Source organism: Brevundimonas sp. TWP2-3-4b2 (genome assembly GCF_049897345.1).
Classification (GTDB): domain Bacteria; phylum Pseudomonadota; class Alphaproteobacteria; order Caulobacterales; family Caulobacteraceae; genus Brevundimonas.
The window spans coordinates 56,070-111,400 of the sequence record NZ_JAFCWB010000005.1 but is presented as its reverse complement, the minus strand read 5'-3'; the positions used below and the strand labels follow the sequence as shown (position 1 = coordinate 111,400).

Annotated in this window: 59 protein-coding genes and 1 tRNA gene (2 of these 60 cut by a window edge); 34 read left to right on the top strand and 26 right to left on the bottom strand. The window is 66.3% G+C overall.

Annotated features, from left to right (window positions below):
- Both ACP7AS_RS11570 and ACP7AS_RS11565 read left to right on the top strand, forming a co-directional pair.
- A protein-coding gene (locus tag ACP7AS_RS11570) for an alpha/beta hydrolase (RefSeq protein ID WP_426029019.1) crosses the window boundary here: on the top strand, positions 1–563 show its 3' portion. It extends 523 nt beyond the left edge of the window; the window shows 563 of its 1,086 coding nt (coding positions 524–1,086); the start codon falls outside the window, past its left edge; it ends in the stop codon at positions 561–563.
- A gap of 268 nt (positions 564–831) precedes the next feature.
- Positions 832–2,505, top strand: a complete 1,674-nt coding sequence (locus ACP7AS_RS11565; protein WP_426029018.1) for a sensor histidine kinase — start codon at positions 832–834, stop codon at positions 2,503–2,505.
- A gap of 143 nt (positions 2,506–2,648) precedes the next feature.
- On the opposite strand, the gene ACP7AS_RS11560 is transcribed toward ACP7AS_RS11565, so the two are convergent.
- Entirely contained in the window at positions 2,649–3,116 is a 468-nt protein-coding gene (locus tag ACP7AS_RS11560) for a GNAT family N-acetyltransferase (protein ID WP_426029017.1), read from the bottom strand.
- A gap of 220 nt (positions 3,117–3,336) precedes the next feature.
- The gene (locus tag ACP7AS_RS11555) at positions 3,337–4,029 is read right to left on the bottom strand and encodes an IS6 family transposase (RefSeq protein WP_426029016.1); all 693 of its coding nucleotides are present in this window, start codon (positions 4,027–4,029) and stop codon (positions 3,337–3,339) included.
- Between the two features lie 95 nt (positions 4,030–4,124).
- On the opposite strand from ACP7AS_RS11555, the gene ACP7AS_RS11550 reads away from it, so the two are divergent.
- Positions 4,125–5,314 (top strand): IS3 family transposase gene (locus ACP7AS_RS11550; RefSeq protein WP_426029015.1). Its coding sequence is split into 2 segments (ribosomal slippage): positions 4,125–4,383 and positions 4,383–5,314, totalling 1,191 coding nucleotides; the frame shifts between segments, so codons are not numbered across the junction.
- 961 nt (positions 5,315–6,275) lie between these two features.
- Complete coding sequence (locus ACP7AS_RS11545; protein WP_426029014.1) at positions 6,276–6,401, top strand: hypothetical protein; 126 nt, start codon at positions 6,276–6,278, stop codon at positions 6,399–6,401.
- Between the two features lie 257 nt (positions 6,402–6,658).
- Here the strand turns inward: ACP7AS_RS11545 and ACP7AS_RS11540 are convergent, their stop codons facing one another.
- From ACP7AS_RS11540 to ACP7AS_RS11515, 6 genes are all read right to left on the bottom strand, one after another.
- Positions 6,659–7,660 (bottom strand): hypothetical protein, encoded by a 1,002-nt coding sequence (locus tag ACP7AS_RS11540; protein ID WP_426029013.1) that lies wholly within the window; start codon positions 7,658–7,660, stop codon positions 6,659–6,661.
- 847 nt (positions 7,661–8,507) lie between these two features.
- Positions 8,508–8,957, bottom strand: coding sequence for a DUF4402 domain-containing protein (locus ACP7AS_RS11535; RefSeq protein ID WP_426029012.1), 450 nt, complete (start codon positions 8,955–8,957; stop codon positions 8,508–8,510).
- 8 nt (positions 8,958–8,965) lie between these two features.
- Positions 8,966–9,469, bottom strand: a complete 504-nt coding sequence (locus ACP7AS_RS11530; RefSeq protein WP_426029011.1) for a hypothetical protein — start codon at positions 9,467–9,469, stop codon at positions 8,966–8,968.
- Between the two features lie 14 nt (positions 9,470–9,483).
- Positions 9,484–12,174 carry a carboxypeptidase-like regulatory domain-containing protein gene (locus ACP7AS_RS11525; RefSeq protein ID WP_426029010.1) on the bottom strand — a complete coding sequence of 897 codons (2,691 nt, stop codon included), beginning with the start codon at positions 12,172–12,174 and terminating at the stop codon, positions 9,484–9,486.
- 14 nt (positions 12,175–12,188) lie between these two features.
- A complete protein-coding gene (locus ACP7AS_RS11520) occupies positions 12,189–13,040 on the bottom strand; it encodes a hypothetical protein (RefSeq protein WP_426029009.1) in 852 nt (283 codons plus the stop codon).
- A 95-nt stretch (positions 13,041–13,135) separates the two neighbouring features.
- Positions 13,136–13,669: a DUF4402 domain-containing protein gene (locus ACP7AS_RS11515; RefSeq protein ID WP_426029008.1), complete on the bottom strand. Its 534-nt coding sequence runs from the start codon at positions 13,667–13,669 to the stop codon at positions 13,136–13,138.
- 189 nt (positions 13,670–13,858) lie between these two features.
- Between ACP7AS_RS11515 and ACP7AS_RS11510 the strand changes: the two genes are divergently transcribed.
- Positions 13,859–14,497, top strand: a complete 639-nt coding sequence (locus tag ACP7AS_RS11510) for a response regulator (RefSeq protein ID WP_426029007.1) — start codon at positions 13,859–13,861, stop codon at positions 14,495–14,497.
- On the opposite strand, the gene ACP7AS_RS11505 is transcribed toward ACP7AS_RS11510, so the two are convergent.
- From ACP7AS_RS11505 to hemC, 6 genes are all read right to left on the bottom strand, one after another.
- On the bottom strand, positions 14,494–14,766 hold the full coding sequence (locus ACP7AS_RS11505; protein ID WP_426029006.1) for an Hpt domain-containing protein: 273 nt from the start codon (positions 14,764–14,766) through the stop codon (positions 14,494–14,496). The two genes, ACP7AS_RS11510 and ACP7AS_RS11505, sit on opposite strands and share 4 nt — an antisense overlap.
- The gene (locus ACP7AS_RS11500; protein WP_426029005.1) at positions 14,763–15,149 is read right to left on the bottom strand and encodes a response regulator; all 387 of its coding nucleotides are present in this window, start codon (positions 15,147–15,149) and stop codon (positions 14,763–14,765) included. The genes ACP7AS_RS11505 and ACP7AS_RS11500 overlap by 4 nt, the downstream gene beginning before the upstream one ends.
- A complete protein-coding gene (locus tag ACP7AS_RS11495) occupies positions 15,137–17,212 on the bottom strand; it encodes an ATP-binding protein (RefSeq protein ID WP_426029004.1) in 2,076 nt (691 codons plus the stop codon). The genes ACP7AS_RS11500 and ACP7AS_RS11495 overlap by 13 nt, the downstream gene beginning before the upstream one ends.
- A gap of 249 nt (positions 17,213–17,461) precedes the next feature.
- A tRNA-Thr gene (locus ACP7AS_RS11490) sits at positions 17,462–17,537 on the bottom strand.
- 42 nt (positions 17,538–17,579) lie between these two features.
- Positions 17,580–18,236 (bottom strand): uroporphyrinogen-III synthase, encoded by a 657-nt coding sequence (locus ACP7AS_RS11485; RefSeq protein ID WP_426029040.1) that lies wholly within the window; start codon positions 18,234–18,236, stop codon positions 17,580–17,582.
- 20 nt (positions 18,237–18,256) lie between these two features.
- On the bottom strand, positions 18,257–19,207 hold the full coding sequence (gene hemC, locus ACP7AS_RS11480) for a hydroxymethylbilane synthase (protein WP_426029003.1): 951 nt from the start codon (positions 19,205–19,207) through the stop codon (positions 18,257–18,259).
- A 43-nt stretch (positions 19,208–19,250) separates the two neighbouring features.
- On the opposite strand from hemC, the gene tsaD reads away from it, so the two are divergent.
- The 7 genes from tsaD (at position 19,251) to ACP7AS_RS11445 (ending at position 25,503) form a co-directional block, all read left to right on the top strand.
- The gene (gene tsaD, locus ACP7AS_RS11475) at positions 19,251–20,438 is read left to right on the top strand and encodes a tRNA (adenosine(37)-N6)-threonylcarbamoyltransferase complex transferase subunit TsaD (protein ID WP_426029039.1); all 1,188 of its coding nucleotides are present in this window, start codon (positions 19,251–19,253) and stop codon (positions 20,436–20,438) included.
- An 8-nt stretch (positions 20,439–20,446) separates the two neighbouring features.
- On the top strand, positions 20,447–21,445 hold the full coding sequence (locus ACP7AS_RS11470) for an NAD(P)H-dependent glycerol-3-phosphate dehydrogenase (protein WP_426029002.1): 999 nt from the start codon (positions 20,447–20,449) through the stop codon (positions 21,443–21,445).
- Positions 21,442–21,846: a Rieske (2Fe-2S) protein gene (locus ACP7AS_RS11465; protein WP_426029001.1), complete on the top strand. Its 405-nt coding sequence runs from the start codon at positions 21,442–21,444 to the stop codon at positions 21,844–21,846. Before ACP7AS_RS11470 ends, ACP7AS_RS11465 begins: the two co-directional genes overlap by 4 nt.
- A 607-nt stretch (positions 21,847–22,453) precedes the next feature.
- Positions 22,454–23,077 (top strand): hypothetical protein, encoded by a 624-nt coding sequence (locus ACP7AS_RS11460; RefSeq protein ID WP_426029000.1) that lies wholly within the window; start codon positions 22,454–22,456, stop codon positions 23,075–23,077.
- A gap of 2 nt (positions 23,078–23,079) precedes the next feature.
- On the top strand, positions 23,080–23,382 hold the full coding sequence (locus ACP7AS_RS11455; RefSeq protein WP_426028999.1) for a winged helix-turn-helix domain-containing protein: 303 nt from the start codon (positions 23,080–23,082) through the stop codon (positions 23,380–23,382).
- A gap of 46 nt (positions 23,383–23,428) precedes the next feature.
- Positions 23,429–24,208: a tyrosine-protein phosphatase gene (locus ACP7AS_RS11450; protein WP_426028998.1), complete on the top strand. Its 780-nt coding sequence runs from the start codon at positions 23,429–23,431 to the stop codon at positions 24,206–24,208.
- Complete coding sequence (locus ACP7AS_RS11445; protein WP_426028997.1) at positions 24,205–25,503, top strand: anthranilate synthase component I family protein; 1,299 nt, start codon at positions 24,205–24,207, stop codon at positions 25,501–25,503. The genes ACP7AS_RS11450 and ACP7AS_RS11445 overlap by 4 nt, the downstream gene beginning before the upstream one ends.
- On the opposite strand, the gene ACP7AS_RS11440 is transcribed toward ACP7AS_RS11445, so the two are convergent.
- Genes ACP7AS_RS11440 through ACP7AS_RS11430 form a run of 3 tightly spaced genes read right to left on the bottom strand, consistent with a single transcriptional unit; the run spans position 25,500 to position 27,027 of the window.
- Positions 25,500–26,036: a TadE/TadG family type IV pilus assembly protein gene (locus ACP7AS_RS11440; RefSeq protein ID WP_426028996.1), complete on the bottom strand. Its 537-nt coding sequence runs from the start codon at positions 26,034–26,036 to the stop codon at positions 25,500–25,502. The genes ACP7AS_RS11445 and ACP7AS_RS11440 overlap by 4 nt on opposite strands.
- The gene (locus tag ACP7AS_RS11435) at positions 26,033–26,581 is read right to left on the bottom strand and encodes a TadE/TadG family type IV pilus assembly protein (protein WP_426028995.1); all 549 of its coding nucleotides are present in this window, start codon (positions 26,579–26,581) and stop codon (positions 26,033–26,035) included. Before ACP7AS_RS11435 ends, ACP7AS_RS11440 begins: the two co-directional genes overlap by 4 nt.
- 14 nt (positions 26,582–26,595) lie before the next feature.
- The gene (locus ACP7AS_RS11430; RefSeq protein WP_426028994.1) at positions 26,596–27,027 is read right to left on the bottom strand and encodes a pilus assembly protein N-terminal domain-containing protein; all 432 of its coding nucleotides are present in this window, start codon (positions 27,025–27,027) and stop codon (positions 26,596–26,598) included.
- 266 nt (positions 27,028–27,293) lie between these two features.
- Between ACP7AS_RS11430 and ACP7AS_RS11425 the strand changes: the two genes are divergently transcribed.
- The 11 genes from ACP7AS_RS11425 to ACP7AS_RS11375 all read left to right on the top strand — a co-directional run bounded on the left by ACP7AS_RS11425 (position 27,294) and on the right by ACP7AS_RS11375 (position 37,220).
- Positions 27,294–27,473 (top strand): Flp family type IVb pilin, encoded by a 180-nt coding sequence (locus ACP7AS_RS11425; protein WP_426028993.1) that lies wholly within the window; start codon positions 27,294–27,296, stop codon positions 27,471–27,473.
- Positions 27,474–27,716: 243 nt separating this feature from the next.
- The gene (locus tag ACP7AS_RS11420; protein ID WP_426028992.1) at positions 27,717–27,896 is read left to right on the top strand and encodes a Flp family type IVb pilin; all 180 of its coding nucleotides are present in this window, start codon (positions 27,717–27,719) and stop codon (positions 27,894–27,896) included.
- A 224-nt stretch (positions 27,897–28,120) separates the two neighbouring features.
- Positions 28,121–28,300, top strand: coding sequence for a Flp family type IVb pilin (locus ACP7AS_RS11415; protein ID WP_426028991.1), 180 nt, complete (start codon positions 28,121–28,123; stop codon positions 28,298–28,300).
- 116 nt (positions 28,301–28,416) lie between these two features.
- Positions 28,417–28,929, top strand: a complete 513-nt coding sequence (locus ACP7AS_RS11410) for an A24 family peptidase (RefSeq protein ID WP_426028990.1) — start codon at positions 28,417–28,419, stop codon at positions 28,927–28,929.
- Between the two features lie 104 nt (positions 28,930–29,033).
- Positions 29,034–29,948: a Flp pilus assembly protein CpaB gene (gene cpaB, locus ACP7AS_RS11405; RefSeq protein WP_426028989.1), complete on the top strand. Its 915-nt coding sequence runs from the start codon at positions 29,034–29,036 to the stop codon at positions 29,946–29,948.
- Positions 29,945–31,372 (top strand): type II and III secretion system protein family protein, encoded by a 1,428-nt coding sequence (locus ACP7AS_RS11400; protein WP_426028988.1) that lies wholly within the window; start codon positions 29,945–29,947, stop codon positions 31,370–31,372. The genes cpaB and ACP7AS_RS11400 overlap by 4 nt, the downstream gene beginning before the upstream one ends.
- An 11-nt stretch (positions 31,373–31,383) precedes the next feature.
- The gene (locus ACP7AS_RS11395) at positions 31,384–32,055 is read left to right on the top strand and encodes a CpaD family pilus assembly protein (RefSeq protein WP_426028987.1); all 672 of its coding nucleotides are present in this window, start codon (positions 31,384–31,386) and stop codon (positions 32,053–32,055) included.
- Positions 32,056–32,059: 4 nt separating this feature from the next.
- Complete coding sequence (locus ACP7AS_RS11390) at positions 32,060–33,619, top strand: AAA family ATPase (protein ID WP_426028986.1); 1,560 nt, start codon at positions 32,060–32,062, stop codon at positions 33,617–33,619.
- 3 nt (positions 33,620–33,622) lie between these two features.
- Positions 33,623–35,245, top strand: a complete 1,623-nt coding sequence (locus tag ACP7AS_RS11385; protein WP_426028985.1) for a CpaF family protein — start codon at positions 33,623–33,625, stop codon at positions 35,243–35,245.
- A gap of 6 nt (positions 35,246–35,251) precedes the next feature.
- A complete protein-coding gene (locus ACP7AS_RS11380) occupies positions 35,252–36,229 on the top strand; it encodes a type II secretion system F family protein (protein ID WP_426028984.1) in 978 nt (325 codons plus the stop codon).
- A 10-nt stretch (positions 36,230–36,239) separates the two neighbouring features.
- Positions 36,240–37,220, top strand: a complete 981-nt coding sequence (locus ACP7AS_RS11375) for a type II secretion system F family protein (RefSeq protein WP_426028983.1) — start codon at positions 36,240–36,242, stop codon at positions 37,218–37,220.
- A gap of 73 nt (positions 37,221–37,293) precedes the next feature.
- On the opposite strand, the gene ACP7AS_RS11370 is transcribed toward ACP7AS_RS11375, so the two are convergent.
- A complete protein-coding gene (locus ACP7AS_RS11370; protein WP_426028982.1) occupies positions 37,294–37,770 on the bottom strand; it encodes an Lrp/AsnC family transcriptional regulator in 477 nt (158 codons plus the stop codon).
- 147 nt (positions 37,771–37,917) lie between these two features.
- Between ACP7AS_RS11370 and ald the strand changes: the two genes are divergently transcribed.
- Complete coding sequence (ald, locus tag ACP7AS_RS11365) at positions 37,918–39,036, top strand: alanine dehydrogenase (protein ID WP_426028981.1); 1,119 nt, start codon at positions 37,918–37,920, stop codon at positions 39,034–39,036.
- Between the two features lie 21 nt (positions 39,037–39,057).
- On the opposite strand, the gene ACP7AS_RS11360 is transcribed toward ald, so the two are convergent.
- Complete coding sequence (locus tag ACP7AS_RS11360) at positions 39,058–39,795, bottom strand: hypothetical protein (RefSeq protein WP_426028980.1); 738 nt, start codon at positions 39,793–39,795, stop codon at positions 39,058–39,060.
- Positions 39,796–39,921: 126 nt separating this feature from the next.
- Between ACP7AS_RS11360 and obgE the strand changes: the two genes are divergently transcribed.
- The 10 genes from obgE (at position 39,922) to ACP7AS_RS11310 (ending at position 49,810) form a co-directional block, all read left to right on the top strand.
- Positions 39,922–40,980, top strand: a complete 1,059-nt coding sequence (gene obgE / locus ACP7AS_RS11355) for a GTPase ObgE (protein ID WP_426028979.1) — start codon at positions 39,922–39,924, stop codon at positions 40,978–40,980.
- The gene (gene proB, locus ACP7AS_RS11350; RefSeq protein WP_426028978.1) at positions 40,980–42,122 is read left to right on the top strand and encodes a glutamate 5-kinase; all 1,143 of its coding nucleotides are present in this window, start codon (positions 40,980–40,982) and stop codon (positions 42,120–42,122) included. The genes obgE and proB overlap by 1 nt, the downstream gene beginning before the upstream one ends.
- A 39-nt stretch (positions 42,123–42,161) precedes the next feature.
- The gene (locus tag ACP7AS_RS11345) at positions 42,162–43,460 is read left to right on the top strand and encodes a glutamate-5-semialdehyde dehydrogenase (RefSeq protein WP_426028977.1); all 1,299 of its coding nucleotides are present in this window, start codon (positions 42,162–42,164) and stop codon (positions 43,458–43,460) included.
- Positions 43,461–43,602: 142 nt separating this feature from the next.
- A complete protein-coding gene (locus ACP7AS_RS11340) occupies positions 43,603–44,280 on the top strand; it encodes a nicotinate-nucleotide adenylyltransferase (protein ID WP_426028976.1) in 678 nt (225 codons plus the stop codon).
- A gap of 94 nt (positions 44,281–44,374) precedes the next feature.
- Positions 44,375–44,794, top strand: coding sequence for a ribosome silencing factor (gene rsfS, locus ACP7AS_RS11335; protein ID WP_426028975.1), 420 nt, complete (start codon positions 44,375–44,377; stop codon positions 44,792–44,794).
- 15 nt (positions 44,795–44,809) lie between these two features.
- Complete coding sequence (gene rlmH / locus ACP7AS_RS11330; protein ID WP_426028974.1) at positions 44,810–45,274, top strand: 23S rRNA (pseudouridine(1915)-N(3))-methyltransferase RlmH; 465 nt, start codon at positions 44,810–44,812, stop codon at positions 45,272–45,274.
- Complete coding sequence (locus tag ACP7AS_RS11325; RefSeq protein ID WP_426028973.1) at positions 45,274–46,341, top strand: murein hydrolase activator EnvC family protein; 1,068 nt, start codon at positions 45,274–45,276, stop codon at positions 46,339–46,341. Before rlmH ends, ACP7AS_RS11325 begins: the two co-directional genes overlap by 1 nt.
- Before the next feature lie 210 nt (positions 46,342–46,551).
- Positions 46,552–47,922, top strand: a complete 1,371-nt coding sequence (locus tag ACP7AS_RS11320; RefSeq protein WP_426028972.1) for a S41 family peptidase — start codon at positions 46,552–46,554, stop codon at positions 47,920–47,922.
- 114 nt (positions 47,923–48,036) lie between these two features.
- Positions 48,037–49,239 (top strand): divergent polysaccharide deacetylase family protein, encoded by a 1,203-nt coding sequence (locus ACP7AS_RS11315; protein ID WP_426028971.1) that lies wholly within the window; start codon positions 48,037–48,039, stop codon positions 49,237–49,239.
- Between the two features lie 97 nt (positions 49,240–49,336).
- The gene (locus ACP7AS_RS11310) at positions 49,337–49,810 is read left to right on the top strand and encodes an RNA pyrophosphohydrolase (RefSeq protein WP_426028970.1); all 474 of its coding nucleotides are present in this window, start codon (positions 49,337–49,339) and stop codon (positions 49,808–49,810) included.
- Here ACP7AS_RS11310 and ACP7AS_RS11305 read toward each other — a convergent pair.
- The 7 genes from ACP7AS_RS11305 to atpA form a co-directional block, all read right to left on the bottom strand.
- Positions 49,807–50,052, bottom strand: a complete 246-nt coding sequence (locus ACP7AS_RS11305) for a DUF1272 domain-containing protein (protein ID WP_426028969.1) — start codon at positions 50,050–50,052, stop codon at positions 49,807–49,809. The genes ACP7AS_RS11310 and ACP7AS_RS11305 overlap by 4 nt on opposite strands.
- A gap of 18 nt (positions 50,053–50,070) precedes the next feature.
- A complete protein-coding gene (locus tag ACP7AS_RS11300) occupies positions 50,071–50,391 on the bottom strand; it encodes a DMT family transporter (RefSeq protein WP_426028968.1) in 321 nt (106 codons plus the stop codon).
- Positions 50,392–50,509: 118 nt separating this feature from the next.
- The gene (locus tag ACP7AS_RS11295) at positions 50,510–51,466 is read right to left on the bottom strand and encodes a metallophosphoesterase (RefSeq protein WP_426028967.1); all 957 of its coding nucleotides are present in this window, start codon (positions 51,464–51,466) and stop codon (positions 50,510–50,512) included.
- 7 nt (positions 51,467–51,473) lie between these two features.
- Complete coding sequence (locus ACP7AS_RS11290) at positions 51,474–51,743, bottom strand: ATP synthase F1 subunit epsilon (RefSeq protein WP_426028966.1); 270 nt, start codon at positions 51,741–51,743, stop codon at positions 51,474–51,476.
- A 3-nt stretch (positions 51,744–51,746) separates the two neighbouring features.
- Positions 51,747–53,318 carry a F0F1 ATP synthase subunit beta gene (atpD, locus tag ACP7AS_RS11285; protein WP_426028965.1) on the bottom strand — a complete coding sequence of 524 codons (1,572 nt, stop codon included), beginning with the start codon at positions 53,316–53,318 and terminating at the stop codon, positions 51,747–51,749.
- Positions 53,319–53,361: 43 nt separating this feature from the next.
- Positions 53,362–54,240, bottom strand: coding sequence for a F0F1 ATP synthase subunit gamma (locus ACP7AS_RS11280; protein WP_426028964.1), 879 nt, complete (start codon positions 54,238–54,240; stop codon positions 53,362–53,364).
- A 32-nt stretch (positions 54,241–54,272) separates the two neighbouring features.
- Positions 54,273–55,331: the 3' portion of a F0F1 ATP synthase subunit alpha gene (gene atpA, locus ACP7AS_RS11275; protein WP_426028963.1), read on the bottom strand. It continues 477 nt past the right edge of the window; the window shows 1,059 of its 1,536 coding nt (coding positions 478–1,536); the start codon falls outside the window, past its right edge; it ends in the stop codon at positions 54,273–54,275.

The window sequence follows — 55,331 nt, the reverse complement described above, 5'->3', positions numbered from 1 at the left end:
TCCCGGCGGCGCACGACGACGCCAACGCGGCGTGGCGGTGGGTTATGGCCAACGCAGCGTCATGGGGCGGCGACCCCATGAACATGGCGTTGGCGGGCGAAAGCGCGGGCGGCAATCTGGCAATGAACGTAGCCATCGCCGCGCGCGACAACGGCTGGACGCAGCCCAAGGCAATTCTCGCCGTCTACCCCATCGCTAACGCAAACACGTCCCTCCGTTCCAAGGTCGAGAACACAATGAGCCTGCCGCTGCGCACGGCCACGCTGGACTGGTTTGGCCGCTACGCCCTTCCCTCCGCGGACTTCGCCCAAGACCCGCGCTTCAATCTTGTCGCCGCCAATCTGCGAGGCCTCCCGCCAGTAATTATCGTCAACGCAGACATTGATCCTCTGCGCGACGACGGAGCGACGCTGGAGACCGCGCTGGAGGCGGCGGGCGTCAGCGTAGAGCGAAGAAATTGGGAAGGCGCGACGCACGAATTCTTTTCGATGGCTGACGTGGTCAGGGATGCTTACGACGCCCAGCAATGGTCCTTCCAACGTCTCCGCGGCGCAATGCGTTAGGGCCTGCGGGGTATCGAGATTTGCTAGGCACCCCCGCCTCAAATGTCCGCTTCTCAGCCTCAGGTGACGGTCGCTTCCCGACCCGTTGGGGACCTTCAGAGTCCGTTTTTGTGCGGCGAAGCTGCTTTTGGGTCCGTGGTAGGCCCCCCTAGGGGCGATCGTAACCCGGCGCGCTCGCACTGATCGCTCCGTCGCGAGGCAAAACCGGCACATTAGAAGCCCGTATCTGTAAGGACCAACACCCCATCGCGCGGAAATCGCTGGCGCAATGAGGTTATCGGGCGCACGCAGTCTGAATGGCGACAAGGGGTTCGACGCAATGATTGATACTTGCGACCGCCCGGCCCAGACCTCGTCTGAACATGCGTTTCTCGCCGGCGGTGGTGAGATGGGTAGTTTGATGCGGGCTTTTGATTGGAGCCGTTCAACAATCGGTGCGCCGGAGACATGGGGGGAACCCCTGCGCATTGTGACCCGTCTGATGCTGAACACGGGACATCCCATGTTCGTCTTCTGGGGCAACGACGGAGCTTGCCTTTATAACGACGCCTATCGGCAATCCATTGGGTCCGAGCGCCATCCCACCGCCCTAGGGCAGCCTGCACGTCAGGTGTGGGAGGAGATCTGGGATGTAATCGGGCCGCAAATCGAGCAGGTCTTGGCCGGGGGGAGCGCGACTTGGCACGAGAACCAGCTATTGCCGATCACCCGTCACGGCCAACGGGAAGACGTCTACTGGACCTACAGCTATAGTCCTATCGGCGACGACACTGCGCTCAGCGGGGTCGGCGGCGTGCTGGTGGTCTGCACCGAAACCACAAAGCATGTGTTGGCGGAACGCCGGCTCATTGATCAGTCAGAGCGCCAGCGGCGTCTCTTTGATCAGGCCCCGGGCTTTATCGCCGTTCTCACCGGGCGCGATCACGTGTTTGAGTTCGCCAACGCCGCCTACAAAAGGCTGACACATCGGACCGATTTAGTCGGCAGGACTGTACGAGATGTATTTCCAGAACTAACGGGCCAAGGCTTTTTCGAATATCTTGACCAGGTCTTTGAAACTGGGGAGCCGTTCGTTGCAGCGCACATCCCGATAAAACTTGAGTGCGGCCTCAGCGAGGGGTCAAATGAACTCTTTCTAGACTTTATCAACGCTCCGATCTTCAGTGAAATCGGGGAGGTAGTGGGCATTTTCGTCCAAGGGCACGACGTTACCCATTCGCACCTCGCCGCCACGGTTCAGAATAGGCAGGAACGTCACCTTCGTCTGTTGATCGACGAGTTGAACCACCGAGTCAGAAACACCCTTGCGATCGTTCAGGGTCTAGCTCAACAGACTTTTAGTGGTGACTCCGCAAGCCCCAGCGCTCGCGCGGCGTTCGAGGGGCGCCTTCTCGCACTTGCATCCGCGCACAATCTGCTGACCCAGGAAACTTGGGTTGCGGCTGACCTGACCGATGTCGTGGCTGGTGCCTTTGATGCTCACTCGACCAGCTCGGACCGATACACGGCCAATGGGCCCCGAGTGAGCCTCGAACCAAAGACCGCAGTGATGATGGCCCTGGCCCTTCATGAACTCACCACTAACGCCACGAAGTACGGCTCCTTGTCGACGGACGAGGGGCACGTAGTGCTGACATGGTCCGCGAAACCGGACGATCCGGCTCGCTTTGTCATTCGGTGGGAAGAATGTGGCGGCCCGCTTGTCTCGCCGCCCGAACTGCGAGGGTTCGGCTCAAAACTGATCGAGCGGGCTTTGGCGGCGGAACTACGTGGGCACGTCGACCTTAGCTTTCCCCCTACCGGCGTGGTCTGCGAGATCGTCGCCCGGCTTGGAGCGGATGACACCACCGACGTCACATGTGCGGGTGAGTTCCCTACGGTGCATGGCTATGCGAAAATAGGATTGGGTCAAGTTGCTCACGGCAGCCCTCGCGCGGTTTAGTCGAGCGGCAGGCGCTTAACGGCCTCGTGAAGGTCCATTGACGAACCGCAGGCGACCGTCCGTCCACGACCAACGGCGGTCCCTCACCACGTCCGCTTCCAACGTGAGGCGGCCGGCCTTCCTGAGCCTGCCGCCCTTGGCTGTCAGAGTTTGAGCAGCCACAGCCAAGCCTCACCGATCTCTTCGTCCGCGGTTGAGCCGATTTTCGTGAAGCCAAGGCCCGTCAAAATCTTTGTCGACGCGTTAGGTTGAGGCTCTGTCTTGGCGGAGAGTTCGACTTGTGGCACCATATCCCGCGCGATCCTCAACAGGTGTTTCGCCGTTAAAGTCGCGTACCCTCTCCCCTGCTGAGCGAGGTCGGTGTAGTAGGCATTTTCAACTCGATTGTCCGCTGGTGGCCAGACGAATGCGCCACCGCCCACAGCGGAGTTTCCGTCGACAGCGACATAACCGAGCCATGGCGGCTCGAAGCCTACCTTTCGATACAGCGCCACCATCGCTCGGCAAAACTGCTGAGTTTCTAGCTCCAACTGAATCGCACGGCCACCGAGCGTGCCATCGGCGCGGATAGGGACGAGCTGAAACTGGAATTGTTGATTATGTTTGATCACTTGGATGTCCTGCATGACTGAGGACGACGCGCAGCGCGCAGCGTCAGAAACGAAATAGGCCGATCAACAGCCCGGGCGCTCAGTCGATGGCAGGCAGAGGCAAGTTCTTTCGATTTGAAGCTCCTTTATGGAGCATGGTCGCGGGAATTCGCAAGCCTTGGTCGCGTCGGGCCTGACAGGTTAACTTTGCCAGGTCAAAATCCCCCTACCCCGCCGCCATTCAGGCAACAGCCGTCGCCCATGCTGCGTCCGCTTCAGCGCGAAAACGCCGAAGGGTGGGTCTGCTGATCAGATGGCGTTGAATGTTGAAGGTGTTGTAGATCGCTGCGTGGGTGGTGAGGAATCTCCGGGCTGAGGCCTGGGATTTGAACCGCTGCTGCTGTCGTTCTCGTCGTCGGATCGGAAGGTGGGAATTCTCGATCCGATTGTTTTCACGAAGCCGGCCGGGTCGATGGAGATGTCTCAGATCCAGCTGATCCAGAGCCGCGCCGTATGAGGCCAGGCCGTCCGTCGTGATCGTCTGCGGCTCGACCGGCTGGTTGTGAAGGAGCCGTCTGATCAGCTTCAACGCAGCCTCTGTATCCCGCCGGCGCTGGACGAGGACGTCGAGGACCTCGCCTTCGTCATCGACGGCCCGCCACAGAAACATCCGCTTGCCGCCGATATTGCAAACCACCTCGTCCAGGTGCCAGCGCGGCGACGGCGGCCACCGCCGCTTTTTCAGTCGCCTGGCGATCAGAGGTCCGAACTTGATCGTCCAGCAGCGGATGGTCTCGTAGCTCACGTCCACACCGCGGGCCGCCATCAGCTCCTCGACATCCCGAAAGCTTAGACTGAAACGGAAGTACAGCCATACCGCCTGACGGATCACATCCGCTGGAAAGCGATGGCGCTTAAACGAAATCGGCTTCACGAAATATGATCTCCATCAGCGGCTTAGCCGTTGACGTGACCCCCTGAAACTCCGCCAGGAATAGCTAGAGTCCGCCCCTCGAAAGGACGGACGGAATGAAGCGATCGAGATTTACGGAAGAGCAGATCATCGGGATCCTGCGGGAGCAGGAGACGGGTGTCCCGGTGGCGGATCTGTGCAGGAAGCACGGGCTCAGCTCGCCGACGTTTTACAAGTGGAAGGCCAGGTTCGGCGGCATGGATGTGTCGGAAGCCCGGCGGCTGAAGGCGCTTGAGGACGAGAACGCCAAGCTGAAGCGGTTGCCGGCGGATGCGATGCTGGACAACGTCGCGCTGAAGGATCTGCTGGGAAAAAAGTGGTGACGCCCGCCGCGCATCGAGAGGCTGTGGCGCACCTGCGATCGGTCTACGAGATGAGCGAGCGGCGGGCGTGCCGGGTTCTGGGCGTCGATCGTGCGAGCGTGCGCTACCAAGCCACGCGGCCGGACGACGGTGCCCTGCGGGATCGGCTGAAGGCGCTGGCCCAGGAGCGGCGACGGTTCGGCTATCGCCGTCTGCACGTGATGCTTCGGCGCGAGGGACATGCCGTCAACAGGAAGCGGGTCCAGCGGATCTACCGCGAGGAGAAGCTGATGGTGCGCCGGCGCGGTGGACGCAAACGCGCCATGGGCACGCGGCGTCCGCTGGAGGTTCCCCTGGTGGCCAACCAGCGCTGGTCGCTGGACTTCGTGTCCGACCAGATGACCGACGGGCGGCGGTTCCGGATCCTGACGGTGATCGACAACTGCACCCGCGAGTGCCTCGGGCTCGTCGCCGACACCTTGCTGTCCGGCCAGCGGGTGGCGCGAGAGCTGGACGCCATCATGCTTCGGCGCGGACGACCCGACACGATCATCAGCGACAACGGGACAGAATACACCTCCAACGCCATACTCGGCTGGGCCGACGAGACCGGCGTGGGTTGGCACTACATTGCGCCGGGCAAGCCCCAGCAGAACGGCTTCAACGAGAGCTTCAACGGTCGCCTGCGCGACGAGCTGCTGAACGAGACGCTGTTCCGGTCCTTGCCACACGCCCGGTCCGTGCTGGACGCCTGGCGGCGCGACTATAACGAAACCCGACCGCACTCGAAGCTCGGATGGCTGACCCCGACGGCCTACGCCAGAATGCTAACCGGACAGATCGGCCGGCCTGCTGCGCTGGTTGATGGCTGCGCAGGCCGGCCTATTGCCACCCCAACCAATCACGGCTCAGATCACCCAAGGACTCTCGTTATGGCTGGATGAGAAACGGGGGTCACGTCACCGTCCTCAGTGGAGATAAGTTAGCGTTAGACTGACAGCACCTCTGCTGACGCTGGACAGGCTGGATGGGGCGCTGCGGGCGATGACGCAGCAGGGAATTGCGGCGCGACTCGTCAAATGGCGTCATTTTGACGAGGGTCGAAGCACTGCTAAGTTGGATTCCCGTCGGAGGGTCTTGATGCTTGTCCTGATTTCATTGCTGGCTGCGGTGCCTTCGTTCCCAGCGCAGGACGAGATCGTACGGACCGGTCCGCCGGCCGTGACGGCCACGGCGAGGCAGGACTGCATGTTTGGCGGCCAGCCCGTCGCCTGCCCACAACCGGTTTCGGCAACGAATGTGCCGATAACTGCCGCTGCGCCAGAGACCGAAGACGAGGACGGTAATCCATGGAACTCCGCGCTGAACGCCAACTTCGAGAACACGACCACGAACCGGCCATCGCCGCCGGCTCCCCCGGAGGGCGGCTATTCGCGTAGCCGAGGCATTCGCGGTACGGCGTCCTACGATGCAAACGCCCCTCAGCCGACTACGCCAGCCCGCCCACGAGTGTTCGTCAGCGACCCCAACCAGAACGGCAACCGTATATCGGCACCGGCGTCAGAGGGCACCACACCGAGCCAGGGGGCTGCGCCACGCTTCAACTGGTCTGCGGGGGCAGAGAATGGTGCCTCTCGCGCGCCCTACCCCGCTGCCGAGTACACGGCCGGTTTCTACACGGCGAATGGAGCATCGGCAGACAGTGATGCCGTCCCGCAGTGGGCCTTCGGTGATCCGGAGCGCTATGAACTGGACCAGTGCGGACCGGGGACCAGCGAACCGTCCGCCCAGTGCCGCCGGAATGCACGAAACCGCCTCGCGTCGGCAAGGGCCGAGGCCGCGGTTTCCAATGAACCCACACGCGATGCCGCCCAGGACCAAGCGCGTGGCTCAGGCTGCCGGACCGTGAACGAACCCGCACGCGACGGGATGCCCGCATCATCGTCGCTCGTCTGTGGCAACGGCGATACGGAGGCACTGCTGGACAACATGCGCGAACGGGCGACGCGGGTCATGACGCCCGGCTGGTGAGTTACGCCTGCATAAGGGATGCATCCAAACGGTGTTGTCAGCCCAACCGATTTCGGCGCTGCCGTCGGCACCTCTTTTCCTGAGACATGGTCAGCATAAGTAGCTCTGAGCAGGCGGTGCCCCGAGCAAGCAGTCAAGAAGAAGCCGCCTACCTGATTGGTTTAGGCTGACAAGACCGTTCGAACCCCTGTCAGAGCGGTAAGGGGCCTGTCCTGATGAAAAGATTGTCCCGCCGCGATCATCACTCCAGGCTCGTCTCAACCTGACCCGTCCTTGTCGCCCGGGCCCGTCGGCATGAAACGCGCCGCCCGAGCATCCCACTGGAGACGCGCGTCCCGGCAAGGCACGTCGAAGCCACATTCAGGATTGCTGATCAGGACCGCCGGTCGGGTGGAAATATCATACACCGGTTGCTCACCGGGTTCGGACGTGAAGGCGAGTTCTGCCCCGCCGTCGGCCCGGGCCAGATAGATCATGAAGGGTTTCTGATCGACCACGGTCCCCTCGGACCTCTCACAACCGTTTGGTGCCTCATAAAGCCAGTCGCGGGCACCATCGCCGTCAAGGTCGGGGATACTGAGGATGTCGGCGTGGACGATGTTGAATGCCCCCTCGCTCACGGCCGACGGACAGGCCTGGACCGTTTCTCGCCAAAGAGACTGAAGGACGTCGGGCGCATCCTCAGGCGGCCGGGGCTCGTCTTCCTCCGGCGGAGCCAGAACGCCGAACGACGAACTCAACAGTGTCTCGCCGCGCACGTTGGGTCGCTCGACCAATCTTCTCAGACCCAGATCCCAAGCGAAACTGTAGGCACAGTCATCGTTCAGTGGCCAGCACATCACCCTATGGACAGCCATGTCGATGACAGTCTCGTTGTTGCGGCGAGCGATGGCAAAATCGATACTCTGATCGTTGAAAGCGAGCACATAAGTACCGTCGGGCAGGCTTACGTACAGGCTACGCAGACATCCACCTGTACCGCAGTAAACCAGGCCGGACTCTGTATAGTCGACGAGCCAGTCAGCCAGGCCGTCGTGCGAGATATCGACCTGCTTGATGACGCCTTCCGGCACGTGTTTGACGAGAGCCAGACGGTTCATCGGCTCCTCACGACGGAAATAGGCACTGTTTATCTCGTTGAGCACCATCCACTCGAGCGCTTCGCGAGGGTTTGGCTGATCGGGCTCCGTCCGCTGGGACGTTGCAGCCGCGGCACCGGCCGAGATCAGGGAAACAGTAGCCAGACCGACTGCAAACATTCGCGTCACCGGATTATTTTCCTTCCAAACTGAGACATGCCATGACGTGAACCCCGTTGCTCATCCAGCCATAACGGGAGCCCTTGGGTGAACTGAGCCTGCGTTGGTGGAGTTGGCAATAGACCTGTCCCTGCACAGCCAGGCACAGCTCAGCGCCATCGCCCAACAGCTCAACGAACGGCCCAGAAAGACATTGCTCTAACGGACGCCCGCGGAGACCTTCGCTGAGTGTGTTGCAGCGATCAGTTGAGCCCACCGTCGAAAGCGGTCCTTGGCATCCGGTCGTAAACCGGACTTCAGACGATTACCGAGGTCGTGCCCCATCGCGGAGCCCTTCCTTGCGGAAGGCTACCCGGCCAGGACCCACACAGCGAACCAGCGTTAAGGCGCTTCCGCCGCTTGCCCGACGGTTTCCTGGTCAGAGTGTCTCCGGAAAAAGTGGTGCCGCTTAGGTGACTCGAACACCTGACCCCCGCATTACGAAGGCTAGGGAAGGCCGGACAGCAAGTTGTTATAGAGCAGGTGGTTGATGCGGATTTCGGGTAGGCTCTGGACCGCAACCCAGCCCCTTCCCAGTCTCGGCTGAGGGGCTCGTGAAGCCCTTTCCCAAGTTACGCGCTTTAACGTGGGAAACCCGGAAATTGTGACCTGCGCCATACCTGCAGACCCGCAGCAGGTGCCATACCCTCGGACTCCACCCCGCCCGGGTGCTTCCGGCTAGTGCGGAGATGCGTTGAGCCGACCCCACCCCCCACCGTGCCGCCGATGGTCCACGGCTACGTCTATTTCACGCGGACTCTGCGGTGCCCATCAGACCTTTCAGCTCCCCTTTTGCGCCTGAAGCGCGCTATTCGTAATCGACGCCGATTGGTACGGCGGCGCTGACGTTGGTGAGGGCGATACCTGACGGCTGGCTTAACAGACCGGTGATCTGCAGCCTGTCGGAGCCCTCGGCGTTCATTCGGGCCGTCAAGTTCCGGGTGATGTCGCCGGAGTTGTCACTGATGACGGTGAAGACATCGACTGTCAGATTTCCCGGACGCGCGACGATCGCGGCCGGCAAAGTCACCCGATAAACCCGGCCCGGATCACCGCTGACACGGATGATGGCTGTTCCCGATTGGGTCGTGACCTCCACGCCCGTGCGTGTCGAGACCGGATTAAAGCTCATCGGCTGAACGGCTGCGATCGTCAGGGACCGCTCGATCGTCAGCGACGCGTTAGTGTTCGGCGGGCTTTCGGCATTCTGTGCGAAGGCGGGAGCCGCAACGCCGCACAGGCTTACGGCGAGGACCAAGGAACGTATCATAGGAAGGTCGCCGTAACCGTGAATGTAAAAGTGTCTGTGCCGCTATTTGCGGCGGCTGCCAGCAGGACATCCATTCCCAAGGTGAACGTCGCCGACCCCCGCGAACCAAGCGGCATGAGATCGAAGGCAAGGCTGGCGGCATCGGCCGGCGCGGCGGTACGATAGGTCGCGCCGGTCAGGGAGCCGATCCGGAACCGGGTGATGCTGCCAGCCCCCGATGCTCCGCTCGCTGTCACTGTGACCCTGACATCCCTATTCTGGCAGTTGGAATTCGTCCCGCAGGTCAGGGTGACGGTCGGTTGGGTGATCGACGCGGAGCTCAGCCTGATCGCATCACCGGACACGCGGGTGACCACGCCGGCCGAGCTGACAGAAAAGGTGGTGGCCGCATTGCCCCGCACCACTGTTCCGATCACAGGCGAAGCGGCAGGTGAGCGCGACATGCTAATCTGGGCGGCTGCCGGCGTCGCGATCAGGAAGATCGCCGCCAGCCCGGACAAGAGCAGAATACGTGTCATGCGCCGGTCTCCAGTGAGCGGATGCGAATGAAAACGTCGCCGCCCCTTACGAAGCCACCCGTTGGGGGCACTACCAACTCGAGCGCGGCGTCCAAGCTCATGCCGAGGTCCTGCGCCTGTTCGGGTTCCAAAGTCACATTGTAGCGACCCGGGCGGACGGCGTCGACAAAGGCGACGCCAGCGTGGTCGGTGCGCGCAGCGACCACTTCGCCCCCGGCAAGGGGGATGAGGCGCAGTTCCACAGCCGCCAAGGGCCGGTCCGAGCCGTCGCGGCGAAGACGCGCGCTCAGCTCGATCTCGCTGGTGACCTGAAGGGGGTAGTCCACGACCGCGATCCGCCCCGGGCGAGGCACGGTTTCGATCACAGCGTCGCCGACCAGGAATGGATCGTCTATGCCTTCGAGGTTGATCCCGATGCGTGCCTTGCCGGCGTCGCCGAGACCCGCGGCCAGTACCTGGCCATCCACGCCGGTGACGGCTGCACCCGCCGGGGTTTCGAGAACGACGTTGGGGACCGGCTCCTCAGCGGGTTGGCGCCGACCGTCGCCATTCGCGTCGATGAAGGCGTTGAACGCGACCGAACCGCCCCCCGCCACGCCCGGCCGGACCATACGGTAGCCCCGCTCGAACGGATCGAACGCCAGGCCGAAACCAAATTGCAGGCCGATCTGCCAGTCGCTGCGGTCCGTTTCATAGGCGGCCGTCACGGCGACATCGAAGCGGGATCCGCGATAGTGGCCCGAGGCCTGAACTGTCGTACTGCCCTGATCGCCCAGCGATCGGATGACGCCCAGTCTGAGAGCGCGACGCTCGCTGATCTGATAGTCGACATTGGCATAGGCTGTACTCAACCGCGGATCCGGCCTGAGTTCGTAGGTCACCCCTCCACGGATCTGGGCGCGGGCCGCGACCAGGGTCGCGACATCCAACGCTCCGACCAGGCGATGCGTTCGCAGCGCCCCAGCCTTCTCGTTTTCATAGGTCAGCGCGCCTGAAAGATAATAGCGGTTCACCGGTGCCGAGGTCCGCACCTCTGCCATGAACAGATCCGTGTCATCCTCGCGCTGCAGCCGGCGAAAATCGGCCGACAGGGGCAGTGTGAAACCACGCGCCAAAGGCAGCTGGGTATCGACGCGCAGATCGGTGCTACGCGTCAGGGCGGCTCCACCCGTCCCCAGTTGCCGGGTCTCGTCGATGAATTCGCCAGCATATTCCGAGTGTCTGCCGACCAGCGAGATGCCGAAAGGCCGGGCCGCGAGACCGAGGGTGCCGCCTGTGCCGCCCTCGCTGTCCGCAGCCACGTCAAGTTGCGCCGCGAGGGAACCGAGCGCAGCGCGCAGCCCGATCACCCCGACGGACCGCGCGCCGCGATCCTGCGGTGTATAGCGGGCAAGGCCCCCGCTAAGCGTGAGCGACGGACTCAATCCGTAGTCGAAAGCTGCGGCCAAGCGAGCCTCGCCTGTCGAGGTCCCAGCGATCCTGTCGTCGACGGCAAACACCGGCACGTCCTGCTCGACAGCGCCGAGCCGGAACACAAACCTGCCCGCCGCAACCTGACCTGTGCCGAAATTGATACGGCGGACCTCCTCGCGGGTCTGTCCTTGCGGGCCGTAGAAGACCAGTCGGATGGTGTTGAGACCAAACGTCAACGGCACGTCCAGAAACTCGTAGCGACCACGCGCGGCAGAGGCCTTTGTCGCGCGCAGGACCTCGTTGATGTATAGTTCGACGTCTTCGCCCAACGGCAACTCGCCGCGGAGATCCAGCGGCGTCGACAGGTCCAGCGCTTCAAGCGGAGCTGAGGTGTAGTAGACGCCGCGTCCGCCAGCGCTGCCCGCACCCAACGGCATGGACGGGGTGAAGACGTCGCCTGCGCCCGCGCGGGTCGCGCCCAACGGGCCGAGAGCCCTACCACCGGGATCCTTGCGTTCGAACAGGACGCGCACATCGCGCACGCCGCCGTCCTGGTCCGAACCGATAAAGCCCTGAAAGCCCGCGTAAAGAAGGTCGCCCGCCAGTCGCAGGTCGTAGCTGCGGGTCTGGTCGGACCCGTCCCGCGCGACCTGGCCGCCGAGTTTCACGTCGATGGCGGGCGGTGTGAACGCTGTATAGGGCGTAACAGCCATCAGCACCTGTTCCGGCCTGGTTACCGTTTGCAATCCGGCGGCGCGCCGGTCGCGCGCTAGCCGCTGCTGGAAGGGCAGGGGCTCGGTCGGCATCACTGCCAAGAGCTGGGCGCTGATGTCGGCCCGCAGACGGATCGGCAGCAGCTGTTCGATCAGATCGAGCCTGACATAGAGGTCGTCGTCATAAATCGCCGCCTGACTGGCCTCGAACGCGACGGTTCTTCCATCGACCACAGCCCGGCCCTGCCGCAAATCCACCCGAAGCTCGCGGTCCCGCGATCCCACCCAACCCTCGGCTCGCCCTTGGCTCGGGAAGACACCGACGGCGAAGCCCAGTACCCTGGCGAACTCGCCGAGCGGGACGAACACACCGCTGCGCGAGCCGTAGACGTTCATTGTTTCGGCGAGTTGATAGCCGTCTGCCGCCACCTCCATGAACAGGAGATCGTCGGGACTAAAAGGTTGCGGCGCGGCGGCTTCAGCGAGGCCGGCGATGACCTGTTGGGCTTGGACATCGTCCGCGCAACCCAAGCCCGCCAGTCCGACACCGAGGGCGGCCACAGCGATCCTCCAATTCATTGGGCCGGGATGGCTGCAGTCGCGAGGGTGGTGCCGGGCCGGGTATCATCGTCCTTGTAGACGACCCGGATGGGCTCATCGGCGGCCACCGGCTCGGCTAAGGGTACAATTACGGTACGGCGCTCGATCTCGGGGTAGACGGCTACGCCCCTAACGACGGCGACCAGCCGTTCGCGTGCACCTCGTCCGGCATAGACGTCGATGTCGCCGTACACGGAGTTCGCTCCGCGCCGAACCAGGTCAAGCTGGAGCGCGCCGTTGGGGGCATTTTCGGCCGCAGCCAGGCGAATGGGCGCGCTGATGTCCGCGCGAACGTCGATTTCACCTTCCCGGACGATCAGTGGGATACTGACGCTGAACAGAGCGATAACTTGAAGGGACACCTCATCCGAGCCCGCGCTCGCGGCTTGAGTGGCGGTGAAGCCGGCGTCCTCGGGCGGCAAGGCGGTGACGGTCAGGTGCGTCCTGTACTCCGCGGACCCGCCCGTGGCGGGTGGTCGCAAACGCAGACGGATCACCTGGCTCTCACGTGGTTGCAGGGTGACGCGTCGCGGCGTGTGCTGGATAAATGCGGCCGCGGATCGGGGAGCGCCAACATCCGGAGTGTCTGCCGCGGCGACGATCTGACCGTCAGGGCGCATCACGCGATCGACCAGTTCGACCGTATAGGTCGCCGGGGCGTCGCCCTGATTGAAGACGTACACTGAGGCCGAGCGCTCGTTGGCGTCAAACGTCACGCGGCGCGGCGAAATGTTCAGGTCGGCGCCGACCTGTGCGGCCGTCGGACCGGCGAGCGCAATGGTCAGGATGGCGAGGGCGGCGGCGACGGCGACGGCGGCTCTGAACATCTTGGTCCCCTCAACGCTGTGCTGGAAGCGACGCTTAACGCTGATCGCTTCCAGCGAGGTTAACGAATTGACCGCTCGGGGGCGGCCGATCTGCCTTAGTTGTAGGCGGCTGAGACGGTGAAGGTTCCGGTGTAGGCACCCGTGTTGGTGGTCGAGGCGACCGGGACGCTGCCTCCGACACGGAAGGACAGAGTGCCTGCCGAACCCAAGGCATTGCTCAGGGTTTGCGCGCCTGCGGAGCCTGCCAGGTTGTTGGTGGTGGTCACGGTCAGGCTGTCGAGACCATTCGCCATTGTGAAGGTTGCCGGAATGGTGACCGAGATCGACTGGCCGCCTTCGCCGTCGACGGTGAATTGCGCGGCTTGAGGTGTATCACCCGATGCCAAGGCGACGACGCCGCCGGCGACAGTGCGGGCACCAGCAGCGCTTACGACAACCGACCCGGCACCGGTCGACGGGCGAACGACGGTGCCGAACTTGAGGTCGGCATTCTTGGTGATCGTCAGGGGGCGAATGACGGTGATCGATCCCGTGCCTGTGGTCGAGGCCGTCGACTGGGCCATTGCGGGGGCGGCGAGCACTGCGGAGGACAGGACGGCGAAGGCGGCAGCGACAACGAGCTTGGACATGATGGTTTCCTTGGAATGGCAACTACGATTGGTACTGGCGCTCAGTCTGCCCCCGCCTCCACACTGTCCACCGCGTGGAGCGCCAAATTGGCTCAAACCGGACTAAAGTTATAGGTTCACTTTCAATTAGCTGGCCGAAGCTCATAGGAGTCGGCAGACAAATTGCGCGGATAGCTACTGGGATATTCAATGCGCTGGATTGTCATGATTGTGGATGACCATCCGCTGGTTGGAGAAGGTTTCCAGCTATCGATCGGTCTGGCCTATCCGCATCTCGAAGTTGGGCTCGTCACTTCGGCGGCAGCTGCCGAAGCTTATGCGCGGGCCAATGCGGCGAGGATCAAGCTCGTTATGCTCGACCTGATGTTACCGGACGCGAAGGGATTCAGCGCCCTACTTCGCCTTAAGCAATTGCTGCCGAACACGCCGATCGCCATTGTTTCGGCGCGCGCAGACGCGCACTCCATCGCCATGGCGCGCACTTTCGGCGTGGCGGCCTATCTCAGCAAGGCACAGCCGGTCAGCACCCTCGTCAATTCAGTCGGCGATATCCTGAGGGGCGGAGCGCCTTTCGCTGAGCCATCCGAGACGGATACGGGCCCGCCCAGCATCAGCGGTAAGATGGCAAGTCTGTCCGCGGCCCAACTCCGCATTCTTGTGGCCATGGCGGACGGAAGATTAAATAAGCAAATCGGCGCGGATTTGAATATAACTGAGGGAACGGTCAAGCAGCATGTCTCAGCGATATTCCGAAAACTGGGCGTGAACAATCGAAGCCAGGCGCTTCTCGCCGTCCGCCCATTTCTAATCAACACTAATCTGAATTAGTCGGCGGCGGCCTCTCTAAGGAGTGGGGTTAGCCTATCGAAAAGGCCGCTTTCAGGGGCTTCTCCCCGCGCATAACAATCGTCAATGGCCAGTGCTGCCTCACCAAGCGCCGGATAGCCAAACAAACACGCCGCCCCGGCAAGATCGTGGACGAGCCGCTGGAGGTCAGTTGATGTCTGCTCGGTGACTCGCAACCACTCAATGCGGTTCAGGTCGGCAGCTGCCCGGCTACGGAACCGTCGCTGAAGCGCCGCCATGGCGTCGCTCACGGACGGGCACCGGCTAGATAGCCCCTGATCTCGGCCGCCAGGGTGGTTGGATCGAATGGCTTGGTGATCACCCCTATAGCGCCTAGCGAAAGCAGACGGTCGCGCTGACGTGCATGGGCCCGGGCAGTCATGAAAATCACCGGCGTGCTTGAGTGCAATGGCATCTCTCGGAGGAGTGCCAGCACTGTCGGGCCGTCGAGGCCCGGCATCATCACGTCAAGCAGGATGACATCAGGTTTGTATCCGCTCTTAAGCGCCGCGAGGGCTTCCTCGCCGGACGCCGCCGTGCGGACAATTCCGTCAGCGGCGAGCGAGAAGATCAGTTCGGTCAGCGCCCGGATGCTCTCGTCATCCTCGACGTGAAGGACATTTAATGCGCCCATTTTGTTTCCGCCGGTAGAATGGGAAGCTCAAACCAAAAAGTAGAGCCCTCTCCCAAAACGCTATCCACGCCCAGTTGGCCACCCATCATTTCGAGGAGCTGGCGTGATATGGCGAGGCCGAGGCCGGTGCCGCCGTAACGCCGAGCAGCCGAGTCGTCAGCCTGCACAAATCGCTCAAATAGCTTGGCGACGGTCTCGGGATCGATACCTATACCGGTATCACGAACGGTGACCCGCGCCATCGGTTGGTCATCAGCCGCGCTTCGCATCTGAACCTCCACGACAACGCCACCCCGTTCAGTAAACTTGGCTGCGTTGCTCAACAGGTTCAGCAACACCTGCCTCAATCGCGCGGCGTCGCCCAAGATCGATTGCGGGACCGACTTGTCCACGCTGGCAGAGTAGGAAAGCCCTTTACTCTCGATCTGACCCATCACTATCTCGGCAGTTTCCTGCAAAGCCAAGCGTAAATCGAACGGTTCATGAGTTAAATGAAGCCCTCCCGCTTCAATCTTCGAATAGTCTAGTACGTCATTAATGATTGTGAGCAGGGCTTGGCCAGAAACCGAAATACGATTGACGCACTGCAATTCAACATCGCCGAGCGATTTACGAGCCTGGAGTAACTTGGAAAAGCCGATTATGCTTGTGAGGGGAGTCCGGACCTCATGGCTGATATTTGCCAAGAAGCGTGATTTGGCATCCGCCGCCGCCTCCGCTCGATCTCGAGCTTCTGTGAGACTCTTTTCCAGGGCACGACGTTCGGACATATCGCGGATTACCGCGATAATCTCCTGGGATCGCCCCTGCCCATCCAGCACTGCTTGAAAGGTCGACTCGACCCAGATTTCGCGGCCGTCCTTGTGCAGCGCACGGGTCTGCAGCGTCGCGCGCTGCTGCCCGGATGCTATCAGCCCAAATGTAGCTAACAGGTCCGCACGATCGTCGACGTGAATAAAGGCCTGTGCTGGATTGCCCTCCATCTCTTCAGCAGTATAGCCGAGCAAGCCCTCGATCCCGGGGGATATATAAGTGCTAGAGCCGTCGAGCCTCAGCCTGGTGATGATATCACCCATGTTATCGGCAAGAAATCGGAATTGCTCTTCACTGCGATTGATTCTTTCGAGTTCCCGGTGCCGGTCCGTAATATCCTGGACCACGCCAAACATGACCTCGACCTTTCCATCACAGTCCAGTTGGCGTCTCGCAGTGACCGCGATCTGACGAACGCTTCCGTCCGGTCTCGAGATTACGGTATGAAACTCGTCACCCGACTCCTGGGCGATAACTTCCTCCACAAAATCGTGCAGTCGAGCCTTTTGAGCAGAGTCCCACGCCCCCCGGATGTCACGTAAGGAAATGGACGCTTCTGGTTTGTTAGGGTCCAGTCCAAATATGCGGCAAGCCTCTGTAGAACAAGCCATTTCGTTGTCAGACGTCCAACGCCAATGGCCCGTGTGGGAGACCGTTTCTGCCAACTCCAGCGACCGCTTTTGTTCGTCTGCGGCAAATCTCTCAGTCGTTAGTTCAAGTTGTTCGGTTACTAACTCACCGAGTTCTTGCAAAAGTGCACGTTCTTCATCGAGAAACTGCCGTGGTTTGGTGTCGAGTATACACAGAGTACCGAGTTTGTGACCGGCTGCAGTTGTCAGCACCGCGCCCGCATAGAAGGAGATGTTTTCGGCACCGTTCACGTAGGGATTTCGGGCGAACCGAGGATCTTTCGTGGCGTCTTCGATTACCATGACGCTGCTGGCCGGCAGCATCAAGGCGTGGTTACAGAAGGCATCGCCTCTGGCGCCTTCAGCCGGCTCAAATCCGTGCCTCGCCTTGAACCATTGCCTTTGACTGTCGACCAGGCTGATGAGCGCAACCGGGGCGTGAAAAAGCCTTGCCGCGAGACGCGTAATTCGATCGAACCGCGGCTCAGGCGGCGTATCCAGTATTTTCAGGGCGTAAAGAGCCCGTAGTCGTTCAATTTCCTCATCAGGCCTATTAGCGTTAGACTGTCGGGAATTCTCCACCAGGGTCGGGCCGACTGGCTCCTTCGCTTTATCGATCATTCGGCACGCCTCTCAATCTTCGCCTAATGGTGTAAGCGACTTTGGTATCGTGGATCCAGCAAACGCTAGAAACCTCGAGATATTGCATAGCCAACACGACAGGGCTGTCCGGTTAATCGGCTTGGCAGCCTCCATCGCTGAGCCCATCCCTTGCGGAAGGTACCCAGCCCGGACCCACGCGCCGACCCAGCGTTACGGCCTCTCCGCCGCTCGCCTACCGCTGTCCTAGTTAAAGTGGCTCTGGAGTGGTGGTGCCGCTTAGGTGACTCGAACACCTGACCCCCGCATTACGAATGCGATGCTCTACCAGCTGAGCTAAAGCGGCCTCGGCGCGATGGACGACGTGGTCCCGCGCGAGAGGGGCTCTTTATACGCGGTGCGCGGGCTTGCCAAGCGCCGCGAGCAGGGCGGATTCGTCCGGCGAGGCCGCGACGCGGATTTCGAGCCCCGAACCGTCGCCGAGGGCCCCGGCGACGGCGGCTGACAGCACGACGGCGACCTGCCCCGCGAACGGCCCCCGCGACCGCAGCGCCAGCGCGGCCCGGGCGGAATGGACGAGGACCGCGTCAAAGACCTCAGGCGCGGCCACGCCCGTGTCCCGGGTCTCATAGACCGGCACGGCCCTGACCCGGATGGCCGGGGACGCCATGGCCGACAGGTCCCCTGCCGGCTCCTGCGCACCCGGTGCCAGCACCCAGCCGTCCCGCGGGACCTCGGCGATCAGCAGGGCCGCCAGATCGGCCAGGGCTCCGCCGGCGGACCGGACCGAGCGAAACCCCTGCCCTCGCGCGGCCTCGGCCGTCGCATCGCCGACGGTGAAGACCGGCAGATCCCGCCCGGGGCTCAGCGCGGCGAAGGCGGCGACCCCGTTCTGGCTGGTGAAGGCGAGGGCCGATACCGCGTCGAGGTCCAGCGGGGCATCGTTGATCGGGTGGACGGCCAGCAAAGGCCGGACGACGGGAGTGAATTTCAGGGCCGTCAGCCGGTCGGCGGTGCGCGCTGCGCCCGGCTCGGCGCGGGTGATCCAGATGCGGCGCAGCGGCGTCAGGAGGTGACCATCTGATCGCCGGCGGCCTCACGGACCGCCTCGCCCAGGGTCAGGCCCAGGGTCCGCGCCTGCGCCATCGCGTCCGGTGCGTGGATATCGTTCATCTCGGCCGAGCGCCGCCAGCGCGCCGACCCGTCGGGGGCCAGGATTTCGGTGGTCAGCCGCAGCCGGCCGTCGAGGGCCTCGGCATGCGCCCCGATGGCTGTGCGGCACGATCCCTCGAGCGCCGTCATCGCGCCGCGCTCCGCCGCGACCGCAAGGGCGGTGAGCGGATCGTTCAGCGCCGCGACCCAGGCGGCACCCGTATCCGCCTCGCGGGTCTGCAGGGCCAGAGCCCCCTGACCCGGCGCCGGCAGGAAGGCGTCGAGGGACAGCCGTTCGCGGATCACGCTCTCGAAGCCCAGCCGGTTCAGACCGGACACGGCCAGCATGATGGCGTCGAAATCGCCCTCGGCCGCACGGCGCAGGCGGGTGTCGACATTGCCGCGCAGCATCTCGATGGTCAGGTCGGGCCGCAGGGCCAGCGCCTGGGCCTGCCGCCGCAGCGAGGCCGTGCCCAGCCGCGCACCGACGGGCAGGTCGGCGAACGAGGCGAAAGTCTCGCTGATAAAGGCGTCCCGGGCATCCTCGCGCGGCGGCACGGCGGCGATGCACAGGCCGAACGGCTGCTCGGCCGGGACGTCCTTCATCGAATGCACGGCCACATCGACGCGACCGTCGATCAGGGCCTCCTCGATCTCCTTGGTGAACAGGGCCTTGCCGCCGATCTCCATCAGCCGCACGTCCTGGACCCGGTCGCCCGTGGTGACGATCTCGACCAGCGGCACGGCCTCGGCCAGGTCAGCGTCGGCCACGCCCAGGGCACGGCCGATGGCGCGCTGCATCATCCCCGACTGGGTCATGGCGAGTTTGGAGCGGCGGGTGCCGATGCGGACGAGGTGGGACATGAGAGTCGTTGCGCCGGGTGAAAGGGGTCGCTACCTCGACCCGATGGACAGGCCTGCCGATTATAGCAGCGAAGGGAACCGGGCAACCGACGCCACCCCCTGCGTCCCGTCCCTGACGGTGCTCGGCATCGAGACCAGCTGCGACGAGACCGCCGCCTCGGTCGTCCGCCTGTCGGCCGACGGAGAGGCCACGGTGCTGTCGTCGGTGGTCCACAGCCAGATCGACGATCATGCGGCCTATGGCGGTGTTGTCCCGGAGATCGCGGCCCGCAGCCATGTGGAGATGATCGACGGCGTGGTCCGCCGGGCGATGACGGACGCCGGCCTGTCGTGGGACGGGCTGGACGGCGTCGCCGCCACCGCCGGACCCGGTCTGGTCGGCGGCGTCATGGTGGGTCTCAGCTTCGGCAAGGCCGTCGCCCTCGCCCGCGACCTGCCGCTGATCGCCGTGAACCACCTCGAGGGCCACGCCGTTTCGGCGCGACTGGGCGCCCGGGTCGCCTATCCCTTCCTGCTGCTGCTGGTCTCGGGCGGTCATTGCCAGCTGCTGGAGGTGCGCGGCATCGGCGACATGACCCGGCTGGGCACGACCATCGACGACGCGGCCGGCGAGGCCTTTGACAAGATCGCCAAGGCCCTCGGGCTCGGCTATCCGGGCGGGCCCGCCCTGGAGGCGCTGGCTGCCACAGGCGACGGGGGGCGGATCGAGCTGCCGCGCGCCTTGCTGGGCCGCAAGGACTGCGACTTCTCCTTCTCCGGCCTGAAGACGGCCGCCTCGCGTCTGGCCCAGGCCTGCGAGACGGATCAGGACCGCGCCGACCTCGCCGCCGCCGTCCAGACCGCCATCGCCCGCCAGCTCAGCGAGCGGTCGGATCGCGCGCTGAAGGCCTGGACGGAAAGTCATGATGACGCCCTCAAGCAACCGCGCCCCGCGGGCGAGACGGCAGGCCAACAAAGACTCTTCGTCGTCGCCGGCGGGGTGGCCGCGAACCGCACCATCCGGTCGACGCTGGAGGCGACGGCCGCCGCCAACGGCTTCGCCTTCCTCGCACCGCCCATGGCCTATTGCACCGACAATGCGGCGATGATCGCCCTGGCGGGCGCCGAGCGCTTGCAGAAGGGCCTGACCTCCGACATCGATACCGCCGCCCGGCCGCGCTGGCCGCTGGACGAACAGAGTGCGCTCGCCGACCCGGTCCATCCGCCGGGCCGCAAGGGTGCCAAGGCCTGAGGAAGACCATGCAATTCAAGACAGCGGGCGTGATCGGCGCCGGTGCCTGGGGCACCGCCCTGGCCCAGGTCGTGAGCCGGGCCGGACTCGACGTCCGCCTCCAGGCGCGCGAGCCCGAAGTGGTCGAGAGCATCCGCGACCGCCGCGTCAATGAGGCCTTCCTGCCCGGGATCACCCTCGACGACCGGATCTCGGTGACCGCCGATCTGGCCGACCTCGGATCCTGCGACGTCATTCTGGCCGTGCCCCCGGCCCAGCATATGCGGTCCACCCTCGCGGCCTTCGCGGCGCATCACCGGCCCGGAGTCCCGGTGATCCTGTGTTCGAAGGGGATTGAGCGCGGCTCCCTGAAGCTGATGACCGACGTCCTGGCCGAGACCCTGCCGCAGGCCCCCGCCGCGGTCCTGTCCGGCCCCAGTTTCGCCGGCGAGGTTGCCCGCGGCCTGCCCAGCGCCGTCACCCTGGCCTGCGTCGACGCCGCCTTGGGCGAAGAGCTGATGTGGACCCTCTCCGCGCCGGGCTTCCGGCCCTATCTGGCCACCGACCTGATCGGGGCCGAGGTCGGCGGCGCCATCAAGAATGTTCTGGCCATCGCCTGCGGCATGGCCGAAGGCCGGGGCCTGGGCCGCAGCGCCCACGCCGCCCTCATCACCCGGGGCTTCGCCGAAATGACCCGTATGGGCGTCGCCCTGGGCGGCCAGGCCGAGACCGTGGCCGGTCTCTGCGGCCTCGGCGACCTGGTCCTGACCTGCTCCAGCCCGCAGTCGCGCAACATGAGTCTGGGCCTCGCCCTCGGCCAGGGTCAGACGGTCGAACAGGCGCTGGCCGGCAAGCGGTCGGTGGCCGAAGGCTATGAAAGCGCGCCGGCCGTGCGTGAGCTGGCGACAAAAATGGGCGTCGACATGCCGATTTCGCTGGCCGTCGCCGCCTTGCTGAACGGCGAGACGACGGTCGAGGCCGTGATCGACGACCTCCTGTCCCGACCGCTGAAGGTCGAGCGGCATTGAGCGAGACGCCCACTCCACCCGAAAGCGCGCCCGAAAGCCCCCCCGAGCGCGCGCGAGTCTGGACCACGCCCGCGAACGTCGCCCTGTGCGCCGAGGCCGACATCGCCGATCCCGGCTCACGCGGCTTCGTGCTGCAGATCGGCGAGGCCTTTTTCCACGGCTTTGTGGTCCGCGAGGCGGGACAGTTGGCCGGCTATGTCGACCGCTGCCCGCACCAGGGATTTCCGCTGGCCATCGAGCTCGACCGTTATCTGGTGCCGGACGGAGCGCTGATCCTCTGCGGCTGGCACGGAGCGGTGTTCAAACCGCTGACCGGCGACTGCGTCGGCGGCCCCTGCGCGGGCGCGCGCCTGACGCCATGGCCGGTCACGGTCCGGGACGGTGTGATCCGGACTGCGTGAGAGTGAGCTTGAGCCCGCTCCCAACCGTGCATCCCCGCCTCCGCGGGGATGCACGGGGTTTTGAGTGCGAGCAATAAACGCTCAGCCATGCAGATTCGTTCGTCTAACCGATTGATCTATAATAATATAAAGCCTGAACCAACGTCATCTCCCAGCCGCAGGAAAGACCCGCCCCATACTACGCAGGTCCCGTCGCACCGGGAGGCTCGCTCGGCCGGCGATCCGAAGCGGCGGCGGGAGCGGAAGGAAGCGGGCCGCGACCGGTCCCCTCCCGGGGATCGGGACGCGGGCTGACGGGGCTGCAACGTCCAGTCGGCCAGGGGCGGTGACCGAATACCCGTCCGGACCAGCAGGCAGTCGTCGCCGCCGCTGCCCGCCGCTTGCAGAAGGGGAACTCGTCAACAGCGAGGCGTAGCCCCGCGCACGTGGAAGCGCCCTCCGCGCGGAGCATCCTGCCTTCGTCGAAACGGTATTCAAAACTCCATCATCCGGGCGAAGGCCCGGACGCTCCGCCACGCCTCCCGCGCCCCCCTCGTCAATCCAAAACCAAGCACTTTACATTACAAAGTGACTGTGCGACCAAGGGAGCTCAGACGGAGATCAAGCCATGACCGAGACCACCGAAGACCCCGCCGCCGACATCGCCTGGATGCGCCGACTGGCCGAGGAAGGTTCGGATACGCCCTTCCGTGGCGCGTCGACCCTGATGGCAGCCGGGCTGATCTTCGGGGCCGCCAGCCTGCTGCACTGGAGTGTGGCCAGCGGGCTGATCGCCCTGCCGCCGGCGGTCTTCGGCGGCCTGTGGGGCATCGCCACCCTGGTGTTCCTGGCCACCCTGACCGTTCTCACCGTGCGCAGACGGAACGAGGGGGGTGTCGTCACCCTGGCCAACCGCGCCTCGGGGGCCGTCTGGTCCGGCGTCGGCATCGGCATCTTCTTCCTCGGAACCTCGATGGCGGTGGTCGGTGCCCGGCTCGGCGACGGATCGGCTCTGACCGTGATCTGGCTGCTGCCCTCGGTGATCATGGTCTTCTACGGCCTGGGCTGGGCGGTGACCGCGTCCATGCTCAAGTCCCGCCCCCTGTGGTGGCTGGCCGCGGGCTCCTTCCTGGCCGCGCCGCTGCTGGCCGCCCTGGCTGGCCAGGCGACCCTGTATCTCGCCTATGCCGCCGCCCTGTTCGTGCTGATGGCCCTGCCCGGCTTCCTGTTGATGCGTGCAGCGAGGCGCTGAGCGTGGCTGACGATTTCGATATCAACCGCCTCGATGAGGTCATCCACGGTCGGGTCCGGCTGGGAATCATGGCGGTCCTGTCCAGCGTGGACAGTGCCGACTTCAACACCCTGAAGGCGCGACTGCAGACGACGGACGGCAATCTCTCGGTCCATCTGCGCAAGCTGGAGGACGCGGGCTTCGTCGCCGTGACCAAACGGTTCGAGGGCCGAAAGCCCCTGACCGAGGCCTCGATGACCCCGGCCGGACGCAAGGCCTTCGTGGCCTATCTGGATGCCATGCAGGGACTGGTCGGCAAGGTGTGACGGCGTGGCGGTGGTTCCCGCCCGGCCGCTCGTCTAGACAGGCATCATGACCGGCCGCATCCTCCGCTTCGACGCCCTCGACAATTTCCGCGACTATGGCGATTACGCCGCGGCGGGCGGGGGCCATGTCGCGCCCGGCCGGCTGTTCCGCTCGGCCCACCAGGCCCGGGTCAGCGAAGCCGATCTGGACCGCCTCGGCGCGCTGGGTCTCGGCGTCATCGTCGACCTGCGCCGGCCGTCGGAACGCCGGGACCAGCCCTCGAAGCGACCCACCGGCTTCAGCGGCGCGGTGATCGAGAGCGGGCATGACGACGGGGGCGAGGCCCCGCACATCACCTTCCTCAGGACCGCCGACCTGACCCCCGACTCCGGCCGGCGCTTCATGACCGACACCTATCGCCGCCTGCCGTTCGAAGCGTCGCATCTGGACCTGTTCAGCCGCTATTTCCAGGCCCTCGGAGAGACGGAGGCCCCGGTCCTGATCCACTGCGCCGCCGGCAAGGACCGGACCGGCATGCTGGCCTCCCTGACGCATCATCTGCTCGGGGTCCACCCGGACGACATGGTCGCGGACTATCTGCTGACCAATACGGCGGTCGATCTGGACCGCCGCGCCCCGGGCATCGCCCGCCAGCTCGAGGCGATGACCGGCCGCCCGGCCTCGCATGACGCCGTGGTCGCCTTCCTCGGCGTCGAGCCGGTCTATCTGGAAACCGCCCTCGCCGAGATCGTCGCCCGCCACGGCTCGGTCGACGCCTATCTCGAACAGGCCCTCGGCGTCGACGCCACCCTGCGCGACCGCATCGGCGCGCGGCTGGCGGCGTGAACGACCGAAGCATCGAAACCCGCATTCGGCCCTGGCGGGATCCGCTCGCGGTCGCCAACGGCCTGAGACATCGCGACGGTCCGCTGGCCCTGCTGTCGGACGGCGGTGTCTTGGGGCGCCGGTCGTGGGTCGCCGCCGAACCGGATCACATCCACGTCGGCCCCCTCGATCCCGACGGCGGATTTTCGCCGCTCGGAGCAAACCCTTATGTCACGGGGGTCGTCGGCCTGATCGCCTATGACGCCGGGGCCCGCCCCGCCACCGGTCCGCGACCGGTCGTCTGGCCCGACCTGATGCTGGCCCGCTATCCGGCCATGCTGGCGTTTGATCACCAGGACCGCACCGTGACCGTTATCGGTCGGGGCGAAGATCCCGCCTCCGCCCGCGCCGCCGCGGATCAGGCCGAGGCCTGGCTGGCCTGTGTCCTCGATCCGGTTCCTCCGCCGGCGCCGGCCGCACACTTCGAGGCCGAGGCCCCGGCCCGGGCTTATGTCGACGCCGTCACCGACGTCATCGGTCGGATCGGCACCGGCGAACTGTTTCAGGCCAATATCGCACGGGCTTGGTCCGGCCCGCTGAACCCGGGCGCGGATCCCTTCGACGTCATGCTGCGTCTCGCCGACCGGGCGGCCGCCTACGGCGCCTTCTGGCGTCTGGGCGACCGGGCCGTCGTCTCCAACTCGCCCGAACTGTTCCTGACCTTCGACCCGGCCAGCCGACGGATCGAGACCCGGCCGATCAAGGGCACCCGGCCGCGCGATGCCGATCCCCGGCGCGACGCCGCCCTCGCCGCCGAACTTCAGGCCAGCGCCAAGGACAGGGCCGAAAACCTGATGATCGTCGATCTGATGCGCAACGACCTGGCCCGGGTCAGCGAGGCCGGATCGGTGGCGGTGGAACGGCTGTTCGAGATCGAAAGCCTCGCGACCGTCCACCATCTGGTGTCAACGATTTCCGGGCGCGCCGCGGGCGGCGTGGTGGCGGCTGACCTGTTGCGGGCGACCTTCCCCCCCGGCTCCATCACGGGGGCACCCAAGCATCAGGCCATGAAGGTCATCGCCGTCCACGAACCCCCGCGTGGCCCGTGGTGCGGCAGCCTGTTCCATATCGAGGACGACGGACGGATGACGGCCTCCGTGCTGATCCGGACGGCCGCCTTTGAGCGCTCGGGCGAAGGCTGGTCCTTCCGCGCCCTGGCCGGGGCCGGCATCGTGGCGGACAGCCAGCCCGCGGCGGAACTGGCGGAAACCGACGTCAAGATCCGCGCCCTTCGCGAGGCCCTGATCGACCTCTAGCAGTTCGAGCAGGCCACGCTGTCGACGGTGCGCGGCCGAAGATAGTAGATATGCGAGAAGCGCGTGACGCCCGGCATCAGATAGTCGGCCGGCGAGTCATAGTCATAGGTCGCTTCCGACACGATGATGCTTTCGCCGTTCGCGATCAGGTCGGTCGGCAGAACGATGACCTCGTTCACCGCCCGGCTGGTCATGCCGTCGCCCCGGCTCCAGACGACCTTGGCCACGCCCGCCGTGCGCGTCACACTGCTCACCCGCTGCTTCAGCGCCGTCGTGGAAAAGGGCTTCATGATCAGCCCGCCGATGTCGAAGATATCGTCCAGGTTCGCCGTCGCGACGACCTCTTCCTGGGCCACCAGATCGGCGACCATGGCCGAGACGTGACCCATCCGCTTCTGGGCCATATACCCTTGGCAGAACTCGGCCATGCCGAAATAGAAGGCGATCAGGATCGGGGCCAGCAGGGCGAATTCGATCGCCGAGAGCCCCCTCTCGTCGCCCGCAAGGCGAGAAAGAAGTCCGCGGCGCGTCATGCCGGTTCGTTCCGGAACGCCGTCGTGGACGTCAGAATAGCGGCGCCGTCGTTCAGGCGCGACAGTCCCTGGGCCATGAAGGTCGTCAGAAGGGGCTGGCGATACCAGACGCGCACCAGAACGAGGTCGCCCGGACTGCCGTTGCTGTAGGTCAGCGCCGCCGTGCTGAACGTCCCGCCCGCCATCGGATCGGGCGGCACGGTGTTGAACTGCGGAATGACCCGGACGTCGACCGTCGCCCGCGTGGCGCAGTCTGTACTGAAGATGCTCATCCGCCCGCACAGGGCGGTCTTGAACTGGGCCGCCGTCATGCTCTGGGCACTGGCCTGGCCCGTCCGGACCAGCCGGCTGGTCTCGATGGTGGCGTTTTCGAGAATGGAGTCAGTGACGAAAACCATACCCAGTTCCAGGATGGCGAACATCATCAGGCAGAACGGCAATGCCACCATGCCGAACTCAACCGCCGCCGATCCGTCCCGCGCCGCGAGCAGGCGGGACAGGAAGCCGCGACGCGTCCCTCGCGAATATGGCGGGCGATATCGCATGGGGATCGCAGCCGTTACGGTGTCGGCGATCCCGGGCCACTGGTTCCGCGCATCGACGGGGAACAGGAGGCCGCGCAGGCCATCTCGGTGGCCTGCCCGCCGCGCCAGACCCGGACCCGACCCGAACCGGCCCCGTCCGTGACAACGACCTCGCTCTGGAACACCGTCCGGCCGATGGCGTCGACGGCCACGATCTCGGTCACGCCATAGCCCTTGCCCGTAATGTAGAGAGTGTTGGCGTCGACCACCGTGACATCGGCAATCTGCGGATTGCCGACGATGACCGAGCCGGCCGCGCCGCGCAGCTGCACCCGCGCAGCCTGATCGATCTCGACGCTCAGACGCGCCGACTGGGCAAGACCCACGGCCGGTACCGACAGCAGGCCGATCGAAGCCAGGAGGGCTCCCGTTCGGGTGAGGACCGTGAAGACTGTTGGGCGGGTCATGGCGTCGACTTCCAGTGAACGGGCGCGCGCGTGAGCGTGGTTCGGACACTGCTCTGCAAACCTCAACAAAGTCTGAAATCATGCAGTTGCGCAGCGGGATCATAGTAAACGCGGCGTCAATAAAGAAATCGACGTAAAGTACCGCCGTTTTACTCGTCCTTAATGCGTGGTCGGCATGATGAGGATGCAAGAGGGGTCAAGCGGGCAAAACCGACGACCCCGGTGGTGTCAACGATTGCTCGCTTAAACAAAGAAGGAATTCAGCCATGACCAAGTTCGTTTCAAAATTCATGTCCGACGATTCGGGTGCCACGGCCATTGAGTACGGCCTCATCGCCGCCCTGATCGCCGTCGTCATCATCTCCGCCGTGACCGCTCTGGGCACGACCATCAAGTCCAAGTTCAACGCCGTCGTGACCGGCATGGGCGGCACCGCCGGAACCTGAGGCTCCGATCAACGTCTTGAAACCGGCGAAGGGCCGGGGCGGAAACGCCCCGGCCCTTTTGCTTTGGCGGACGGCGGCCCGAGGTCGTCGTCCGATTTATTAGAGTAAACCTCAAGGTAACCACGCCCGGCCACGCAGATTTAACCGACATGGGCGAAAACGGTTCTGCGTTTGGGGGTCAAGCGGGCTACCGGCTCCCCCCCGTTTCAGTAGCTCGCTTCATTCCATCAAGAGGGAAATCCAATGACCAAGTTCGTTTCGAAATTCATGTCCGACGAGTCGGGTGCCACGGCCATCGAGTACGGCCTCATCGCCGCCCTGATCGCCGTCGTCATCATCTCCGCCGTGACCGCCCTGGGCACGACCATCAAGTCCAAGTTCAACGCCGTCGTCACCGGCATGGGCGGCACCGCCGGCACCTAAGGCTCCGACGAACGTCTTGAAACCGGCGAAGGGCCGGGGCGGAACGCCCCGGCCCTTTTGCTTTGGCGGCGACCTGCCCGACAAGCTTTTCGGTAAACGCGCGGGTAAACAAATTCTTAAGCAGAGGCTTAACCCAGCTTCGACGACCCTGTCCTGGTTCGGGGCCTGTCAGATGCCAGCGCAAGGCCGGCAGCGGGGACCACACAACTCGGGAGAAGCAAGCCATGATAAATTTCGTTTCGAATTTCCTGTCTGACGAATCCGGGGCCACAGCCATCGAGTACGGGCTGATCGCCGCGCTGATTGCAGTCGTCATCATCAGTGCCGTCACCGCCCTGGGCACGACGATCAAGGGCAAGTTCAATGACGTCGTTACGGGTATGGGCGGAACCGCCGGCACCTGACGCGGCAAGAAGCCTGACCATGCGCGGAAGGCCGGGACGATCGTCCCGGCCTTCCGGCGTCTGTGCGCCGATACTTCGGCAACCCCGTTTTAACCGCAGCCATGTCAGATGCAGGTATGGACACCATTACCCTGATCCTGCTCGCCGTCATGCCGGCCCTCGTCATCGTGGCGGGCCTCAAGGACCTGACCTCGATGAAGATCCCCAACTGGATCTCGGGCCTGCTGGTTCTCGCCTTCTTCCCGGTCGCCTTCATGGTGGGTCTCGCACCGATCACCGTCGCCACAAATCTGGGCATCGCCGCCCTGGCCCTGGTCGTCGGGGCCGGCATGTTCGCCCTCCGCTGGATCGGCGGCGGCGACGCCAAGCTGATGGCGGCGGCCTGTCTCTGGCTCGGTCTGTCGGGGTCCGGCATGTTCCTGTTGTGGACCGGGGTGATGGGCGGCCTGTTCTGTCTGGCACTGCTGTTCGCCCGCTTCCACTCGCGCCCCTACCTGCTGGGAGCCCCCGGCTGGGTGGTGCAGCTGATGGAGCCGAGAGGTGACATTCCCTACGGCGTCGCCATCGCTGCCGGGGCGCTGATGGCCTATCCCGCCTCGCCCCTTCTGGCCGCCTTTATCGCGGGATAGTCGCCACTTAGGCCCGCGTTAACCCGCACCCCGGCATGGTCCTTGGCGGTAGGGGGCCGCAGGACCGACTCAGCGGTCCGTCCCGATCCTGCCGGAGACCGTCGATGAAGCCCGCCCGTATCATCGTGATCTGCGTCGCCGCCGTGGCCGCCATCGGCCTGGCCCTGGTCGTGCGCGCCATGGGATCGCCCTCGAAGACCCCGACTGCCGTGGCCGCCGCCGCCGCTGTTCCCGCGCGCCCCATGGCCAAGGTGCTGGTCGCGGCCAAGGACCTGCAGCCCGGCCAGCGCCTGGCCGAAGGCGATCTGGACTGGAAGGACTGGCCTGTCGACGAGGTCAACCCGGCCTTCATCACCGACGGTTCTGTGCCCCTTCCCGCGGCCGAAGCCACTGCCGCCAGGCCCGCGGACAAGCCCGAAGGGGCCGTCGCGACCGTGACCCGCGCCGCCAACAATCTGACGACCGGCGGAGCCAAGGCGGACTACATCGGCTCGGTGGTCCGCGAGCCCATCCTGGCCGGCGAGCCCATCGTCAGCCGAAAGATCGTCCGCGCCGGCGACAGCGGCTATATGGCCGCCTACCTGGAGCCCGGCATGCGCGCCATGGCCATCCGGGTCACGGTAGAGACCGCCGCCGGCGGCTTCATCCTGCCCGGTGACCGCGTCGATGTCCTGCTGACCCGCGAGACAAATCTCAGCAATGTCGGCACCCAGGACAGCGACCGTTCGAAATTCGCGTCCTCGACCGTCATGCAGAATATCAAAGTCCTGGCGATCGACCAGTCGACCCGCGCCGGCGACGACGAACAGGCGGTCGTCGGTGCCACCGCCACCCTCGAGGTCGGCCCCCGCGACGCCGAAGCCCTGGCCCTGGCCAAGTCCGAAGGCGAACTGAGCCTGGTCCTGCGCTCCTATGCCGACACCGGCGGCCCGTCAGGCCGGGTGGCGCCGGTCGTCCGACAGTCAACCGCCGTCCGCGTCTACCGCGGCGGTGCGCCGGAAGTGGTGGTGGTCCAATGAAACGCCTGATTGCCATCGCCCTCGCCGGTCTGACCGTCGTCGCCGCGGCTCCGGCCCTGCCCGGCGTCTCCCAGGCCCAGTCCCGCGCAGCCCTGCCCATGGGGTCCGGTGCCCAGCTGATCAATCTGCCCCGCGGCTCGTCGATGGCCATCGACCTGCCTTCCGACGCCCGTGACGTGATCGTGCCGAATCCCCTGGTCGCCGAGGCCATGCTGCATTCACCGCGCCGCATCACGATCATCGGGCTTCAGCCTGGCGAAACCGACGCCGTGGTGCTGGACGCCGCCGGCCGCACCATCCTGTCCCTGCGCATCCGGGTGGACGCCGGCGTCTCTGCCCTGCAGGACACACTGGGCCGCGTCATGCCGGGGTCCTCGGTCCGCGCCGAGGCGGTCAACGACAGCATCATCCTGACCGGGCCGGTCAATAGTCCGGGCGAGGCCGACCGGGCCGCCCAGGTGGCCCGCGCCTTCGTTTCGGCCCCCGAAAAGGTCATCAACATGATGACCATCGCCGGCTCTGATCAGGTCATGGTCAAGGCCCGGGTGATCGAGGTCCAGCGCACCGCGATCAAACAGCTGGGGCTGGACGTCAACGCCGTGCTGAACAACGTCGCCGACGGCCTTTCCCTCACCCAGGGCGCGACCTTCGGCGTGTCCGGCAATCAGCTTGGCGGCGGTATCCTCAACTATGCGGACCGGAGCGGCGACGGCAACAGCCTGACCACCAGCATCCGCGCCTTCGAACGCGCCGGTCTGGTGCGTATCCTGGCCGAACCCAATCTGACCTCGGTCAATGGCGAGAACGCCGAGTTCCTGGCCGGCGGCGAATTCCCAGTCCCCACAGGACGCAGTGTGGACGCCACCACCGGTCAGGTGACGATCGGCGTCGAGTTCAAGCCATTCGGCGTGCGTCTGGCCTTCCGCCCCATCGTCCTGTCCCAGGGCCGGATCTCGCTCCAGCTGTCTACCGAAGTGTCGGAACTGACTTCGGCGGGTGCCTTCACGCTCGGCGGCACCGGTGCCGACGCGCTCGTCATTCCCGCCCTGAACGTCCGTCGCGCCTCGTCCACCGTGGAGCTGCCCTCGGGCGGATCCATGATGATCGCGGGCTTGCTGCGCGAAGACACGCGCCAGAACATCGACCAGCTGCCCGGCATCGGCAGCCTGCCCGTGCTGGGGGCCCTGTTCCGCTCGCGGGATTATCTCTCAGGCGAAACCGAGCTGGTGATCATCATCGAGGCCTACATCGTCTCCCCGACCTCGCCCGGCCGGCTGCAGACACCGGCCGACGGCCTGGTGATCGCCAACGACGCCCAGACGATGCTTTTCGGGCAGCTGAACCAGCAGTACCGGCCCACCGGCACCGCAACGGCCGCGTCCAGCGCGGGCTGGAGCGGACCCGTCGGCTATGTGATCGAATGAGGAGTCCGATGATGCGCGCCTCTGCTTCCGCCATACTGGTCCTCGCTCTCGGCCTCAGCGCTGCGGGCTGCGCGCCCATGATGGGCAGCGACCCTTCGGCCCCGATGACGCCGCTCACGCGGTTCAGCCTGCAGGTCGAGCCTGGCCTCGACCGCATCGCGCTCGCGGTGCACGACGCGGGCCTGTCGGACAATCAGCGGGACGCGGTGGGTCAGCTCGCCGCCCGCTATGGCGCGTCCGGTCAGGGCTGGATCAAGGTCGAGGCCCCGTCCGGTGAGGATGCTGCGGCCGCCGGACAGGCCTATGCCGTTCGCGCAGCCCTTCAGGCCGCCGGCGTTCCGGGCGAGCAGATTCAGATGGCGGCCTACAACGCACCCGATCCCCGCGCTCCGGTTCTGGCAAGCTTTGAAACCGTACGCGCCGCGGTGCCCGACTGCTCCAGCGTTGCACGCAACGCCGGGCCCCGCTTCTCAAACCAGAGCACGGGCAGCCTGGGGTGTGCCATCAACGCCAATATGGCCGCCCAGATCGCAAATCCGCGCGACATCATGGGGGCGCGGGCCATGACGCCGGCCGACTCCGGGCGGGCGGCCGTGGTCTTCGACAACTACCGCAAGGGGCAGGCCAGTTCGACGCCGCAGGAGCCCCTGGTGAACGGCCAGATCGCAAGGGCCGTGGAATAGCGTAATGACGAACGCCTTCGCCCCTCAGCCCTTCGACGAGTTCGACGACGAGTTCGATCTCGACATGGGCTATGTCACGCCCGAAGCCGCCGCCGAGGTTTCTGCCGAAATCACAGACATCGAGGACGGCGCAATCGTCTCCGGCGAGACCGTCATCGAGCAGCGTCCGCCGCTCCAGTTCACGACACCTTCCACGGTCTTCGCGGAGGCCGAACCCCTCCATCCGCCGCGCGATATCGATGTCGCGCCCGTCACCGCCGCGAGCGGGTTCAATCCCGTCGGCGACCTGGTCGCCGGGGCCGCCTCAGCCTTTTCGCCGCCTGCGCTGGGCGGTCCCCACGCCGCCGAAGTGTCGGTGCCGCGCATCGCCATCCACGTCTTCGCCGAGCGTCAGGACACCCTGGCCGCCGCCGAACGGGCCGGTCAGGACCGCCGCCTGTCGCGCGCCACAACCCAGATCCGCGTCGGCGGTGTCGCCGCCGCCGTCGAGGCCTATCAGCACGAGCCGACCCCGCCGTTGATCGTGGTCGAATGCATGAAGGACCCGCAGACCCTGCTGTGGGAAGTCGACCAGCTGGCCGAGGTCTGCGATTCCGGCACCAAGGTCGTCGTCGTCGGTGCGACCAACGACATCCTTCTGTTCCGCGAGCTGATGCGTCGCGGCGTCAGCGAATATCTGGTTGCACCGCTCCAGCCCTTGCAGCTGATCGCCGCGATCGGCGGCCTGTTCGCCGATCCGGCCCAGCCCTTCGTCGGTCGCTCGATCGCCTTCGTCGGCGCCCGCGGCGGCACGGGCTCCAGCTCGGTCGCTCATAACACCGCCTATGCGATGAGCGAGCGGATCGGCGCCAACACGGTCATCGTCGACTACGATCTGCCGTTCGGCACCGCCGGGCTGGACTTCAATCAGGACCCGCTCAGCGGCGTCGCCGACGCGCTCAGCCAGCCCGACCGTCTCGATCCCGTGCTTCTGGACCGGATGATGGTTCGCTGCACCGACAAGCTCAGCCTGTTCGCGGCCCCGGCGACGCTGGACGTCGACTGGGACATTTCACCCGAGGCGTTCGAGGAGGTCACCACCCAGATCCGCTCGACCGCTCCGTTCGTCGTTCTGGACCTGCCCCATCTGTGGTCGGGCTGGATGCGGCGAACCCTGATCGCCGCGGACGAGGTCGTCATCGTCGCGACGCCGGACCTCGCCTCGCTGCGCAATGCCAAGAACATGATCGATCTGATCAAACAGGGCCGCCCCAATGACGCGCCGCCCCGGCTGGTGCTGAACCAGGTCGGCGTGCCCGGGCGGCCCGAAATTCTGGCCAAGGATTTCGGCGCGGCCCTCGGGGTGCACCCCAGCCTGATCATTCCGTTCGATCCCAAGACCTTCGGTGCCGCCGCCAACAACGGCCAGATGATCCTCGACGCCGGAGCCAAGTCCAAGGCGGCCGAGGCCTTCCAGACCCTGGCCCAGATCGTCTCGCGTCGGGAATTGCCGATGCTGACGGGCCCCAAGGCGAGGGTCGAAGGCAAGTCGATATTCAGCGGCCTGTTCAAGAAGAAGTCCTGACGCGTGTTCGGCAAGCGCACAGGTCAGCCAGGAACTGTCGCGACGGCGCCGCGCCCCGCCGCGCCCGCGGCTCAACCTGCGCCGACCGCGCAGCCCGCACCCGGCATCCAGACCGAGGCCTTCGCCTTCGGCGGCGAACAGACAGCCGAACAGGTACAGACGGCGGCGCGCAAGGCCGAATCCTATGCCGCGAAACCGGCCTCACCCGCCGCGGACCGGCTGGATGCCCTGGCCATGCGCCCGAAGCCGTCCGGCGAGGCTCCGGCACCCTCGAAAGGTCCCGGCCCCAAGGCCACGCCCGGCTATGAGCAGCTGAAGAAGGCCCAGGCCGTGGCCGAGATCGTCCGCGAGCAGTCGGACTATTACCACGCCACCAAGACGACCATCTTCAACGCCCTGATGAACACCATCGACCTGGCCCAGCTGGCCCAGCTCGATACCAAGGCGGCGTCGGAGGAGATCCGCGACATCGTCGCCGAACTGGTGGCGATCAAGAACGTCTCGATGTCGGTGGCCGAGCAGGAGCATCTGGTCCAGGACATCGTCAACGACGTCCTCGGCTATGGCCCGCTCGAACCCTTGCTGGCGCGCGACGACATCGCCGACATCATGGTCAACGGGGCCGGCCGGGTCTTCATCGAGGTGAACGGCAAGGTTCAGCTGACCAACGTCCGCTTCCGCGATAACGCCCAGCTGATGAACATCTGCCAGCGGATCGTGTCCCAGGTCGGCCGGCGCGTCGACGAAAGCTCCCCGATCTGCGACGCCCGCCTGCCCGACGGCAGCCGCGTCAACGTCATCGCGCCGCCGCTGGCCATCGACGGCCCGACGCTGACGATCCGGAAGTTCAAGAAAGACAAGCTGACGATGAAGAATCTGGTGGAGTATGCCTCCATCAGTCCCGAGGGCGCGCGGGTGCTCGGCGTCATCGGCGCCTCGCGCTGCAATCTGGTCATCTCGGGCGGCACGGGCTCCGGCAAGACCACCCTGCTGAACACCCTGACCGCCTTCATCGACCCGACCGAACGCGTCATCACCTGCGAGGACGCCGCCGAACTGCAGCTGCAGCAGCCGCACGTCGTCCGCCTCGAGACCCGCCCGCCCAACCTCGAGGGCCAGGGCATGATCACCATGCGCGACCTGGTCAAGAACTGCCTGCGGATGCGTCCCGAGCGGATCATCGTCGGCGAGGTCCGCGGCCCTGAGGCCTTTGACCTGCTGCAGGCCATGAACACCGGCCACGACGGATCCATGGGCACCCTGCACGCCAACAGCCCGCGCGAAGCCATCAGCCGGATGGAATCGATGATCACCATGGGCGGCTACGGCCTGCCCTCGAAGACCATCCGCGAGATGATCGTGGGCTCGGTCGACGTCATCATCCAGGCCGCCCGTCTGCGCGACGGCTCGCGCCGCATCACCCACATCACCGAGGTGGTCGGGCTGGAGGGCGACGTGATCGTCACCCAGGACCTGTTCGTCTACGAGATCACCGGCGAGGACGAGAACGGCAAGATCATCGGCCGCCACCGCTCGACCGGCATCGCGCGCCCGCGCTTCTGGGACCGGGCGCGCTATTACGGCCTTGAGCGCGAGCTGGCGGAAGCCCTCGACGCGGCGGAGTAGGCGGCCATGCTTCCCATCCTCGCAGCCGTCCTGGCCTTCATCACCATCGGTGGCCTGGGCTGGGCCTTCGTCGGCGGCGGCGACTCCACCGACGTCGCCCTCAAGCGGGCCGAGGGCTTCGGCGGGCCCAAACAGAACAATGCGGCCGCCAAGAAAGCCGCCGCCGCCAACACCCCGGAAGCCCGCCGCAAACAGATCATGCAGCAGCTGCAGGAATCGGAGCGCGCCGAACGAAAGGCGCGCATCAGCCTGTCGGCCAAGCTGAAACAGGCCGGGATGGGCACCAAGGTGTCGACCTTCTGGATCGCCAACGGCGTGCTCGGCCTGGTCGGCTTCCTGCTGCCGCTGATGTTCGGCCTGAACATCTTCATTGCCCTCGGGGCGGCCTTTGTCGTCGGCCTGGGCTTGCCGCGCTGGTGGGTCGGAATGCTGGGCAAACGTCGCCGCAAGAAATTCTCGAGCCATTTTGCCGACGCCGTCGATGTCATCGTGCGCGGCATCAAGTCGGGCCTGCCCGTTCACGAGTGTTTCAAGATCATCGCCCGCGAGAGCCCCCAGCCGCTGGGCGCAGAGTTCCAGAAGCTGGTGGAGGGAGTCGGTGTGGGCCTGACCCTCGCCCAGGCCCTGGACAAGATGTACGAGCGCATGCCGACGCCCGAGTTGAAATTCTTCGCCATCGTCATCGCCATCCAGCAGAAGACAGGCGGTAACCTGGCCGAGGCGCTGAACAATCTTTCGGTCGTCCTGCGTGCCCGCAAGATGATGGGCGAGAAGATCAAGGCGCTGTCGTCCGAAGCCACGGCCTCGGCCGGCATCATCGGCTCACTGCCCCCCGCCGTGATGATCCTCGTCAGCGTCACCACCCCCGCCTACATGGCCAAGCTGTTCACCGACCCGCGGGGGCAGTTCATGCTGTTCATCGCCGTGGCGATGATGAGCTTCGGCGTGTTCGTGATGAAGAAAATGATCGCCTTCAAGTTCTAGGAACCGGCCCGTGATTGATTTCTTCACCAACGTCCAGAACCTGCTGAGCCTCGGCGTGGGCGTGCTGGTGTTCGCCACGCTGGTGACCCTGCTCGGGTCGTTCGGCGGCGGTGTGAAGCTGGAGTCCCGGATGCAGGCCGTTGCGGTGCGCCGCGAGGAGCTGAAGCGCCGCTCGCGGCAGGCGATCGCGACCCAGAATACCGGTCCCCAGCAGCTTCGCCATACGGACGAAGGCTTCAAGAAGCGGGTCGTCGAACGGCTGAACCTGACCAAGCTGCTCGAGGATCCCAAGGTCGCCGACCAGATGGCCCAGGCCGGGTACCGCGGGCCCAAGCCGCTGACGACCTTCTATTTCTTCCGCTTCTCCATGCCGTTTGTCTTCCTCGCGATCACCGCCTTCTACCTGTTCGTTTTCAACGACTTCGGTCTGGCGGTCATGGTTCGGGTGACCATGACCATGGTGGCGGCGGTGATCGGCTTCTATGCGCCCAACATCTTCCTGGCCAACCGCATTTCCCAGCGCCGCGCCTCGATCATGCAAGCCTTCCCGGACGCGCTGGATCTGCTGCTGATCTGCGTCGAGGCCGGCATGTCGATCGAGGCGGCGATCCAGAAAGTCAGCCAGGAGATCGGCGGTTCGTCCATCGATCTGGCCGAGGAAATGACCCTGCTGTCGGCCGAGCTCAGCTATCTGCCCGACCGGCGCATGGCCTATGAGGGGCTGGCCAAACGCACCAACCATCCCGGGGTCAAGTCCGTGGCCACCGCCATGACCCAGGCCGAAACCTATGGCACGCCGTTGGGGTCGGCCCTGCGCACCATGGCCAAGGAAAACCGCGAGATGCGGCTGTCGGCCGCCGAGAAGAAGGCCGCCGCCCTGCCCGCCAAACTGACCGTGCCGATGATCCTGTTCTTCCTGCCGGTGCTGTTCATCGTCATCCTGACGCCGGCGATCATCAGCATCCAGGACACGATGGCCAAGGGCGGCTGACCGAAGGTCAGCCCCGGGGGCCAAGGGCGGTTGACCGAAGGTCAGCCCCGGGGCCAAGGGCGGCTGACTCCCTTCAGACCGGCAGCGCTCCGCGCTTGACCACCGTCCGCATCGCCACGCTGGACGACACCCGCGTCACCCCGGGTATACGGGTCAGCTCGCGCGAGTGGACCCGCTCCAGGTCGTCGACATCGCGCACCACCAGCCGCAGCAGATAGTCCGAGCCGCCGGTCATCAGATAGCATTCCACCACCTCGGGCACAGTCGAGATGGCGGTCTCGAACGCCGTCAGCGAGGCCTCGGCCTGGGACGACAGCGTCACCGTCACGAAGACGCTGATCGGCAGGCCGACGGCGCGTTCATTGATGATGGCGGCGTAGCGGCTGATCACGCCCTCGCTCTCCAGCGCCCGCAGCCGGCGCAGGCAGGCGCTCTCCGACAGGTTCACTGTCCGCGCCAGTTCGGCGTTGGTCATGCGGCCGTCCGCCTGAAGCGCCCGGATCATCTTTCGGTCGGTATCGTCGAGGGCAACGGCGGAAATCGTCTTCATTGAGGCTCTCGTTCGCAGATTCTGCGAGTGTATGGCGTTCAGTCTCTGAAAAGAACAGGAACCTGCGGTCAAACCGCCGCTAGATTGCCGCGCGAAGCGAGGTGGCCGCAGAGCCCGCCCGCATCCCCTCTGGAACAGGAAACTCCCATGCGCGTCGGCGTCCCCAAAGAAATCAAGAAGAACGAACACCGCATCGGCCTGACGCCGACGGCGGTGCGCGAATACGTCGCCCACGGCCACACGGTCTCGATCGAGACCGGAGCCGGTCTCGGCGCGGGCTTCACCGACGCGGACTACAAGAAGGCTGGCGCGAAGATCGTCGCCGACGCCAAAACCGTCTTCGCCGACAACGACATGATCGTGAAGGTGAAGGAGCCGCAGAAGGTCGAGTGGGAAATGCTCCGCGAAGACCAGATCCTGTTCACCTACCTGCACCTGGCCCCGGACCCGGAGCAAACGAAGGGCCTGCTGGCCTCGAAATGCGCCGCCATCGCCTATGAGACCGTCACCGACGACCGCAAGGGCCTGCCGCTGCTGGCCCCGATGTCGGAAGTGGCCGGCCGCATCGCCGTCTTCTCGGCCGCCGAAACGCTTCTGAAGCACAACGGCGGCATGGGCCTGCTGTTCTGCGGCGTGCCGGGCGTGGCCCCGGCCCGCGTTCTCGTGCTGGGCGGCGGCGTCGTCGGCCTCAACGCGGCCCGCATGGCCATGGGCCTGGGGGCCGAGGTCGTGGTGCTGGAGCGCTCGATCCCGCGCATGGCCTATATTGACGAAGTGACCCAGGGCCGGGTCATCACCCGCTATTCCTCGATCGGTGCGATCGAGGAGGAACTGGTCAAGGCCGACGTCATCATCGGTGCGGTGCTGGTCCCCGGGGCCGAGGCCCCCAAGCTGATCAAGCGCGAACACCTGAAACAGATGAAGCCCGGCTCGGTACTGGTCGATGTCGCCATCGACCAGGGCGGCTGTTTCGAGACCAGCCACGCCACGACCCACGAAGACCCGACCTATGTCATCGACGGCGTCGTCCACTATTGCGTCGCCAACATGCCGGGCGCGGCCCCGCGCACCTCGTCGGAAGCCCTGAACAACGCCACCCTGCCGTTCGGCCTGGCCCTGGCCAACAAGGGTCTGGAGGCGCTGAAGCAGAACCCGCACCTGGCGCGCGGCCTGAACGTGCTGAAGGGCGAGATCACCTATCCGGCGGTGGCCGAGGCGCTGGACATGCCGTGGAGCGATCCGTTCGGCGTGTGGGCGAAGGGGTAATACTCCTGAGGGGAGTCGACCTCAGACCCTGATGGATATTCCGGTGGGCGCGTTGTCGATCTGGCGTTCCAGGTCGGCCTGCGCCTTGTCGGCCTCCTTCCAGTCATCATCGCTGGGCGGACGCACGGCCGAATGGGATTCGAACCGGATGTCTTCGCGGGCCTTGCGAAGACCCCTGACCAGGCTTTTCACTTGATCGAAGAAGCCAAGGTCGGCACCGGCGACTGCCTCCATCTCGGTCAACCGGTCGATCGAACGACCCTGGAACTCCGCACTCGCGGCGGCGGCATAGGCCTGCTGCGCGCGGTGAGCCTCGGCGTCGGGGTTGGAGAGGGTCCCGTGATCAACCGGCGGCGAGGCTTCGGCTGCTTGTGCCCCGGCCGAGGAAGACGAACCCTCCCGGGCGGCGGTGATCTGGCGGCGGATCAGGGCCATGTCGCCGGACGATACATTGCGACCTCCGGCGTCCTGATAGGCCTTCACCGCGGCCTTGAGCTCCCTCGCCAGCTCGGCCGCCAATTTCAACGCCGAGCGGGGGTCGGCCTTGATCATCAGACTGAGGGTCCGCATCCGCTCGGTGACGCCCTGCATCCGGCGCGACGCCATCTCCTTGCGCATCGCCCGAGCGGCCTCGCGCGGATCGCCGAACGTGAAGGAGGCCGCGATTTTCGAGACGTCGTCGCGCCCTGTGCCGGCCGGGGGCCGCGACAGTTTGATCAACGTCGGAGCCGCGTTCGCGGCGGTGATGACAGAGATCATTCTGATCCCCCGTTGAATTCCGGAGACCATCGATATCCGGTCCGGACTTTCCATATGCTTAAGTCCCTGAACCCTCGCGTGCGGCTGCGCCTGTAATTCGCCGCGCTTTTCCTACATAAGCCCGCGATGAAGTTTCTCGACCAGGCCAAGATCTACATCCGCTCCGGCAACGGTGGGGCGGGCTGCGTCTCGTTCCGACGTGAAAAGTTCATCCCGAACGGCGGGCCGGACGGCGGCGACGGGGGTCATGGCGGCAACGTCTGGATCACCGCGGCCGACGGGCTGAATACCCTGATCGACTTCCGCTACCAGCAGCATTTCAAGGCCCCGACCGGCACCCACGGCATGGGCCGCCAGATGCACGGGGCCAAGGGCGAGGACGTGATCCTGAAGGTCCCGGTCGGCACCCAGGTGCTGGACGACGACAAGGAGACGGTGCTGCTGGACATGGACTATGTTGGCAAGACCGAGATGCTGCTGAAAGGCGGCAACGGCGGCTGGGGCAACGTCCACTTCAAGGGGCCGTCCAACCAGGCCCCGAAATACGCCAATCCGGGCCAGGAAGGCCAGGAGCGCTGGATCTGGCTGCGGCTGAAGCTGATCGCCGACGTCGGTCTGGCCGGCCTGCCCAATGCCGGCAAGTCGACCTTCCTCGCCGCCGCCAGCGCGGCGCGGCCCAAGATCGCCGACTATCCCTTCACCACCCTGGTGCCCAATCTGGGCGTGGTAGACCTGTCCGAGACCGAGCGGTTCGTCATCGCCGACATTCCGGGCCTGATCGAGGGTGCCTCGGAAGGGGCCGGCCTCGGCACCCGCTTCCTCGGCCATGTCGAGCGCTCGGGCTGTCTGATCCACCTCGTCGACGGCACCCAGGACGATGTCGCCGGTGCCTGGCGCACCATCCGCCACGAGCTGGAAGCCTATGGTGCCGGACTGGCCGACAAGGCCGAGGTCCTCGCCCTGAACAAGATCGACGCCCTGACCCCCGAGGCACGCGAGGAAAAGGCGGCCGAGCTGGAAGCCGCCGCCGGCCGTCGTCCCATGCTGGTGTCCGGCGTCTCGGGTGAAGGCGTGACCGAACTGCTGCGCGCCGCCTGGACCGAAGTCCGCAAGGACCGCGGCGAGATCGCACCGGCCGAGGAAGACGAGACCGTGACGGAGACCCCCGGCGGCTGGGCTCCCTGATGAGCGACGGCGCGCCCCGGTCCATACGGGCGATCGCCGACGCCCGACGCATCGTTCTCAAGATAGGCTCATCCTTGCTGGTCGACAGCCGGACAGGCACCGTCGACCGGGCCCGGCTGGAGGGTCTGGCCGGGCGCGTCGCCGGATGGATGCAGCAGGGAAAACAGGTGCTGGTCGTCTCGTCGGGCGCGGTCGCCCTCGGCGCGCGACGGCTCGGAACCCGCGGGGTCGGCCTTGAGGGCAAACAGGCCTCGGCGGCGGTCGGCCAGTCCCTGCTGATGGCGGCCTGGGCCTCGGCCTTTGAACCCCATGCGCGGATCACGGCCCAGATCCTGCTGACCCGCGACGATACGGAGACCCGGCGACGGTGGCTGAATGCCCGCGCCACGGTCGGCTCCCTGCTCGACCTGGGCGTGGTGCCGGTCGTCAACGAAAACGACACGGTCGCCACCGAGGAGATCCGCTACGGCGACAACGACCGGCTGGCGGCACGCGTGGCCCAGATGATCGGTGCCGATCTGCTGATCCTCCTGTCCGACGTCGACGGCCTCTACAACGCCGATCCGCGGTCGGACCCCGGGGCGGTCCATATTCCGCATGTTCAAATCCTGACACCCGAGTTCGAGGCCATGGCGGCAGGCCCGAACACAGCGGCGGGCATGGGAACCGGCGGCATGGCCACCAAGCTGATGGCCGCCCGGATCGCCGCGGACGCCGGCTGCGCCACCCTGATCGCCGCCGGGCGGTCAATGGAGGTCGGCGTGACCTTCGGCACCGAAATGCGCAGCACGCTGATCGAGCCCGCCACGACGGTGAAGGCGGCCTACAAGCAATGGATCGGCGGTTCGCTGGCACCGCGGGGCGAACTGGTTGTCGATCCCGGATGCGCCCGCGCCCTGCTGGAAGGGAAATCACTGCTGGCGGTCGGGCTGGTCTCCGACACCGGGGCCTTTGGCAAGGGCGATCCGGTCGCCATCCTCGACCAGACCGGGGCCGAAATCGCACGCGGCCTCGTCCGCTACGATGCCGGCGACCTGTCGAAAGTCATCGGCGTCCGTTCCGCCGACCTGGCCACCGCGCTCGGCTATGAGGGCGGGCCGGTCGTGGTCCATGCCGACGATCTGGCACTGCGCCGGACCTGAGGTCTTTGAAACCGGCCGTGCCGGTGCGACCCTGAGAGCATGACCCCGTCCGTCGACCCTTCCCCTGCGACCCCGCCCGACCGCCTCGGTGCCGATATGCTGGCCATGGGTCGCCGGGCCCGCGCCGCTGCCCGGGCCCTGTCGCTTGCCGGAGCGGAGACCCGCACGCGCGCCATCCGGGGCATGGCGGAGGCGCTGCGGTCGCAGGCCGGTCAGGTGCTGGCCGCCAATGCCGCCGACCTGGATGACGCACGGGCCGCCGGCATGGCGACGGCCCTGATGGACCGGCTGGCGCTGGACGCGAACCGGCTGGACGGAGTCATCGCCGCCCTGGCGTCGATCGCCGCCATCCCCGATCCGGTCGGGGTCGAAACCGCCCGCTGGACACCGCAGAACGGCCTCGACATCGCCCGCATCCGCACCCCGATCGGGGTTCTGGCCATCATCTATGAGAGCCGGCCCAACGTCACCGCCGACGCCGCCGCCCTTGCGGTGCGCGCGGGTAATGCCGTGATCCTGCGCGGTGGGTCGGAATGCCTGCGCTCCAACCTCGCCATCCATGCCGCCCTCGTCGCGGGGCTGGAACAGGCCGGCCTGTCGTCCGACACGGTGCAGATCGTCACCACGCGCGACCGCGCGGCCGTCGGTCATATCCTGACGGGTCTGGACGGATCGATCGACCTGTTGATCCCGCGCGGCGGACGCTCGCTGGTCGAACGGGTCAAGGCCGAGGCCAGGGTCGCGGTGCTGGGTCACCTGGAGGGAGTCAACCACGTCTATGTCCATGCCAGCGCCGACCCCGACATGGCCCGGGCGATTGTGCTGAACGCCAAGATGCGGCGCGTTTCGGTCTGCGGCGCTGCCGAGACCCTGCTGGTGGACCGCGCCATCGCCGCCGGCCTTTTGCCGGCCATCGCCGACGACCTGACGGCCGCGGGCTGCGCCCTGCGCGGCGACCCCGCGACCTGCGCCCTGGTTCCGCAGGCCAGCCCGGCCGGGGCGGCGGACTGGAGCACGGAATATCTCGAACCCATTCTCTCCGTTCGGGTGGTCGATGACCTGAACGGCGCGATCGACCACATCGCGCACTACAGCTCCGGCCATACCGAGGCGATCGTGGCGTCCGACAAGGGCGCGATCGAACGTTTCCTGGCCGAGGTCGACGCCGGGATCGTGATGGCCAACGCCTCGACCCAGTTCGCCGACGGCGGCGAGTTCGGGTTCGGCGGCGAGATCGGCATCTCCACCGACCGCCTGCACGCCCGCGGGCCGGTCGGGGCCGAACAATTGACCAGCTTCAAATACGTCATCCGGGGCAAAGGCCAGGTCCGGCCGTAAAGCGTCGCGGCGCGGCACTGTGGTCTGGCCAGACCCGGTGCACCGGCCCTCGCGCCGACTTCACCGGCTGATCACAGGCGACACGGCCTGTTCCGGCGTGTTAGCTCCCTTGTGAGCATAAGTCCCCGCGAGTCCCGCCGCCTTGTCCTTCTTCCATGCCGGTCCCGCGCCGAAAGCCCAAGGGCCTCGCCCCGGAGCCCTGCGTGACGGTCTGGACCTGCAGCCCGGCATGGCGGTCGGTCTGTTCGGGGGATCGTTCAATCCGGCCCATGACGGCCACGCCCATGTCGCCGAGACCGCCATGCGGCGGCTGGGGCTGGACCGTGTGGTCTGGCTGGTGTCGCCCCAGAACCCCCTGAAGGACGCCCGCGACAGTGCGCCGCTGGCCGAACGCATGGCCTCGGCGCGGGCGGCGGCGAAACTGGCGGCCGACGGTCGCGCCATGATCGTCTCCGACTTCGAGACCCGGGCCGGCACGCAGTGGACCGTCGACACCCTCCGGACCCTGACCGCCCGCCATCCCGGTGTGCGCTTCGTCTGGCTGATGGGGTCGGACAATCTGGCGAGCTTCCACAGATGGCGGGGCTGGACCGACATCATGCGGATGATGCCCATGGCGGTCATCGCCCGGCCGGGCAGCCAGCTGGACAGCCGCACCGCACCCGCCGCCGCCCGCTTTGCCCCGGCGCGGATCCCGGCGGCCCGTGCGCGCCTGCTGCCCGACCTCGAAGCTCCCGCCTGGACCTATCTCACCGCGCCGCTGAATCCGCGGTCCTCGACCGCGCTGCGGGCCGCGCGTGACGCCGCTGCGCATTTGTGATAGGCTTCCGCTTTAGTAATCTCTCCGGAGCCTTCCGCTGACCCCCTCGCCCGCGCACGACGCGCAAGACGCCGTTTCCAATACGGCGCACGAGATGGACGAATTCGAACCCATCCGCTCCGAAGACGGGTCACCGATCGATGGGCCGCAGGCGCCGCTTCCCGTCGGCTCCACCGATCTGGAACAGGTCATCCTCTCGCGTCTCGACGACGACAAGGCCCAGGACATCGTCCTGATCGACCTGAAGGGTAAAAGCCCGATGGCCGACACCATGATCATCGCCTCCGGGCGGTCGCACCGTCACGTCGGAGCCCTGGCCGACCATCTTCAGCGTGCGATGAAGGAACAGGGCCTGGGCAAGGTCAAGGTTTCGGGCCTGCCGCATTGCGACTGGGTTCTGCTGGATGCGGGGGACGTCATCGTCCACCTGTTCCGTCCCGAGGTGCGCGCCTTCTACAACATCGAAAAGATCTGGTCGGTCGAGAGCGGTCACCGCGTCGACGCCCGCGCCTGATTTCCTGATCACCGGATGAAACTGGCCGTCATCGCCATCGGCAAGCCGGGGCGAGGGCCCGAGGCTGTGCTGGCGGCCGACTATGCCGAGCGCGCGACCCTGGCCGGTCGGGTCCTGGGGCTGGGCCCGCTCGAGCTGATCGACCTCGAGCCGCGCAAGGCCGGCAAGGCCCCCGAGGCCGAACTGATCCTCAAGGCCGCCGAGGGCGCGCACCTGATAGCCTGTGACGAGCGGGGCAAGACCTTCTCCAGCCGGGCGTTCGCCGACCATATCGCCCTGCTCCGCGACCGGGGCGAGCGGCGGCTGGTGTTCGCGATCGGCGGTGCCGACGGACTGGACGAAAACGTTCGCGCCGTCGCCGGATCGACCCTCGCCTTCGGTCCCCAGACCTGGCCGCACGCGCTGGCGCGCGCGATGCTGGCGGAACAGCTGTATCGCGCCGTGACCATTCTGGCCGGATCGCCCTATCATCGCGACTGATGCGCCCGCTGGTCCTGATCCTGTGTCTGAGCCTGACCGCCCTGCCGGTCGGAGCCACGCCGAGCCCGGACGTGGCGCGGCTTCAGGCCGAGTTCCGCGACGAACAGGCCCGCGCCCGCCGCCTGCGCGCCGAGGCGGTCGAGGCCGCGACCGAACTGGCCGGGCTGGAGCGGTCACTCGGCCAGCTGCGCACCGCGGTCGGCGAGGATGACCGGCTGATCCTGGGCCAGCGCGCCCGGCTGCGCGAACTGGGCTCACGCGAGGCCGCTCTGGTGACACAGCTGTCTCAGGCGCGGCGCCGTCAGGGCCGGCTGTTGTCGGCGCTGCAGATGATGAGCCGCCGCCCGCCGCCGCCCTTGCTGGTGCCCGCCGACAAGGCGGTCGACACCGTCCGGGCCTCCATCCTGATCCGCGCCATGGCCCCCACCCTGCAGGCCCGCGCCCAGGGGCTCGCGGACCGGCAGGCCGAGGTGAACCGGGTGCGGCGCATCGCCGCCCTGAACAGCGAACAACTGTTCACCACCGAAAGCGCCCGTGGTGACCGGCGCGCCCGTATCGAGGCCCTGACCGCCCGCAAGACTGCGCTTCAGGCCGTGCTGCGGGCCGAGGCCCAGGGCGCGGAACGCGCCGCGCGGACCCTTGAGGCCCGGCTGCGCTCGCTGGGTGCCGCCGTGCCGGTCGCTGACACCGAGGTGGCCCAGCCCGCCGCCGCCCGTCTGCCCGCCGGCCGCACCAGCCTGACCCCACCTGTCGCTGGTGCCCCGTCGCAGCGGTTCGGACGGGGCTCTACGGGCTGGCGCTGGCGCGCTGACCGGGCCGAGGCACGGGCCCCCGCCGGCGGCCGGGTCGCCTTCGCCGGCCCCCTCAGCGGCTGGGGCCAGGTGGTCATCCTCGACCTGGGACCCGGTTGGCGCGCTGTGGTTTCGGGTCTGGACGAGACGACCGTCAGAACCGGGGACCGGGTCGCCGACGGCCAGGGTCTGGGCCGCTCGGGCTCCGACGGCGAAATCGCCTTCGAGCTGCGCCGTGACGAACGGCCGATCGATCCGGCACCTTGGTTGCGGTAAGGGCTGGTGGCGGGTGAATGTCGTGGGTGCGCTGCGGCGACCTGACACCGAAGCCGCCAATCACCCCTTCCGCGAAACCGCTTCCCAAGCGGTCATGACGCTGATTTTATCCGCCGACCGCCGATCGGCCACGATTTCGTCGCCGATCGGTCCGTATCTGCATCTGACGCCGCGCTCGCGGTGGACGGACGCCCGTTGAAAAGAGACCCGATGCGTAAACTGCTTCTGATTGGCGCCGCTGTGGTGACCATGGTCGGCGTGGGAGCCGCCACCGCGGTCGGCCAGACGCCGCGCAACGAAGCCTTCCGCATGCTGGGGCTGTTCGGCGACGTGCTGGGCATCGTCGAACAGGCCTATGTCGTGCCGGTCGACGACAAGAAGCTGATCGAGGCGGCGCTGCAGGGCATGATGACGGCCCTCGACCCCCACTCCAACTATCTGCCGCCCGACGGTTACGGCGACCTGCAGGAGCGCACCTCGGGTGCCTATTCCGGCGTCGGCCTGACCATCCAGTCCGAGGCCGGGCTGGTGAAGGTCATCTCGCCCATGGACGGCGGACCGGCCGCCCGCGCGGGCGTCAACGCCGGCGACGTCATCTCTTCCATCGACGGCCAGAACGCCTCGGGCCTGACGGTCAGCCAGGTGTCCGAAAAGCTGCGCGGCGCGGTCGGCACCTCGGTCAAGGTCACCTTCCTGCGCGACGGCGAGGAGCCGAGAGAGGTCGTCCTGACCCGCGAGGTCATCAAGATCGAATCCGTCACCGGGCGGGTCGAGGGCGATTTCGGCTATCTGCGCGTCTCGACCTTCAACGAGAACACCGGCCGCGAACTCAGCGAGACCATCGCCAGGCTCAAGACCGAGAACCCCGGCATCAAGGGCTATGTGCTGGACCTGCGCAACAACGGTGGCGGTCTGCTGGACGCGGCCATCTCCGTGTCTGACGCCTTCCTCGAGCGCGGCGAGATCGTCAGCCAGCGCGGTCGCAAGGCCGACCAGATCCAGCGTTACGCCGCCCGTCCGGGCGACCAGACCGGCGGCCTGCCGCTGGTGGTGCTGATCAACTATGGATCAGCCTCGGCGTCGGAGATCGTCGCCGGCGCGCTGAAGGACCATCAGCGGGCCACGCTGGTCGGCCTGACCAGCTTCGGCAAGGGTTCGGTCCAGACCGTCATCCCGCTGCGCGGCGGTGCCGACGGGGCGCTGTCGATCACCACGGCGCGCTACTACACGCCGTCGGGGGCCTCGATCCAGAAGATCGGCATCGAGCCGGATCTCGAGGTGTCGCGCTCGGCGGCCGAGGCCAAGATCGTCTCGCGCTCCAACTTCATCTATTCCGAGGCGGCCTATGCCACGGCACTGGACGCCTCCATCGGGGCGGAACGCAAGGGCCCGCACATCCCGCGCGAAGCCCCGGGGGCCGCCTGGCCCGAGGACAAGGATTACCAGCTGGAACGCGCCTTCGACGTCTTGCGCGCCGGCGGCAATCTCGCCCAGCTGGCCGCCGCGCCTGAAGGCATCGTGGTGTCCGAACCTGGTGCGACCCTGGCCGCGGTCGAGCCGGATCCCGCCCCGGAGAACTAGCTCTGACGGGCGTCCTTGCGGGCGTCACGTCAGGCTTTGTTAACCGACGCCCGGCACTGTGGTCCTTGAAGGAGTCCGTCTCGCGGACCCCGTATCAAGCGTCCAGTTCTGACCATGTTCGCCAAACGCCAATCCGTCCTGGCCGCCACCGCCGGAGCGCCCCCGGTGCGCCGCTCGATGCGTGAGCAGTTCGCACCCGTGGGCCGCTTCCTCAGCAAGCCACCGGTCGCCGTCGCCGGGGCCGGCCTGCTGCTGCTGGGAGCTGCGGCCCTGTTCATCACCGTGCTGGGCGATCCCCGCGCCGGAGCCCCTTCGGCCCGCGCGGCGCTGAAGCGCGAAGCCCCCGTCGCCGCCCCGGTCCCGACCGGTCTGGAAGCCTTTTCCATGGGGCCCAATGGGTCCTGGCAGGATCTGGCGGCGGACGGTGCCGCGGGCCTCGACCCCGCCCTCGCCGGCGAGGCCGTCATCACCTTGCCGAACGGGGCCACCGTGTCGGGCAACGGCGCACCCGTGACCGCGCCGCGCGTGGCCGCCTCGCCCCTGCCCGCCGCGCCCATCGCCGGCCTCAGCCAGCCCGGACCGAACGGGGCCCTGCCGACCATCGCCAGCGACGGCCGGGTCCCGGCCCAGGCCTATGCCCGCCCGTTCCGTTCGAATGGCCGACCCCGCGTCGCCCTGATCGTCGGCGGCCTCGGCCTCAACGCCGTCACCACCCGGGCCGCCATTGAACGCCTGCCCGCCGAGGTCACGCTCAGCTTCGTGCCCTATGCCGAGGGTCTGCAGACCTGGATCGACATGGCCCGCGCCCAGGGTCACGAGGTGATGCTGGAAATGCCGATGGAACCCACCGGCTATCCCGACAACGACCCGGGCCCCTACACCCTGCTGGCCTCGGGCCAGCCGGCCGACATCACCGCCAAGATGAACTGGCTGCTCGGCCGGGCCACCGGCTATTTCGGCGTCACCAATTATATGGGCGACCGGTTCGCCAGCTCGGACCCGGGCATGAACGCCTTCCTCGGCATCCTGCGCCAGCGCGGCGTGGCCTTCCTCGACGACGGCTCGATGACCCGCCGGCCGGGGGCCTGGGCCCGCGCCAGCGCCAATCGCATCATCGACGAGCAGCAGACCCCCGCCGCCATCGTGGGCCAGCTGAACGCGCTCGAAGCCCTGGCCAAGGGCAATGGACAGGCCCTGGGCACCGGCTTCAGCTACCCGGTCACGGTCGAGGCCGTGGCTCGCTGGACCGCCGATCTCGACGCTCGCGGCCTGCAGCTGGCCCCGGCCTCGGCGATGACGCAGCGGCCGGGAAGATAGGTCGTAGGGAGTAGGAATTAGCCAGTAGGGACGCGATCAGGCGACCTGCTACAAGCCAGTCCTCCCCTTTCTAACTCCTACGCCCCAAGCCCTCCCCATGACCGACCTCTCCCGCTATCGCCCCAACGTCGGCGTCGTCCTGTTCCATCCGGACGGCCGCGTCTGGTACGGGCGCCGCGCCGGGACCGAAGGTCCCCACAATTGGCAGTTTCCGCAGGGCGGCGTCGACGACGGCGAGGACCTCGAGACGGCCGCCCGCCGCGAACTGACCGAGGAGACCGGGGTGACCTCGGCCGAACTGATCGCCCGCACCGAGGAATGGATCGCCTACGATTTCCCCGTCGACTACGGCGGGTCGAAACAGGCGCGCGGCTGGGCCGGCCAGAAGCAGCAGTGGTTCGCCTTCCGCTTCACCGGCGCGGAGTCCGAGATCGACCTGGAGGCCCATGGGGAGATCGAGTTCGACGCCTGGCGCTGGGGCCCGCTCAGTGACGCGCCCGACCTGATCGTACCGTTCAAACGGACATCCTACGAACAGGTCGTGGCCGTGTTCGCGCCGCTGGTGGGCTAGGCGGCGGCGCAGCCCTGCGGCTTGAGCACCCGTTTCGTCGAGGCCGGATATTTCGCCATCAGATGCGCGGGCCGGATCGGCCGGGCGCTGAACCCGCCACCGCAGTTGGGGCAGGTGCCCTTCAGCACGCCATCCACGCAGGCGGCGCAGAAGGTGCATTCAAAGGTGCAGATGCGGGCCTCGGCGCTGTCGAACGACAGGTCGCGGTCGCAGCACTCGCAGTTGGGACGGAGTTCGAGCATGCCGCGAATCCAACCCCGCTAGTGCGCAGGGGCCAGACGCATCAGCACGATCCCGCCGACGATCAGCAGCGCCGCCAGCACCCGCATCAGGCTGAGATGTTCCTGCAGGACGACCACGCCGACGATGAACGCCCCGACCGCGCCGATGCCGGTCCAGACCATATAGGCCGAGCCCATGGGCAGCGACTTCATCGCCAAGGCCAGCAGGCCGAAGCTGGCCCCCATGAAGGCCAAGGTCGCCACGCTGGGCCACAGACGGGTGAACCCGTCCGACTGTTTCATGAAATAGGCCCACACGATCTCGAGCAGGCCGGCGATGATCAGATAAGTCCAGGCCATGGAAACGGCCCTCCGTGCAAAGGGCCGGGCCGTCCCGGACTTTGCCCGCGATCCAGGATCGCCGGGGCGAGGACGTGGCCTCGTCTGCAGGGGCTATCTAGGACCTCCGGCCGGAGGGTCAAGCCTTGGCGGCGCGCAGGGTCACGATCACGATCTCAGGGGGAGCCCGGAACCGCACCGGCAAGATCGATACGCCGACGCCCCCCGTGACGAACAGCTTGCGCCCGCCCTCGTCGTACAGGCCGCAAGCCCATCGCTCCGACATCGCGGACGCATGCACCAGTCGGCCCAGAAGCGGCAGGTTCACCTGTCCGCAGTGGGTATAGCCGGCCAAGGTGAGCGCGACCCGCTCGGGCACATCCACGAACGGGTCCGGCCAATGGGTGAGGACGATGATCGGGGCAGCATCAGTGACGTCACGCAAGGTCCCGGACACCGTTGGCGGCTGGCGCGGCGAATGCAGATCCGCCAGCCCGGCTACCCAGAAGGCGCTGCCCGGACGGGCGATGCGTTCCGCGCGATTGTCCAGAACCCGGACACCGGCCCGGGTCAGGGCCGCGCTGATGGCTGCGTCGTCGTACCAGGAATCGTGGTTGCCGAGCACACCGTGTACGCCCAGCGGCGCGGAAAGGCCGCGGAAGGCCTCGACCCCACGAAGGATTTTCGATTGCTCCGGACGGGCCCTCAGGGCCGCCGGCTCATGGCCGCCGGCGTAGTCGCCCAGCAACACGACGACATCGGGCCGCTCGGCGTTCATGCGCACGACGAGCCGCTCGATGCGGGCCACATCCGTGTGGGGCGCGGCGACATGGGTGTCGGAAATGACGCCGATCCGGAGGGGCGGACCCCGCCATTGGGTGCTCTCCACCGTCACATGCCGGACCGTCAGCGTGGCCGGCTCGATCAGGAAGGCCCAGACGCCGAGACCCCATGCGATCGCGAAAGCCGCGCCCAGAGTCCCGGCAAGAAAAATCCGGCGGCTGCGCAGCAACCGCCGGATCAGAACGATGCAGACGATGGGTCCGAAGACCGCGCCGATCCAGGCCATGACCAGAACAACGCCCGGTCCGGCCATGATCAGATCAGCCCGCCGCCACTTCCGAGGCCTGTTCGGCCAGGATGGTCAGGCCGGCGGGGGTCACATCGGCGAAGCCGCCGTGGACCTCGAACTGGCGGCGCGAACCGCCGTCGATGACCGTGACCACGCCTTCGCGCAGGGCGGTCATGAAGGGGGCGTGGTCGGCGAGGACGCCGAAATCGCCCTCGATGCCCGGCGCGTCGACCTGATCGACGAGGCCGTTGAAGACCTCGCGCTCAGGCGACACCAGCGAAAAGCTGAGCTTGCCGGCCATGGATCAGGCCGCCTCGGCGGCGAGCTTCTGGGCCTTCTCGACGGCTTCCTCGATGGCACCGACCATGTAGAAGGCGGCTTCCGGAAGGTGGTCGTATTCGCCGGCGACAATGCCCTTGAACGAGCGGATCGTGTCTTCCAGCGAGACGAATTTGCCCGGCGAGTTGGTGAACTGCTCGGCCACGAAGAAGGGCTGCGACAGGAAGCGGCTGATCTTGCGGGCGCGCGAGACGATCAGCTTGTCCTCTTCCGACAGCTCATCCATGCCCAGGATGGCGATGATGTCCTTCAGGGCCTTGTACTGCTGCAGGACTTCCTGGACCGAACGGGCGACGCGGTAGTGTTCCTCGCCGATGACCAGCGGGTCCATGATCCGGCTGGTCGAGTCCAGCGGGTCCACGGCCGGGAAGATGGCCTGGGCGGCGATGTCGCGGTTCAGAACCGTGGTCGCGTCCAGGTGGGCGAAGGAGGCGGCGGGGGCCGGGTCGGTCAGGTCGTCGGCGGGGACGTAGATGGCCTGGACCGAGGTGATCGAGCCCTTCTTGGTCGAGGTGATCCGCTCCTGCAGGTTGCCCATCTCGGTGGCCAGGGTCGGCTGATAGCCCACGGCCGAGGGGATGCGGCCCAGCAGCGCCGACACTTCCGAGCCGGCCTGGGTGAAGCGGAAGATGTTGTCGACGAACAGCAGGACGTCCTTGCCCTCTTCGTCGCGGAAATATTCGGCCTGGGCCAGGCCGGTCAGGGCGACGCGGGCGCGGGCACCGGGAGGCTCGTTCATCTGGCCGTAGACGAGGGCGCATTTCGAGCCCTCGGTCGAGCCGCCGTTCTTGGCCGGGTCCACGTTCACGTTGGACTCGATCATCTCGTGATACAGGTCGTTGCCCTCGCGGGTGCGCTCACCCACGCCGGCCAGCACCGAATAACCGCCGTAGGCCTTGGCGATGTTGTTGATCAGTTCCTGCATGGTCACGGTCTTGCCCACGCCGGCGCCGCCGAACAGGCCGACCTTGCCGCCCTTGGTATAGGGGCACATCAGGTCGATGACCTTGATGCCCGTGACGAGGATTTCCGACGACGTCGACTGCTCCTCGAAGCTCGGGGCCTCGCGGTGGATCGGGCGGTACATGGTGGTCTTGATCGGGCCCTGTTCGTCGATCGGCGCGCCGACGACGTTCATGATGCGGCCGAGGGTGCCGGGACCGACCGGAGCCAGGATCGAGGTGCCGGTGTCGATCACGGCCTGGCCGCGCGTCAGGCCTTCCGAGGTGTCCATGGCGATGGTGCGGACCATGTTCTCGCCGAGGTGCTGGGCGACTTCCAGAACCAGGGTGAAGGGCAGGCCGGTCTTCTGGTCGACGTTCTGCGTCTCCAGGGCGTTCAGGATCGCCGGCAGCTGGCCGGTGAACTCGACGTCCACAACGGCGCCGATGACCTGGGCGATCCGGCCCACGCCGGTGCCGGCAGTGACGACCGTGTTTCCGGTCGCGGCGGCGGCGGCCCCCGAAACGGTCTTGGGAGCCTTGGGAGCGGCCGGCTTCTTGGCGGCGGCGGGTTTCTTGGCGGTGGTGTCGGTCATCGGTTCATTCCGTTCGGAAGGTCTTGTCTGGGCAGGAATCGGATCAGAGGGCTTCGGCGCCGGCGATGATCTCGATCAGTTCGGTGGTGATCTGGGCCTGGCGTCTGCGGTTGTAGCTGAGCGTCAGGGCGTTGATCAGGTCGCCCGCGTTGCGGGTGGCATTGTCCATGGCGCCCATCTGGGCCCCGAAGAAGCTGGCCTGGTTCTCGTACAGGGCGGCCAGGATCTGGGTGGTGATGTTGCGCGGCAGCAGGGTCTCGAGGATTTCCTCTTCCGAGGGCTCGTACTCATAGGTCGCGCCGTTCAGGTCGATCGGGGGGGCATCCCCGTCGACGACCGCCGGGATCAGCTGTTTCGGCGTCGGCACCTGGGCGATGACCGACTGGAACCGGCTGTAGAACAGGGTCACGACGTCGGCGTGGCCGGCCTCGAACTCCTCGGCGACCAGGGCCGCGATCGGCTCGGCGGCGGGCAGACCCACGACCTTGTGGTCGCTCATCTCGAAGGTCTTCACCAGCTTGTCGCCGTACAGGCGCGACAGGCCGTCGCGGGACTTGCGGCCCACGGCGATGATGCGGACGTCCTTGCCGGCGGCGATCAGGCTGTTGATCCGCTCGCGCGCGGCCCGGATGACGTTGGTGTTGAACCCGCCCGCCAGGCCCTTGTCGCCGGTGGCGACGACGACGAGGTGTTTCTGGTCCTTGCCCGTGCCGGCCAGCAACTTCGGCGCGCCGTCACCCGACACACCGGCCGCCAGATTGGCGATCACCGCTGCCATCTTGCGGGCATAGGGACGCGCGCTTTCGGCCTGGTCCTGGGCGCGCTTCAGCTTGGCCGCGGCGACCATGTTCAGGGCTTTCGTGATCTTCTGCGTGGACTTCACGCTTCCGATCCGATTGCGCATTTCCTTGAGGCTGGCCATCCGGGGCTACTCTCTCGCTATCCGGCCGGGGCTCAGGCGAACGTCTTGACGAAGGCTTCCAGCACCGACTTCAGCTCGGCTTCGAGCTCGGCGGTGAGGTCCTTCTTGGCGCGGATGCCGTCCAGCAGGCCGGCGTTCGACGACTTGATGCGGGCCAGCAGTTCGCTCTCGAAACGGCCGATGTCGCCCACAGCGATGCCGTCCAGATAGCCGCGCGTACCGGCGTAGACCGAGACGACCTGTTCTTCCATGGTCAGCGGGCTGTACTGCGGCTGCTTCAGCAGCTCGGTCAGACGGGCCCCGCGGGCCAGCAGCTTCTGGGTCGAGGCATCGAGGTCCGAGCCGAATTTGGCGAAGGCGGCCATCTCGCGATACTGGGCCAGTTCGCCCTTGATCGAGCCGGCGACCTTCTTCATCGCCTTGGTCTGGGCCGACGAGCCCACGCGCGACACCGAGATGCCGACGTTCACGGCGGGGCGGATGCCTTGGTAGAACAGGTCGGACTCGAGGAAGATCTGGCCGTCGGTGATCGAGATCACATTGGTCGGGATGTAGGCCGAGACGTCGTTGGCCTGGGTCTCGATCAGCGGCAGGGCGGTCATCGAGCCCGAGCCGTAGTCGGCGTTCAGCTTGGCCGAACGCTCCAGCAGGCGGCTGTGCAGATAGAAGACGTCGCCCGGATAGGCTTCGCGGCCCGGCGGGCGGCGCAGCAGCAGGGACATCTGGCGGTACGCCACGGCCTGTTTCGACAGATCGTCATAGACGATCAGGGCGTGCATGCCGTTGTCGCGGAAGAACTCGCCCATGGCCGTGCCCGAGAACGGGGCCAGGAACTGCAGCGGGGCCGGCTCCGACGCCGTGGCGGCGACGACGATGGTGTAGTCCAGGGCACCACGCTCCTCGAGCGTCTTGACGATCTGGGCGACGGTCGAGCGCTTCTGGCCGATGGCGACGTAGATGCAGTACAGCTTCTCGCCTTCGCTGGTCGCGGCGGCGTTGGTGCTCTTCTGGTTCAGGATGGTGTCGATGGCGACGGCGGTCTTGCCGACCTGACGGTCACCGATGATCAGTTCGCGCTGGCCGCGGCCGAT

Excerpts from the sequence above, each read along its gene's own strand:
- ACP7AS_RS11565 (WP_426029018.1), top strand. The coding sequence starts at position 832 with ATGAGGTTATCGGGCGCACGCAGTCTGAATGGCGACAAGGGGTTCGAC.
- ACP7AS_RS11540 (WP_426029013.1), bottom strand. The coding sequence starts at position 7,660 with ATGTTTGCAGTCGGTCTGGCTACTGTTTCCCTGATCTCGGCCGGTGCC.
- ACP7AS_RS11520 (WP_426029009.1), bottom strand. The coding sequence starts at position 13,040 with ATGTTCAGAGCCGCCGTCGCCGTCGCCGCCGCCCTCGCCATCCTGACC.
- ACP7AS_RS11515 (WP_426029008.1), bottom strand. The coding sequence starts at position 13,669 with ATGTCCAAGCTCGTTGTCGCTGCCGCCTTCGCCGTCCTGTCCTCCGCA.
- ACP7AS_RS11510 (WP_426029007.1), top strand. The coding sequence starts at position 13,859 with ATGCGCTGGATTGTCATGATTGTGGATGACCATCCGCTGGTTGGAGAA.
- ACP7AS_RS11500 (WP_426029005.1), bottom strand. The coding sequence starts at position 15,149 with ATGGGCGCATTAAATGTCCTTCACGTCGAGGATGACGAGAGCATCCGG.
- ACP7AS_RS11495 (WP_426029004.1), bottom strand. The coding sequence starts at position 17,212 with ATGATCGATAAAGCGAAGGAGCCAGTCGGCCCGACCCTGGTGGAGAAT.
- hemC (WP_426029003.1), bottom strand. The coding sequence starts at position 19,207 with ATGTCCCACCTCGTCCGCATCGGCACCCGCCGCTCCAAACTCGCCATG.
- tsaD (WP_426029039.1), top strand. The coding sequence starts at position 19,251 with ATGGACAGGCCTGCCGATTATAGCAGCGAAGGGAACCGGGCAACCGAC.
- ACP7AS_RS11470 (WP_426029002.1), top strand. The coding sequence starts at position 20,447 with ATGCAATTCAAGACAGCGGGCGTGATCGGCGCCGGTGCCTGGGGCACC.
- ACP7AS_RS11460 (WP_426029000.1), top strand. The coding sequence starts at position 22,454 with ATGACCGAGACCACCGAAGACCCCGCCGCCGACATCGCCTGGATGCGC.
- ACP7AS_RS11450 (WP_426028998.1), top strand. The coding sequence starts at position 23,429 with ATGACCGGCCGCATCCTCCGCTTCGACGCCCTCGACAATTTCCGCGAC.
- ACP7AS_RS11440 (WP_426028996.1), bottom strand. The coding sequence starts at position 26,036 with ATGACGCGCCGCGGACTTCTTTCTCGCCTTGCGGGCGACGAGAGGGGG.
- ACP7AS_RS11435 (WP_426028995.1), bottom strand. The coding sequence starts at position 26,581 with ATGCGATATCGCCCGCCATATTCGCGAGGGACGCGTCGCGGCTTCCTG.
- ACP7AS_RS11430 (WP_426028994.1), bottom strand. The coding sequence starts at position 27,027 with ATGACCCGCCCAACAGTCTTCACGGTCCTCACCCGAACGGGAGCCCTC.
- ACP7AS_RS11425 (WP_426028993.1), top strand. The coding sequence starts at position 27,294 with ATGACCAAGTTCGTTTCAAAATTCATGTCCGACGATTCGGGTGCCACG.
- ACP7AS_RS11420 (WP_426028992.1), top strand. The coding sequence starts at position 27,717 with ATGACCAAGTTCGTTTCGAAATTCATGTCCGACGAGTCGGGTGCCACG.
- ACP7AS_RS11415 (WP_426028991.1), top strand. The coding sequence starts at position 28,121 with ATGATAAATTTCGTTTCGAATTTCCTGTCTGACGAATCCGGGGCCACA.
- ACP7AS_RS11410 (WP_426028990.1), top strand. The coding sequence starts at position 28,417 with ATGGACACCATTACCCTGATCCTGCTCGCCGTCATGCCGGCCCTCGTC.
- cpaB (WP_426028989.1), top strand. The coding sequence starts at position 29,034 with ATGAAGCCCGCCCGTATCATCGTGATCTGCGTCGCCGCCGTGGCCGCC.
- ACP7AS_RS11400 (WP_426028988.1), top strand. The coding sequence starts at position 29,945 with ATGAAACGCCTGATTGCCATCGCCCTCGCCGGTCTGACCGTCGTCGCC.
- ACP7AS_RS11395 (WP_426028987.1), top strand. The coding sequence starts at position 31,384 with ATGCGCGCCTCTGCTTCCGCCATACTGGTCCTCGCTCTCGGCCTCAGC.
- ACP7AS_RS11390 (WP_426028986.1), top strand. The coding sequence starts at position 32,060 with ATGACGAACGCCTTCGCCCCTCAGCCCTTCGACGAGTTCGACGACGAG.
- ACP7AS_RS11380 (WP_426028984.1), top strand. The coding sequence starts at position 35,252 with ATGCTTCCCATCCTCGCAGCCGTCCTGGCCTTCATCACCATCGGTGGC.
- ACP7AS_RS11370 (WP_426028982.1), bottom strand. The coding sequence starts at position 37,770 with ATGAAGACGATTTCCGCCGTTGCCCTCGACGATACCGACCGAAAGATG.
- ald (WP_426028981.1), top strand. The coding sequence starts at position 37,918 with ATGCGCGTCGGCGTCCCCAAAGAAATCAAGAAGAACGAACACCGCATC.
- ACP7AS_RS11360 (WP_426028980.1), bottom strand. The coding sequence starts at position 39,795 with ATGATCTCTGTCATCACCGCCGCGAACGCGGCTCCGACGTTGATCAAA.
- obgE (WP_426028979.1), top strand. The coding sequence starts at position 39,922 with ATGAAGTTTCTCGACCAGGCCAAGATCTACATCCGCTCCGGCAACGGT.
- proB (WP_426028978.1), top strand. The coding sequence starts at position 40,980 with ATGAGCGACGGCGCGCCCCGGTCCATACGGGCGATCGCCGACGCCCGA.
- ACP7AS_RS11345 (WP_426028977.1), top strand. The coding sequence starts at position 42,162 with ATGACCCCGTCCGTCGACCCTTCCCCTGCGACCCCGCCCGACCGCCTC.
- rsfS (WP_426028975.1), top strand. The coding sequence starts at position 44,375 with ATGGACGAATTCGAACCCATCCGCTCCGAAGACGGGTCACCGATCGAT.
- rlmH (WP_426028974.1), top strand. The coding sequence starts at position 44,810 with ATGAAACTGGCCGTCATCGCCATCGGCAAGCCGGGGCGAGGGCCCGAG.
- ACP7AS_RS11325 (WP_426028973.1), top strand. The coding sequence starts at position 45,274 with ATGCGCCCGCTGGTCCTGATCCTGTGTCTGAGCCTGACCGCCCTGCCG.
- ACP7AS_RS11320 (WP_426028972.1), top strand. The coding sequence starts at position 46,552 with ATGCGTAAACTGCTTCTGATTGGCGCCGCTGTGGTGACCATGGTCGGC.
- ACP7AS_RS11315 (WP_426028971.1), top strand. The coding sequence starts at position 48,037 with ATGTTCGCCAAACGCCAATCCGTCCTGGCCGCCACCGCCGGAGCGCCC.
- ACP7AS_RS11310 (WP_426028970.1), top strand. The coding sequence starts at position 49,337 with ATGACCGACCTCTCCCGCTATCGCCCCAACGTCGGCGTCGTCCTGTTC.
- ACP7AS_RS11305 (WP_426028969.1), bottom strand. The coding sequence starts at position 50,052 with ATGCTCGAACTCCGTCCCAACTGCGAGTGCTGCGACCGCGACCTGTCG.
- ACP7AS_RS11300 (WP_426028968.1), bottom strand. The coding sequence starts at position 50,391 with ATGGCCTGGACTTATCTGATCATCGCCGGCCTGCTCGAGATCGTGTGG.
- ACP7AS_RS11295 (WP_426028967.1), bottom strand. The coding sequence starts at position 51,466 with ATGGCCGGACCGGGCGTTGTTCTGGTCATGGCCTGGATCGGCGCGGTC.
- ACP7AS_RS11290 (WP_426028966.1), bottom strand. The coding sequence starts at position 51,743 with ATGGCCGGCAAGCTCAGCTTTTCGCTGGTGTCGCCTGAGCGCGAGGTC.
- atpD (WP_426028965.1), bottom strand. The coding sequence starts at position 53,318 with ATGACCGACACCACCGCCAAGAAACCCGCCGCCGCCAAGAAGCCGGCC.
- ACP7AS_RS11280 (WP_426028964.1), bottom strand. The coding sequence starts at position 54,240 with ATGGCCAGCCTCAAGGAAATGCGCAATCGGATCGGAAGCGTGAAGTCC.